This is a genomic window from Devosia sp. Leaf64, from assembly GCF_001421945.1.
Taxonomy (GTDB): Bacteria; Pseudomonadota; Alphaproteobacteria; order Rhizobiales; family Devosiaceae; genus Devosia.
The window spans coordinates 13,668-70,347 of record NZ_LMLO01000024.1 but is presented as its reverse complement, the minus strand read 5'-3'; the positions used below and the strand labels follow the sequence as shown (position 1 = coordinate 70,347).

Below are 56,680 nucleotides of genomic sequence, written 5' to 3'. Positions count from 1 at the left end.
CCCTGCTCCACCACATCGCCGAGATACATCACGGCGATATCGTCGGCGACCTCCGCCACCACGCCGAGGTCATGGGTGATGAACAGCATCGCCATGCCGAAATCGTCCTGCAATTGCCGCAGGAGATCGAGGATCTGAGCCTGCGTCGTCACATCGAGCGCCGTCGTCGGCTCATCGGCGATCAGCAGTTTTGGCGTACAAGCCAGCGCCATCGCAATCATCGCGCGCTGCCTGAGACCACCCGACAATTCAAACGGATAGGCATTCGCCCGCTCCCGCGCGCCCGGAATACCCACTTGATGGAGAAGCGAAACCGTCCGCTCCCGCGCCTGCTTCTGCGTCAGCCGCTCATGCAGCACGATGATCTCGTCGATCTGGTTGCCGATCGTATGCACCGGCGACAGCGAGCTCATCGGCTCCTGAAAGATCATGGAAATCTGCGCACCACGAATCGAGCGCATCGCGAGACTGTCAGGCTTCAATCGCGCGACATCCACCGCCCCGCCCTCGGCCTCGTAGACGATCTCGCCAGTCCGGATATCGGCATTCTTATCGAGCAGCCGCAAAACCGCCCGCGCCGTCACCGACTTCCCGCACCCGCTCTCACCCACAAGCGCGAGCGTCTTGCCCGGCGTGAGTGTGAGATCCACCTGCCGCACGGCCTCGATGTCCGGCTCGTCGGGCGAGGTGAAGACGATCGACATGTCGTTGATTGAAAGGAGGGGCTTGGTCATGATCTTTCCTCCGTGAATGAAAAGGCGCGGAGCGCCACCTCTCCCTTGGGGGAGAGGTCGACCCTCTTGGGTCGGGTGAGGGGGCCTGTCGACGAGCGCGAGACCAAAGGCCCCCTCACCCGTCGCTGCGCGCCGACCTCTCCACCTAAGGGAGAGGTGAAGAGAAGATCACCGCCCATGAGGATCCGCCGCATCACGCAGCCCATCGCCAAAAAAGTTGAGCGCCAGAATAACCACCACCACGCAGACCCCAGGCGCCAGCAGCCAAGGCGCTGTCGCCAGCGTCCGGATATTCTGCGCATCCTGCAGCAGCGTGCCCCACGATACGATCGGCGCCTGCAGCCCCAACCCGAGGAACGACAAAGCCGTTTCCGCCAGGATCATCCCCGGAATAGCGAGCGTCGCCGCCGCAATGATGTGGCTCGTAAAACTGGGCACCATATGCCGCGTCACGATCCGCCAATCGCTCGCCCCATCGAGCTGCGCCGCGGTCACGAAATCCTCGGTGCGCAACGATAGGAACCGCCCCCGCACCACGCGCGCCAATTCGGTCCACCCGATTAAACTGAGAATGAGCGTGATCGCAAAATAGGTCTGCAGCGCGCTCCAATCCTTCGGCAATGCCGCGGCGAGCCCCAGCCACAGCGGAATGGTTGGCATCGAGCGGATGAATTCGACGACGCGCATCACCGCGCTATCGAACCAGCCGCCGTAGTAACCGGCAAACCCGCCGATCACGATGCCGAAGAAGAGGCTCATGGTCACGCCGACCAGCCCGATCGAAAGCGAAATGCGCGTGCCGTGAATGACCCGGCTCAGCATATCCCGCCCCAGCCGATCGGCCCCGAGAATATAAAAGGGATCGCGCGGGTTCTCGACGCCCATGAACTTCACGGACATCGGAATGACCCCGGCCAGCAGATACGGCTTGCTTTCGGCAAAGAATTTGACCGGCAGCCGCACCTCTTCGTCGATCACAAAAGTCCGCCGCAGCGCCACCGGATCGATCTCGGTCTTGTACCCATTCACATAGGGCCCGAATTCCCAGCCCCCATCCTCGTTGACCGCAAAGAAATTGATCCCCTGCGGCGGCGCATAGGTATAGCGCGCGCTATAGGCGCCGGGATCGGTCGGCGCCAGAAACTCGGCGAGCAGCGCCACGAGGTAAAAAATCACCACGACCCAAAGGCTCACCAGCGCCAGCTTGTGCCGCTTGAACCGGCGCCACATCAGCCCCAGCTGGCTTTCGCGTCGGGCGCGGACCTTGGGCACATCGGCATGAATGGTCGGCTGTATCGTATCCACGGCCATCATTTGCCTCCGTAACGAATGCGCGGATCGATGAGCGCAAGGAGAATGTCGGAAATCACGGTGCCGATGACCGTAAGAACGCTGAGGAGCAGAATGATTGCGCCGGCGAGATACATGTCCTGCGTCGTCAGCGAGCGCAGCAACATCGGCCCGGCCGTCGGCAGGTTGAGCACCACCGAAACGATCACCGACCCCGAAACCAGCGCCGGCAGCAGCCAGCCAATGGTCGACACCAACGGGTTCATCGCCAGCCGCACCGGATATTTGAGGATCACCCGCCACTCCGGCAGACCCTTGGCCCGCGCGGTCACGACATAGGGCTTCTTCAGTTCATCGAGCAGGTTCGCGCGCAGGATACGGATCAGCTCCGCCGTCCCCGCCATCGACAGAACCAGGATCGGCGCCCAGGCGTGGCTCAAAAAGTCCCAGATGCGCGGCAGGCTCCAGCGGGCGTTTTCAAAGCCCGGCGAAAACAACCCGCCCAGCGTCACCCCGAACCAGGTGTAAGCCAGGTACATCAGGATCAGCGCGAAGAAAAAATTCGGCACGGCCAGCCCGAGAAAGCCGCCCACAGTCGCGAGATAATCGCCCAGCGAATATTTTCGCACCGCCGCATAGATGCCGATCGGCAGCGCGATCAGCCACATAGTGATCACCGCCATGCCTTCGAGCAGCATCGAATTGCCCAGGCGCCCCCAGATCAATTCGGTGACCGGCCGCTTCCACTCGAAGCTCTGACCGAAATTGCCGGTCAGGATGCCGCCGATCCACTTGAAATATTGGACATAGAACGGCTCGCCGAGCCCATATTGCTCGCGCAGATTGGCGATCACTCGGGGATCGACCTGCTCGCCGGTCGAAGACAGCGAGGCGATATAGGTCGTCAGATAATCGCCCGGCGGCAATTGTATAATGGCGAATGCCACGATGGAGATGGCGAACAGCGTCAGGATCATGGCGATGAGACGCCGGATGATGAACTGAACCATGGACTTGGGCCTTCCGAAGATTCGGTTTTTTTGGGGGTTCACCCCCTCCCAGCCTCCCCCATCGAGGGGGAGGTGCGGATCGAGCGTTGGGCAGCATCTCGCCAAGCCCACTGCCCTGACACCTCCCCCTGATGCAGGAGGAAGGGACGGGGTGTGGGAGCCCCAAACCTATTTGTCTAAAAACCCCCTCGCAGCCAGGGAGAGCCGCGAGGGGCAGGAGCGGGTTGGAGGACAGCCCCGCTTATTCGAAGTACCAGGTCACCGGATCCATCGGCGAAGGCGTCGGGAACAGCCAGGCATTGAACATGCTCTCGGGTGCGTTCCGGAGGTTGTTGCGGATGATCGAATAGGAGTTTGGCATCAGGCTCACTCCGATCACCGGGAACTGCTCCTTGGTGATCGCGAGCACCTGGCGGAATAGCTCACCACGCTTGGCCGGATCGGCCTCGGCCTTCACTTGGTCGTAAAGCGCCATCTGTTCCTTTGCCCAATCGACCGGCTCTTCGGCGATTTCGGGCTTGGTGCCATTGTACCACTGCACCCACTTATAGGCCCAAACGCTCTCGTCGCTGAACGGGAAGTAGTAGCGCGGGTCCTGGATCGCCTCGATGCCGCCGTCACCGGCCCAAATCTGGGCGTCAAAGTCATTGCCCGGGCGCTTGTCGTAAAACAGCGTGCGGTCGATATTGTTGAGCTCGAGCTGGATGCCGGCCGCCTGGAACTGCAACTGCATGATTTCGAGGATATCGATCCATTCCGGCCGCAGCGCCGAAATGACGTCCACCGTGATCTTGGCCGGCTGGCCATTGCTCATCAGGCGAATACCGTCGCCGTTCATTTCTGTCAGGCCCGCCGCATCGAGATGCTGCGCGGCCAGATCGGGATCGAACTCGGTATATTGCTTGGCCAGTTCCTCGTCATAAAACTCGGATTCCGGGCGCGGCGCGACCTGGAAGGGTTCGCCTTGGCCCGTAAAGACCACGTCGATGATTTCCTGCCGGTCGATCGCGTGCGAAAGGCCCACGCGGAAGTCCTTGTTCTGGTAGAGCTCACGCTTGACCGGATCGTCGTGGTTCATGTTGAACTGCAACACGAGCGTATTGGACGAGGACGGGATCACTTCACCCAGGTGATAGTCGCCCTGTTCCTGCCCATCAAAGAAGAGCGGCTTGTTGACCGTGGTCGCAATGTGCCGCTCCTGGAAATCGATCTCGCCATTGAGCGCCAGCAGCGTCAGTTCTTCGATACTTTCCGAGACGCGCATATCGAGATTGTCGATATAGGGAAGCTGGTTCCCCTCGCTGTCGGTCTTCCAATAATAGGGATTGCGCTTCCAGGTCAGCCGCGCCGCATTGGCGTTGAGCGGCTGGTCGATGACCCAGCCATAAAGCACCGGCAGGTCGGGGTTGGAGAAGCGGATCGTTTCAAAGCCCCAGGAGCAACGGTCCTGGAGATAAAGCGCCCAATTGGTAAAGCCCGCCGCCTGCGCATCGGCGTCCGCGTTCTCGTTATATTTGGGGTAGAACTGACCGCAATATTTCTTCTGCAGCGAAGTGATGTGGAGCCCGTCGGTGCCGGCAATGTTCTCGAGGAACATGCCATTGGGCTTTTCGAAGGTGAACTTGAAGGTCAGCTCGTCGATGACGTCCAGCGTCAGCGGATTGGTCGTGCTGTCGATCCAGCTGCCCGCGGCGTAGTTCGGGTCCTTGTAGATTTCGACGGTAAAGGCGATGTCCTCGGTGGTGAACGGCGTCCCATCGCTCCACTTCACCCCGTCGCGCAGCTTAAATGTATATTCCTTGGCATCGGGGCTCACTTCCCAGCTTTCCGCCAGGTTAGGCAGCACGGTCTTCCACTCATGGTCGAAGCGCACGAGGCCTTCATAGGCCACGGTCTTGACGATGATGCCATTGTCCCCGCCGCCGCGCATGCCCATGCGCCAGGTGCCGCCATATTTGCCGACACTCTCGCCATCGACCACCAGCGGATTGCTTGGCAGCCGCTCGGCCACCGGCGGCAGTTCGCCGCTTTCCACCGCTGCATCGAGCACTGGCGATTGCTGCTGCGCCCAGACCGGGCTTGCCGCGGCGAGCATGGCCGAAATGGCCACCGCACCGGTCAAACCAAGATAGGTCTTCCTCATACTATCCCTCCCTTTTCCGGTGCTTTGACCGGAGATGATTTTGGCCGCCCCATCCTCCCGGGATCAGCCACAAAAACTCCCGCTCAGGTGAGCGGCGAGATGTCGAGCACGACGCGTCCTTCCCGGCTCCTCCGCCGGGGCGTGAACACGATGCGGGTCAGATCGACCGCTGGCTGATATTGTTTTTCCTGGGCTTTCCGAACATCGAAAGCGACCTCGAGCGCGCCGGCATCAAAGCCGATGCGTGCCCCCGCCCCAGCCTCGCCGACGAGCACAGCGTCACCCTCGGCCCCCGCCGAAAGCGACGTCACCAATACGGACTGAAATTCACCTTCGGCGCTCTTGAATGCATAGCGATCCTCAAGCCGAACCGCTCCACCCGGCACATCGCGCTTCAGCGCCACCGTCCGCTGCAACTGCGAGAGGTCAGCCTCCGCCGGATAGGCCGCTGCCATCTCCAGCACCAGCCGATCCTCGGCTCCATCATGCCCATGCTCGAGCACTTTGGCCGCATGCGCCCTGCCTTCAGCCTGCGCCTCTCCATTCACCACCGGCACCGAATGACCCAGCGAAGACGCAAAAAGGTTCTGATAACGATCGGGCCCAAAATAGGCCTTCGAATAGCGCCCACGCCCCGGATCGGTCAGCACCACCTTGCCGCCCGCAACCACCATGAACGACCCCACGTCGTTCTGGTTGTGCATCTCGTCATTGTGCCCGCCTTTGGCGGCCAGCCGCAGCGAATTTGGGTCGTTGGGATCAAGCCGGCTGATCATCCAGCCCATCTCGTCATACCAATCTTGCAGTCCCAAAACGGCCGGCTCGGCCTTTGCCAACGGCCAGGCAAACTGCCGAAGCGGCCAGACGAATTGGTTGAATACCTCGACGCCAAAGTAATTATGCATGCCGAGGCCCAAAAGCCCCGGCAGATCGAGATGCTTTGCCAACAGCGACAACAGGCCGGGATGAAAACTCGGATTGTGATCCGAGTCCGAAAAGCTCACCCAAACACCCTCGGTCAGCATGGTCCGCAGCGGAAACTGCGCAATGTCCCGGATGAAATCGCCGTCCAGCAGGTCGATCGCCCCACCCGTCCGCTCATGCAGCAGATGTGCGAGCACGGCATAATTGCCGAACCCATAGGTCCAGTAATCCGGCCCTTCGGACGACCCGCCCTCGCGATCGAACGTCTCGAGATAATCCGCGAGACTATGCAGACCCCGCGTGACGATCTCCGCCAGCCGCCCCATATCCGTTTCAAGATAAAGCGCTGCGCCCACAGCCCCAGCGACACAGACCGCCGTCCAATTGTTCACCTGCTTCTGCGGCGTCGTATGCAGCCACCAGTGATCGTTCCGATTGAGAAACGGCCCGACGACCCGCCGCTCGACCTCAACCCGCACGCGATCCCGCAGATTGGCCGAGAGCTTATCTCCTACCAGATAATCCACTTCGGCCAGATCAAGCGCCGTCATTGCCGCCGCCAGATCGAGCGTTGGTCGGTCAAACCGATCCAATTCCCGCGCATGCGCCGGCCAGGCCCAATTGGTCTCCTCGAGCCGCGCCCAAAGCACATTCTCGATAGCAGCAACAAACCGCCCTTCGCCGGTCAGCCATTCGGCCAATACCAGCCGATAAAGCATGCTCCGCCGCGCCCGCTGCGCATCCTCATAGCCCTCACGGCGACCAGTCTCGGCAAACTCACGATAAAGCCGCGCCGGAAGCGCCGGTACGTCGGCAACAGCATCTGCTTCCGCCTGGCCCACCAGTCCGGCGAGCACATCAGCGCCCAGCCGATCCTTCACGCCAACCCATTCATCAGACCTCGCCCGAGGAAACGGCGCAAAGTCAGGCGCGCTTTCCAGCACCTCCCGAACCTGACGCACATTCCACCGCCGAAGATCCACCAATTCCCCCTTAAGCCGCGCTCGATGTTACCGGAATGCTACCGGATGGCGCCGAACCTAACGCAAGGCTATGCACAATCTTGCGCAAATTCAAGACTTTTGCGCAATTCACGCAATTTACGCAATATTGCGAGAATTGCGTTGTGGGTGGAAATGGATAGGGGATGGGATGCGCCGAAAAGCGCATCGATCTCAACAAGGGCGCTGATATTTTTATCCGTTTGGAGCCGGAGATCACGCCCTCCCAGCCTCCCCCATCAAGGGTGAGGTGCTGTCCGATGGTCGTGAACACACCTAACCCCAAACTCGATCGACACCTCCCCCTTGATGGGGGAGGCTGGGAGGGGGTGGAGGCAAGCTCGGGAAGAGAAGATAAAACGCCCCCTCAATCCAGCCGATGCACAGTCTCGCCCTCGACCAGCGTCAGCCCAACCTCGAGGTGCTGCACCGCGCGTTCGCCCTCAAGCTGCTGCGCCAGAAGCCGGACGACGCCGCGCCCGATCGCCTCGCGATCAACCCGCACCGTGCTCAGCCGCGGATTGGCGATCCCGGCAATCGGCAGATCATCAAAGCCCATCATGGAAAAGCTCTTGGGCATTGGGGAATCCTGCCCGAGCAGCGAATCCACCATCGAAACCGCCACGCTGTCATTCCAGCAAAAAACCGCTGTCACGTCGTATTTCGCAGCCAGGAGGTTGGCGAGCAGATCGTGGCTGGAATGCTCGTTGGAAATCACCACCGTCGCTTCTGCATCCGGCACAGTCGCCATCGCCGCCTCGAACCCGCGCCGCCGCTGCATGATCGTGTGGCGGTGCCGATAGGTATAGTGGAGAATCCGGCGATGCCCCGCATCGAGCAGGTGTTTCGTCGCCATATAGGCGCCGAAAAAATTAGCCGGCGACACTGAACTCAGCCGCATCAGCGGGTCGACACCATTGGCCAGCACCACGCTGACATCGGCGTCGATCGCCCACTGCGCCAGTGCCTCATCGGGATCGATCCCCGCCAGCACCAGCCCATTGGCGCCGGTCTTGGCCATATGCCGCTGAATGAAATCGAGCGTCACCGTTTCTTCATTGACGAGACGCACATCGAGCAAAATGCCCTGCTCTGCCGCCTGAGCGCGCATGCCTTCGACAATGCCGTGATAAAAGCTTGTCAGGTTCCCCATGGCGCCATTGAGCGGCACCATGGCGACGGCGCGCTTGTCGAGGCTCGCCACCGCCGGCACATGCTTGCTCTTGTAGCCGAGCATCCGCGCGACGCGCTGCACATCCCGCCGCACCGCGTCGCTGATCCCGATCTCATTGGCCAGCGCCCGCGACACGGTCGATACGGATACGCCGAGCTTTTCGGCAATATCGGCTTGGTTCGCGCGCTTGCTGGCCATGAAAAGACCCTCCTCACTCAATTACGCAATATTTGCGTTTCTTGAGTAAAGCAAGTTTTTCCCTTTTCACGCCATTCCGAACCGTTTTCCGAGCCATTTCATCTGCTCGCGATCCTGGAATGGCCCGCCGCCCTCGTGGTTGTTAAACTCATATTCCACAATGGTTTTATCGCTGCCGGCAAAGGCCTGATAGGCGCCATAGACCGTCGACGGCGGGCAGATATCATCCATCAGCGCTACCGAGAACAATGCCGCCGCCTGGCTCTGCCGCGCGAAGTTGACGCCATCGAAATACCGCAGCGTTTCAAAGACTTGACCTGACTTATCCCTATGCTGGGCCAAGAAGCGTACAATCTCGAGATAGGGATCGCGTCCCGCAGTCCGCACCGCACGGGGGTAATCGCAGAGAAACGGCACATCCGGCATCACAGCCTTCACCCGCCTATCGATGCCAGCAACCGCCAGGGCAATGCCGCCACCCTGGCTACCGCCACAAACGGCAACGCGCTGGGGATCGACGAAATCCTGCTCGAGCAGCATGTCGACCGCACGCACGCCATCGGTAAAGAGGCGCCGGTAATAGTAGTCGTTTTTGTCGAGCACGCCCTTGGTCATCATGCCGGGAATGGAGGGCGTCGTGCCCACGGGGTCCGAGGTCGCGCCCATGCTCCAGCTACTACCCTGCCCGCGCGTATCCATCCGGAAATAGGCATAGCCTGAAGCCGCCCAATGCAGCAGCTCATGCGGAAAGCTCCGCCCGCCGCCATAGCCGATGAATTGCACGATGAGCGGCAGTTTACCTTCGCGCACCTTCGGCAAAAGCAACCAACCCTTGACCGGTTGACCGTCAAACCCCGGAAAGGTCACATCAAAAGCTTCGATCAGCTTGAGGCTCGTTTCGGCGGGCACCATCTCGACCTTGCCGCCCGCCGCGCGCGATTGAGCCAGCGTGTCCGACCAGAAGCTGGCGAAATCACCAGGCATTTCAACGCTGCTACGATAGGCGCCAAGCGCCGGGTGAGTGAGATCGGGAAAGGGCACGGTGCAATATCCTGGTATGGAAGTTTAGCCCAGCCTGCACCCACGCCAGTCAAAAAACCAGTCGCTGCAGTCAATTCACACAGCTAAGCCGCGTAGCGCGCAATCGTAAGCCGATGAAACTGCAGGTTTTTAGCACTCGGTCGCAGCAATGGATCTTCCGGCAAAAGCAGCGCCGCGCCTGGGCTGATAACGTCCTCACGCTCAGATGAAACCTCATCTGGCCGCGCCACCGTTAGCGTTCCGTTGTCAGCGACGCTCACCACACCGGTGGAAAAAAGTTGCGCCAAGCGCGATTCGAGCACCAGCACATTGCCGATCTCCAATTCCCCACCGAATTCGCGCGGATGGATCAGCACCACCTCAAGCTTTTCATGCAGATTCTCATCTAGAGGCGAAACACTCAAGCCACTGATCGCGCAGCGATATTGGTAAGTCTGCAGGGCAAAACGGTAAAAGGCCACGGCCATATCGGTCGCGGCATCGAACCGCGCCATAGGCTGTTCGCTAAATCCGCGCTGATCGTCTTCCTCGATCATGACCACTCCGCATTCCTCGTCAATTTTACGGAGATTTTACGATACTGGAAACCCTTCTCACGGCGGGTCCCATCACATTGTGAAATGAGATTTTCCTTCGGCGCGTTTGCCGAGTAGAAAATACCTTATCGGCACGAGTCCCGGCACAAGATTGTCGACCGGATAGATAGAGAATTTTCTGGCCAGATCATAAGCTCCCGGCCAGCATTTTTCGGAGCGTCGCATGACCACCAAAACCCTCCTTCTCGCCGCCCTTCTGGCCGGCATTTCCCTGCCCGCAACAGTCCTCGCGCAGGAGGCCAATCCCGACGCCTCCATCCGCATCGGCTCGCTCTATGAGCCCCAGAACCTCGACAATACCGCCGGCGCCGGCCAGGGCATCAACGAAGCCTTCAATGGCAATGTCTACGAAGCCCTGTTCCAGCTGACCGATGCCGGTGCTGTCGAGCCCAAGCTCGTCGATAGCTATGAAGCCAGCGAAGACGGCCTCACCTACACTTTTAAGCTCAAGCCCGGCGTCACCTTCCACTCCGGCGATCCGCTGACCGCAGCCGATGTGAAATATTCCATCGAGCGCGTCACCGCCGAAGCCTCGAAGAGCTCGCGCAAGAAGAGCCTCTCGACCATCACCGGCATCGAAACCCCCGATGACCAGACCGTCGTGATCACGCTCTCGGCGCGCTCGATCTCGCTGCCCTACAACCTCTCCTATGTCTGGATCGTCAACGACGCCGCCACAGATATCACGGCCACCGAAGACGGCACCGGCCCGTATACGCTGGGCGAATGGCGCCGCGGTTCGGCCCTCGCCCTCGAGCGCAACGACGCCTATTGGGGTGACGCCCCGACCAATGGCGAAGTGATCTACACCTATTTCACCGATGCCACCGCGCTCAACAACGCGCTGCTGACGAACGCCGTCGACATCATCACGTCGGTCCAGAGCCCGGATTCCCTCGCCCAGTTCCAGGGCAATTCGCCCTATACGGTCACCGAAGGCGCTTCCACCACCAAGGAAATCCTCGCCTACAACGATCGCGTCGCCCCGTTCGACAACGTCAAGGTCCGCAAGGCTCTGGCCCGCGCTACCGATAAGGCCCGCCTGCTCAATTCCATCTGGGGCGAATATGGCACGCTGATCGGCTCCTTCGTGCCGCCGACCGATCCCTGGTATGTCGATCTCACCAGCGTCGATGCCTATGACGTCGACAGCGCCAAGGCCCTCCTCGCCGAAGCCGGCTATCCCGATGGCTTTGAGTTCACCCTCGACACCCCGGACTACGATCCGCATCCGATCGTCGCGCAGTTCCTGCAGTCCGAATATGCCAAGATCGGCGTCAAGGTGAACATCAACATCATCACCGCCAATGAATGGTACACCAAGGTCTACCAGGCCCACGATTTCCAGGCGACGCTGCAGGAACACGTGAACCACCGCGACATCGTCTTCTACGGCAATCCCGACTTCTACTGGGGCTATAACAACCCTGAGGTCGTCAAGCTGATCGCTGACTCTGAATCCGCCGCCACGGAAGCCGAACAGACCGAAAAGCTGACCGAAGCCAATAAACTGATCGCCGAAGACGCCGCCAGCAACTGGCTCTACCTCTATCCCCAGATCGTCGTCTCCGCCACCAACGTCACCGGCTACCCCGTCAACGGCCTGAACTCCCAGTTCTACGCCTACGACATTCAGAAGAGCGAATAGGCTCCCTCGCGCCGCCGTCATTGCCGGGCTTGTCCCGGCAATCCATACCGCGCCGAGCGATGGATCACCGGGACAAGCCCGGTGATGACGGCAATTGGGAATCCATTGAACACACCTTCCACCGGCCCACCAGCCGGTGGCTTTGCTTTCAGTCCCCCGCTAATATTGCGCCCGACACCGCGCAAGGAATCTCCCCATTCTCGTCTACCTCCTCCGCCGCACGCTGATCCTTCTCGCTTCGCTTTTCGTCGCAGCGGTGGTTCTCTTTGTGCTCTTGCGCCTCCTCCCCGGCGATCCGGCCAATGCTCTCCTTGGCGTCGGCGCCACCGAGCAGCAGATCGCCGCCGCCCGCGCCCAGGTCGGTTCCGATCAGCCGCTCGCCGTGCAATTCGTCAGCTTCCTCGGCAATATCGCGCGTCTCGATCTCGGCACATCCTTCGTCAGCCGCGCCTCGGTGCTGGAAGAAATCGGCAACCGCATGTCGGTCACCCTGCCGCTGACGTTCATGGGCTTCTTTATCGCGCTGATCCTCGCCGTTCCGCTGGGCATTCTCGCCGCCGTCCGCTCCGAAAAATGGTACGGCACGGCCATTTCGGTCATCTCCCAGCTCGGCATCGCCATTCCAGTCTTCTGGGTCGGCATTCTGCTGGTGACGCTCTTTTCCATCAATCTGCGCTGGCTCCCCTCCGGCGGCTTTCCGCTCAAAGGCTGGGCCAATTTTGGCGAAGCGATCACGGGCATGATCCTGCCGGCGCTCACCATCGGCCTCGTCATGGGCGCCTCGCTCCTGCGCTATGTCCGTGCCGCGACGCTTGACGTGCTCGGCAGCGATTACCTCCGCACCGCCCGCGCGCTCGGCGCCAGTTTCCCAGAGGCGCTAATCCGCCACGGCCTCCGCAACGGCGCCGTGCCAGTGATTTCCATTCTGGGCATCGAACTCGCCAGCACCTTCCTCGGCGCCGTCGTCATCGAGCGCGTCTTCTCGCTGCCCGGCCTCGGCTCCATGCTGCTCCTCGCCATCCAGCAGCGCGATTATCCCAATGTGCAGGGCGTCCTCTTCATTTCGACCCTCCTTGTCCTCCTCATCGGCTTTGCCGCCGACATCGCCCAGCGCCTGATCGATCCGCGCCTCCGCTCAACCGGGAGCGCCCGCGAATGACCACCGAAATCATCACCGCGCCGCAACGCCAGCGCCGCCCGCTCATTCTCTGGGCCGGCCTCATCCTCGTCGGCCTCCACGTCTTTGCCGGGCTCCTCAGCCTCGTCTGGCTGCCCTATGACCCGACTGCCATGGCCGGCGGCCGCCTCGAAGGCCCAAGCCTTCTCCATTGGGTCGGCACCGACAGGCTCGGCCGCGATCTCTTTACGCAGATGATGATCGGTAGCCGCATCGCGCTCACCGTCGGGCTCGGCGCCGTCGCCATCGGCGCCGTCATTGGCGTCACCCTCGGAATTCTGTCTGCTTTCGCTACCCGCTGGCTCGATGATGCCTTGGCGGCCACGCTCGATATCCTCATTGCCTTCCCGACCCTGCTTATCGCCATGCTGGTCGTCGCTGCCAGCGACACGGCCAATCTGTGGTCCGCCATCATCGCGCTCGGCATCGCTCTCTCGGCCATCGTCGCGCGCCTCACCCGCATTCTCGCAAAGCGCGTGCTGGTGATGGACTACATCACCGCCGCCCGCACCTCGGGTAGCAGCTGGCCTAAAATCGTCGCCATCCATATCCTCCCCAATATTTGGCCGACCCTCGCGGTTAACTTCGCCCTGCAATTCGGCCTCGCCGTGATCGCCGAAGCGTCTCTCTCCTATCTCGGCCTAGGCGCCCCGCCGCCCAACGCCTCCTGGGGCCGCATCCTGCAAGAGGCCCAAGGCACGGTTTACACTGCCCCCCTCGGCGCCATCGCTCCGGGCATCGCGCTCGTCTCCCTCGCCATCGGCGTCAACCTTCTCGCCGACGGCCTCCGCGACTTCATCGACCCCACGAGGCGCGCCCGATGACCGCTCTCCTCACGCTCGACAATCTCTCGGTCTCGACCGGCGGCAAGACGCTGATCCACGGCTTATCCTTCTTCCTCGCAAAGGGCGAACGCCTAGGCCTCATCGGCGAATCCGGTTCCGGAAAGTCCCTCACCGCCCTCGCCGCCACCGGTCTCCTCCCCGCCGGTCTCAGCGCCAGCGGCTCCGCCATTCTCGCCGGCACAGAAGTCATCGGCGCGCCGGAACGCCAGCTCAACACGCTCCGCGGCACCGCCGCCGCCATCGTCTTCCAGGAACCGCTGACCGCGCTCGATCCGCTCATGCGCGTCGGCAAACAGGTTGCCGAACCCCTCTCCCGCCGCGCCAAACGCGATGGAAAACCGCTTCATGGCACCGCACTCGACGAGGCCGTCCTTGCCCTTCTCACCGAGGTCGCCCTCCCCGATCCGCCGCGCATCGCCCGCGCCTATCCGCATGAACTTTCAGGTGGCCAGCGCCAGCGCATCGCCATCGCCATGGCCCTCGCCTGCAAGCCTGATCTCTTGATTGCCGACGAACCGACCACCGCGCTCGACGTCACCACCCAGGCCGAAATCCTCGCCCTGATCGACCGTCTCGTCAGAGAGCGCAACATGGCGCTCCTCTTCATCAGCCACGACCTCCCCGTCGTCGCCAACACCGTCAGCCGCGTCGTCGTCCTCCGCCAGGGCGAAGCCGTCGAAGCCGGCACCGTCGCCGACGTCTTCGGTAATCCCCAGCACGATTACACCAAAAGCCTCCTCGCCGCCGCGCGCAGCTTTGATCGGGCCTTGGAGGGCACGCCATGACCCTTATCCAGGTCAAAAACGTTGATTTCGGCTATAGCGCCACTCGGCAAATTCTTTCCGACATCAACCTCGAAATCGCCCCCGGCGACACGGTCGGTCTCGTCGGCGAAAGCGGCTCGGGCAAGACCACCTTGCTCCGCCTCCTCCTCGGCCTCGCCCGCCCGGATAGCGGCAGCATCACTTTCGACGGCCAAAACCTCGATACTGGCAACCGCGCTTTCATGCGCCAGTTCCGGCGCCAGGCGCAGATCGTCTTCCAGGACCCGTATTCCTCCCTCGATCCGCGCCAGACTATTTTTTCGATCATCGCTGAGCCCCTGCGCTCCCTGAAAATCGACGGCGATCACCGGCAGATGGTTGCCGAGGCCCTAGAAGCCGTCGGCCTCGATCGCGACGCCGCCACGCGCTATCCGCATCAGTTCTCCGGTGGCCAGCGCCAGCGCATCGCTATCGCCCGTGCCATCGTCGCCCGCCCGCCCTTCCTCCTCGCCGATGAAGCCGTCAGTGCGCTTGATCTCACCACCCGCACCCGCATCGTCGATCTGCTCGCGCGCCTCAGCGCGGAGATGACTCTGCTTTTCGTCTCCCACGATATTGGCGTCGTCGCCGCCCTCTGCCGCCGCATCGTCATCCTCGAAAAAGGCCGGATCGTGGAACAAGGCGAAACCGCCAAAATCCTCAAAAACCCCCAGCATTCCTATACGCAGCGCCTGCTCGCCAGCGTGCCGCGCCTCTCCGTCAACGAGATTTCATCATGACCGATTACCTCACCCAATATGCCGATTGGCAGGCTAAGCGCCTCGCCGCTCTCAAAGCCCCCAATGGCTGGCTCAATATCATCGCCCGCGTCTGGCTCGCCGAAGGCACCGTCACCGTCGGCACCGCCGCCGACAACGACATCATCCTCTCCTCCGGCCCCTCCCATATCGGCAGCCTCACCCAAGACGCCGATGGCCAAGTGACTTACACGCCCGAAGACGGCGCCCCGCAGGTCCTCGAACTCTCGAAATATAATCCGCCGCGTTTCACCGCCGGAAATCTCCTCCTCGAGGTAACGTCCCTCAACGGCGAAAACGCCCTCCGCGTCCGCGACACCACGTCGGCTGCCCCCGAAAAGCTGCAGCCGCTCGAATACTTCCCGCTCGACCCCACATGGCGCGTTGTGGCCGATTGGGTGCAGCTCGAAACCGCCAAGGGCCTCACCATCGACACGTCCAAGTCGATCCCGACCGATGTCGAAGCCACCCACAAAGCCGTCTTCACCCGCGATGGCGTCACCTACGAACTCCTCGCCACCCACGGCACGCCGGAATCGCCTCAGTTCGTCATCCGCGACCAAACATCGAAGGACAGCACTTACGCTGCCTGCCGCTTCGTCTTCGGCGAAGATGTTACGGACAAGACCATCGTTCTCGACTTCAATAAGGCCGTAAACCCGCCCTGCGCCTTCACCGAGCACGCCGTCTGCCCGCTCCCCCCAGCCGAAAACGTTCTCCCCATTCGCATCGAAGCCGGCGAAAAGCGGCTGCACGACTAACTCCCACCTAACCTTCCCCGAGGGTGCACTGTTCGCTTTGGACGGTACGGAGCTCTCAAAAAATCTGGGCGTCATTCCCGCGAAAGCGGGAATCCCTTTTACACCGGAAGAGAGATTCCCGCTTTCGCGGGAATGACGCGGTGGAGAAAGATGATTCCCAAAGGCCAAAACAAAAAAGGCCGGCATCACTGCCGACCCTTTCCATAAAATTCTCTTACCGTTCTAACGTCGTATCGCGCGAACCAGGGCAATAAGAATACACGCGCCCAGAAGGCCCGCGATCAGGTAGCCAAGCCAGCCACCGAAGGAAACTCCGAGAATACCGAAAAGGAAGCTCGCAATCGCCGCGCCGACAATGCCGAGGACGATGTTGAGAAAAATCCCGGTATTGGTCTTCATGATGTTGGAGGCGATCCAACCTGCAATACCGCCGATGATGATGGCTGCAATCCAGCCAATGCCTGCGTCGCCCATGTCATAAACCCCACTGTTGAGCGCGACATTTCAAATGCCGCACCATCCAACGTTCCGCTCACGGATTCGGTTGCGGCCGCAGAGTCGAAAAGCCCAACAAATCCGGGAGCTTCGCCCGAATTCAGAACTCGAAGCTCCAATCGTCATCCTGTGGCGTGAACCGCCCCATGCTCGGTGCTGACCAGCCGCGCCCAATCGAATAGAGCCGCACCCAGCAGGTAACGACCCCGTTCGGATGCTTGGCGCAATCCGTTGCTTCGAGCCGGATGCGCTTTTCGACCACGGCGACACGGTCGCGTTCGAGAATACGGGGATTGGCCAACATGGCGTCGATGGCCTGCGTGGGCGTCGGACCACCCGCGACAAGGGGCGCTTCGCTGGCGCTGCACCCGCAAAGAAATACCAGCCCCACCAGCACTGCGGCGTAGAACGGCGGCTTCATGGAACCCTCCTGGGTCTCAGGTGTCCACTCTAACACGGTGCCGGTAAATTCCGGGTTGAGGCCGAACTACAAACAATACCGATGTCCCAGGTTTAGCCCGCCCTAAGTTTCTGCCGGGAAACTCCAAAAAAGCCGGTTTTCCTATTGGCTCGCGGGCGACAATGCCGCTAGTTTGGCGCCGCCCCGGTTCCATACCAGTCTGTCGAGACGCCAATGAACGCCAATTCCATCTTCGCCCAGATCGTCGCTGCCGTTGGCGCCGTTGCCGTTGCTGTCCGCCATTCCGGCGATGGTCCGCGCCCGCCCGTTTTCGGCGCCAAGCCCTCCATTCCCGAGCCCAAGGCCCAGGGCAGCATTCCGACGCTGAAAATGCCGACCGCCAAGGGCTGGGAAGGCGATCATAAGCCAACGGTCGCTGCGGGCCTCAAGGTCAATGCCTTCGCCAAGGGGCTCGACCATCCCCGCCAGGTCTATGTCCTCCCCAACGCCGACGTGCTCGTCGCCGAGTCCATGGGTGAATCGGGCAAGCCAAGCTCGCTTTTTGACCACGCCATGTCGGTCACCATGCAGCGCGCCCGGGCCTCGGGCGATAGCCCGAACCGTATCATTCTCCTCCGCGATGCCGATGGCGATGGCGTCGCCGAAATCCGCCACACCTATATCGCCAATGTCCGCCAGCCCTATGGCATGGCACTGATCGGCTCGACGCTCTATGTCGGCGCCAGCGATGCGCTTTACGCCTATCCCTATGATCCCGCCGCCACCAGCATCACCACACCCGGCAAGAAACTGATGGACCTCGTTCCCGGCGGCCACTGGACGCGCAATCTCATCGCCAGCAAGGACGGCACAAAACTCTATGTCGCCGTCGGTTCGCTCAGCAATATCGGCGATGCCGGCATGGCGGCCGAAGAAAACCGCGCCTGCATCCACGAATATGACATCGCCACGGGCACCTCGCGCATCTATGGCGCCGGCCTCCGCAATCCAGTTGGCATGGCCTGGGAGCCGACGACCAATACGCTCTTCACGGTCGTCAACGAGCGCGATGGCCTCGGCGACGAAACCCCGCCCGATTATCTGACCTCGGTGCGCGATGGCGGTTTCTATGGCTGGCCCTATTCCTATTGGGGCGTGGTCGATGATCGCGTCACCCAGAACCCGGCCCGTTCTGCCGCAACCCAGGATCACCCCGATTACGCCCTCGGCGGCCACACGGCCTCCCTCGGCCTCACCTGGATGCCAGAGAACACCCTGCCCGGCTTCCCTGCCGGCATGGCCATTGGCCAGCACGGGTCCTGGAACCGCAGCAAGCTGAGCGGCTACAAACTGACCTTCGTCGCCTTCGAAAACGGCAAGCCCACCGGCCTGCCGCGCGATATCCTAACGGGCTTCCTCTCGGCTGACGAAAAATACTCCTATGGCCGCCCCGTCGGCGTCACCGTCGCAGCCGATGGCGCCCTCCTCATGGCCGACGACGTCGGCGATGTCATCTGGCGCGTCACCGGCGCCTGATCGACCATGACGGCCCTAAAGCACGCTGCCACCGCGCTCTTCCTCACGCTCGCTGGCCTCGGCTCTGCCGGGGCTGCGGAGACGCTGACCATCGGCGTGCAGGAAAGCGGCACCGTGCAATGGGAGATCGAGACCATCAAATCCATGGGCCTCGACAAGGCCCATGATCTCGATCTCGTCGTGCGCCCGCTCGCCGATAGCCGCGCTGGCCAGATCGCGCTCCAGACCGGTGCCGTCGACGTCATCCTCTCCGATTTCGTCTGGGTCTCGGTCCAGCGCAATTCCGGCAATATGGTCGCGATGGTGCCCCATTCGCTCGCCGTCGGGGGCCTCATGATCCCCGCCGGCAGCGACATCGCCTCGGTCGCCGATCTGGAAAGCAAAGTCATAGGCGTTGCCGGCGGCCCAGCCGACAAAAGCTGGGTCATTCTTCAGGCCTATTTCGCCCACGAAACCGGCAAGACTCTTGCGGAAGCCACAGAGCCCCGCTTCGGCGCTCCGCCGCTCGTCAACGAACTCCTCGCCAGTGCCAAGATCGATGCTGGCCTCAATTTCTGGCAATGGAACGCTCGCGCCGCCGCATCCGGCGCCACCGAACTGCTCTCTGTCAAAGCCATGCTGGGCGATCTCGGCATCGCGACACCCCCGCCCCTTCTCGGCTGGACATTTACCGAAGCCACAGCCGCAGCGAAGCCCGAAGCCCTCAAGCGTTTCCTCGACACCTCCTTCGCCGCCAAGGACGTGCTTCGCACCGATGACTCGGCCTGGGAACACCTCAAAGACCTGATGGGCGCCGCCGACGACCCCGCGCTGTTCGAGGCCCTCAAATCCGGCTACCGCGCCGGCATCGTCACCGCCTACGATCCCGCGGACACCTCCGCCGCCGAAAAGACTTTCGCACTCCTCGCCGAATTCGGCGGCAGTGATGTGGTCGGCGATGACACGACCCTTGCCGAGGGCACCTTCTGGCCCGGCTACAGCAAGTAGTTTTGGTGCCATCCGCGCAACGCCATCATCGTTTCCTTGAGCTGGCCTCTATCCCGCTCCTTCTGCTCTTCTGGCAAGTGCTGGCCATGCTCATGGCCCAGCGCCTTTTCCCGACGCCCCTCGCGGTGGGCGCCGAACTCATTCATCTCGCCACCGCCGAACGCCTGCTGCCTGATCTCGGGCAAACCCTTATCCGCGCCGGCCTCGGCTTCTTCCTCGCCATGGTGCTCGGCACGGCGCTTGGCCTCGTCCTCGGCCGCGTCCGCAGTCTCGATCGCCTCTTTTCCGGCTGGCTCATTGTCGGTCTCAACCTGCCCGCCATCGTCGTCGCGATCCTCTTTTACATCTGGCTCGGCCTCACCGAGACCGCGCTGATTTCCGCCGTCGTCGTCAACAAGCTCCCCCTCGTCGCCGCCACCATCCGCGAAGGCGTGCGCAACTTCGCCCCCGAATATGACGAACTCGCCCGCGCCATGCGCTGGCCCCTCGCCCGGCGCCTCCGCCTCGTCTTCATCCCCCAGCTCATGCCCTTCGTGCTCGCCGCCGCACGCACGGGCCTGTCGCTGATCTGGAAAATCGTCCTCGTCTTCGAAGTCTTGGGCAGCGATGGTGGCGTCGGCTACCGCGTCAGCCTCTTCTTCCAGTTCTTCGACATCACCAGCATTCTGGCCTACACAACTGCCTTCATCGCCGTCGTCCTCGCGGTCGAATACGGCCTCCTGCGCCCCCTCGAACACAAGGTCCTCAAATGGCGCGCGGACCCAGCCTGAACCTTTCCATCGCCGAAAAGCGCTACGCAACAAACGCGGCGCCGGTCCTGGCCGGCATCGATCTCACTATCGCTCCGGGCAGCGTCACCGCCATCCTCGGCCCCTCCGGCATCGGCAAATCCACCCTGCTCCGGATGATCGCTGGCCTCGACACGCAGTTCAGCGGCTCCATCCAGATCGACGGCCAGTCGCCCATCGACGCCCCGCCCCCCGGCTTCGTCTTCCAGGACCCCCGCCTCCTCCCCTGGCTGACCGTCCTCGACAACATCCGCACCGCCGGCCAAGGCGTCGATACCGCCACCGCCCTGTCCGCCCTTGAGCGCACCGGCCTCACCAGCGCCGCAAAACTCTACCCCCGCCAACTCTCCGGCGGCATGCAGCGCCGCGCCAGCCTCGCCCGCGCCTTGGCAATGAGCTCAGGCCTCCTGATCCTCGACGAACCCTTCGTCTCCCTCGACCGCGCCCTCGTCGGCGAAATGCAGGATCTCGTCGCAGAGATCATCGCAGCCGACCAGCCGACGACGCTCCTCGTTACTCACATGCCCGAAGACGCCGCAAGATTAGCTGACCGCGTGTTGATCCTTGCGGGCCAGCCCGCAAAGGTCGTGGCCGATATCCATTTGCCCTCGCCAGTAATATTTCGTGATCGAAAAGACATCACGGGTCACCTGCGAACGATCGAAGGCGCTATCGGTTTTCGTACTCGACCGGAAATTTGATAGTCAAACTGTCTTCCGGCAATCCAGGAGGGGGCGCAGGCAAAGGCGAACTAGACCAGATTAAGTCCAACGCTGCCTGATCCAGAATATCTGAACCGCTAGACTCGGAGAGGCGAACTGAAACAACACCGCCGCTTCGGTCGATGTTGAACCAAACCCACGCCGTACCAGTCGCTGCCCTAGATCTACCCGCTTGAGGATGTCTCAAGCGCCTGTTCACATGCGAACTGACCTTTCGTTGCCAGCTCTGAACCTGCGACGCACTCGGCGCCGCGGAAACCGTTTGCTGCGGCGCTGCGACCTGCTCAGCCTTTTCCGCAGCCGGCTTCGGCGCAGCCGCAACGCTCGCCGCTGACGGCGGCGGTGCAGTCTTTCGCTGTGGCGGCGGCGTAAACTTCGTCGCCGGCGTTTCCGCGCGAATATCGGCAATCCGCTGCGGCATCGTCACCGGCACGGGCAAATTCGGATCCACCGGTTCTGGTTCTGGCTCCGCCTCCGGCTCGACCGGTTCTACAACCGGCGGCTCCTCAACCGGCTCGGCCTCCGGCACCACCTCCGCCTGCCGCTCGATCACCACAGCCGGCTCGGGCACTTCCACCTCGGGCACCTCGATCACCGGCTCTGCCGTTTTGACAGGCGCAGGCTCCGGTTCTGGCATAGGCTCGGGCTCAACCGCAGCCATACGCGCCACCGGCTCGGGCTCTGCAACTTGCTCTGGCGGCGGCTCTTCTAAAACCGGCGGCGGTTCCTCAGCTTCCGGCTGCGCTTCCTCGGCAACCGGTGGCGGCTCTTCAACCACTGGCTCAGGTTCCTCCAGTTGCTTCGCCTCTTCGATTGGATCAGGCTCTTCCGCCGGTTCTGCTTCAGGATCCGGCTCCGCCTCAGTCTCCGGCGCGGCTTCCGAAGCCGTGGAAGGCGCCCCTTCGGCGATCTCAAGCTCTTCGTCTGCCGGGGATGTCACGAACTCGGCAAATTCCACCGTCATCGCTCCGGCCTGTTCTCCAGCCGGTTCCGCCGGCACGAACCGCTGATAGGCCCAGACGCCCGAGCCGATCCCCGAAAGCACGATCAAGCTCGCCGTCACCCAAAGCGCAAGTTCGCCCCGCGTGGTGCGCAAAAAATCTTCGGGACTAAAACTGTCGCCGGTCAGTTTCATTGCGCCGCTGCAGCCTCTGGCAAAGCAACCCCATTGGCACTTTCGAGCCCAACGAGCGCGATCCGCACATAGCCGGCCTCGCGCAACAGGTTCATCACCGCCATCAGTTCGCCATAGGCGACGTCCTGGTCGGCCCGCAAAAACACCCGCGTCTCGCGATCCCCCTGGGTCACCGCATCGAGTTGCACCTGCAACGCGTCGCGCGCCACCACATCATTGTCGATGGCCAGTGAAAGATCGCCCTTGAGCGTCACAAACAGCGGCTCATCGGGTCGCGGCGCTGGCGTCGCGTTCGACACCGGCAGGTCGACATTGACATCGACCGTCGCCAAAGGCGCCGCCACCATGAAGATGATCAGCAGCACCAGCATGACGTCGATAAAGGGCGTCACATTGATCTCGTGATTGATCTCGAGATCGTCGCCGCCGCTATCCTTGATCCGCCCAGCCATGGCCTATTCCGCCGCCTTAGCGCTCGAAACGCGACCATGCAGCGCCACGCGATCGAGATCCCGGCTCACCACCCGTTCGATCCCCGCCGATACATCGGCCAGCACCTGCCGATAGCCCGTCACCGAGCGCGCGAAGGCATTGTAGATCACCACCGCCGGAATAGCCGCGACAAGCCCAAATGCCGTCGCGAGCAGCGCCTCTGCGATACCCGGCGCCACGACGGCGAGGTTTGTCGTCTGCGTCTCGGCGATCCCGACAAAGGCATTCATGATGCCCCAGACGGTCCCAAAGAGGCCGACGAACGGCCCCACAGAACCGACCGACGCCAAAATCCCAAGGCTCTTGGAAATCTTGCGGCCGGCGGCCACCTCGATCCGCGACAGCCGCGAGGAAACACGTTCCTTGATCCCGCCGGGATCAACCCGCCCCAGCATATCGCTTGAGGCGTCCATTTCTTCCTGCGCCGCCGCCACCAGCATCGCCCCGACGCCGCTCCGCTGCCGCATCGTCTCGGCCAGGTCGCGGAGGCTTTGGGCCTTCGAAACATCGCGCACTGTCGCCAGCGCCCGTCGCCGCGCGCCTGCGAGCTGCAGGGTCTTAAACAACCAGATGGTCAGGGTCACGACAGCCGCTGTCACAAGCCCGATCATCACGCCTTTGACGACGTAATCCGCCGCCATGAACATGCCCCAGGGCGATAGGTCATGCCCCTGTAACCCGGTTTCGACACCAACTGCAGGCTCAGCCGGAACATCCACAACGGCAGGCGCCGTCTGCGTTCCCGGCACAACTGCTGGCGCAACCACATCCGGCACAGGGCTGACCGGTGCAACATCCTGCGCCATAGAAAAGCCCGTGATCCCAGCCAAAACCAACGCAACCGTTGCCATTCGCTGCATCAGGCCCAAGGCCGTTTTCCGCTCTGCCATGTCACACCTCTCGGCAGTCTGCTGCCGTCATCGCACCACGCGCCGAAATTCGTCGCGCGTCACCCCTTAATAAAGGTGACCATCCAAGTCAACAATTCTGGAAAGGCCGCGCAAAAAGCGTTGTGCGCTATGACATAAGTTATAAAATATTGAAATGACAGCTTTGGTCACACGACCTATGTTCGCTGGAAATCGGAGCTTCCATGGCCATAGCCTCACTGCGTTCCGCGCTCAAAGAGCGGACCGCCGCGCTCCACCACCAGCTTGATCAGCAGGTGGGGGAGTTCACTGCCCAAGACGACTACGCAGACTATGTCACGCGCAGCTATCTTTTTCGTGCGGCCATAGAGCCACGCCTTGCCGGCGACGGCTGGCAGTCCCCGCTCTTGGCCGACGTCATGGCGCAGGATCTGGCCGATCTCGGCCGCTCCGTGCCCAAGACTCAAACCAGTGAAACGCCGCGCGCCAATCGCGGCGAACGCCTCGGCATGCTCTATGTCCTCGAAGGCTCCAGCGTCGGCGCCCGCCTCCTGTTGCGCCGCGCCAAGGCTATCGGTTTCTCCGAAGATTTCGGCGCCCGTCATCTTGGCCGTCAGGCCGGCGACATCGCACGCTGGCCGCAGTTCCTCTCGGTTCTGGAACAGACCCCCGCCGGCGAGCATGAAGACGTGTTGCGCGCCAGCGAAGATGCCTTCCGCCTCGCCCTCGATGCCTACACGGTTGCGGCCCCATGAACGCCCAGACCAAGGTCGACCTGACCAATTGTGATCGCGAACCCATCCACATTCCGGGCAGCATTCAGCCCCATGGATGCCTCCTCGCCTGTGACATGTCCGCCGTCACCGTTCTGCGTCATTCAGAAAATTGTGCTGGCATTATCGGCGTAGAAGGCGATCTCAACGGCCGCTCGCTGCCCGAAGTGCTAGGCGATCAGGTTTCCCATAACATTCGCAACGCTCTTTCGCGCACGCAGGAAGGCGCCCGCTCTTCGCTGCTCTTTGGCGAGCTGCTGCCCAACGGCCGCCGGTATGACATCGCGGTCCACCGCTTCAAGGGCAATGCCATCATCGAGCTCGAGCCGGCCGAAAGCGAAATTGCCCAACCGCTCGAACTGACCCGCGCCATGCTTGGCCGCATCCAGCAGATCACGACGACCGATCGCCTGATCCGCGACACGGCCCGCCTGATCCAGGGGATGCTCGGCTATGATCGCGTCATGATCTACCAGTTCGGCTCCGATGGCGCCGGCAAAGTGATGAGCGAAGCCAAGCGCCCCGATCTCGAAAGTTTCCTCGGCCAATATTTCCCTGCCAGCGACATCCCGCAACAGGCCCGTGCGCTCTATCTCAAGAACACGATCCGCATCATTTCCGACGCCAATTTCGAGCGAATTCCAGTCAATCCGGTGCTCGATATCTCCGGCGAGCCGCTCGACCTTTCCTTCGCGCATCTGCGCAGCGTTTCGCCCATCCATTGCGAATACCTCCGCAATATGGGTGTCGGCGCCTCGATGTCGATTTCCATCATCATTGATGGCGAGCTGTGGGGGCTGATCGCCTGCCACCATTATGGCCCACGCACGCTGTCCATGGCGCAGCGGGTCGCCGCCGAAATGTTCGGCGAGTTTTTCTCGCTCCATCTCAATGCCCTCCACAATCGGCGCCTCCTCGAAGCCGTCACCACGGCGCGCCGCGCCCTCGACGAGTTCCTTGGGCTTGCTGTCGGCGCAGACGACATCAATCAGCTGTTCCGCGATCATCTGAGCGATTTCGGCAATCTCATACCGTCCGATGGCCTTGCCATGTGGATCGACGGCAAGCTCGTTAGTTCTGGCGCGACGCCACCGCCCGAAGCAATCCCCGGCCTCGCACGGTTCGCGCAGACCGTCGCCGAAGGCTGTATTTGGGCCACCAACAAATTGGCCAATGTCTTCCCCGGCGCCGAGGAATATGCAGCGACCGCTGCAGGCGTTCTCATCGTGCCACTCTCGCAGCGGCCGCGCGATTTCCTGTTCTATTTCCGCAAGGAATTGGTGCAGACACTCGATTGGGCCGGCAATCCGGATAAGGTCTACGAGACAGGCCCGCTCGGCGATCGTCTGACGCCGCGCAAGAGCTTCGCCATCTGGAAAGAGACGGTTCACCAGCAATCCGCGCCCTGGACCGAGCAGGAGCGCGAATTCGGAGAAGCGGCTCGCGCCGCCCTCGTCGGAGTCATCCTGCAACATTCGGAATTGCTGGCCGATGAGCGCGCCAAGGCCGAACTGCGCCAGCGCATGCTCAACGAAGAGCTGAACCACCGCGTCAAGAACATCCTCGCGGTCATCAAATCGCTGGTCACAAGCCCCGACCATACCGGCCAGAGCCTCGAAAACTATGTCGAGTCGCTCCGCGGCCGCATCCATGCCCTCTCGCTCGCCCATGATCAGGTCATTCGCGGCGATGGTGGCGGCTCCCTGGTCGATCTGCTCAATGCAGAATTAACCCCCTACCGCACCGGAACATCGAGCATCGTCCTATCTGGCCCCGGTGTCTGGATGGATGCGCGCGCCTTTTCAATCATGGCGCTGGTGCTGCACGAGCTTTCGACCAATGCCGCCAAATACGGCGCGCTCTCCCGCCCCGGCGCCACGCTCAGCGTCACCTGGAGCATCGACGATGTCGGTGGCTGCAATATCGTCTGGCAAGAAAGCGATGGTCCCGAAGTCACTCCGCCCAGCCGCCGCGGCTTCGGCACGGTGCTGATCGATCGCAGCATTCCCTTCGATCTCGGCGGGGAAAGCGACGTGCAATACCTTCGCGAGGGCGTTCTTGCCCGGTTCAGAATCCCACCGCGCTTCATCGCCATTCGTAACGTCCCGGCGCCGACCCCGGTCGAAACGTCCCATCCTTCGGTGGTCGCAGACACTGACCTCACCGGCAAGCATGTGCTCGTCGTTGAAGATCAGATGCTGATCGCCATGGATCTCGAACGCCTTCTGGTCGATGCGGGCATGGAGGTCGATGCCGTCGCCACTTCGCATCGCGAAGCCAGCGCCGCCCTGTCGCGGAACAGACCGGATATCGCGATCCTCGACGTCAATCTGGGCGAAGAAACCTCGGAACCCATCGCCCGCCAACTGCTGGCCGACGGCATCCCCTTCATCTTCGCTACGGGCTATGGCGAAGCTGGCAGCATCCCGACTGCCTTTGAGGGCATCGGCGTCGTCCGTAAGCCCTACGACCAGGATTCCATCCTGCGCCAATTGCGCGAAGCCCTGAGCAAAGCCAAGTAACGTACGATCACCTCGATTTCCACCCCGGCCAAAGAGACGGGGCCAGCCACTGCAGACGCTTTGGGCGCTCGGACTGTCCCACACACCGCCCTTCCCTCGGGCCTGACCCGAGGGCCAATTCGGGAGCCACAAACGTTCAATGTGTTGGCGCAGTGACCCTCGGGTCAAGCCCGAGGGAAGACAGAGGAGAGCAAACGGCTAATGCCAAAAAATCTGACCTAAACCGCCGGAAACAGCTTCCAACGCTTGGGCCGGAAACTGATCTGGCTACGCTCGCCGGCCGGATGATCGAACGGCAGATCGATCTCTACCCGGTGCGCCGAACCACCCAATTCCAGCTCCACCCGTCGCGTACCGCCGACGCGTCGGCTACTCGCCACGACACCGCGGAGTGCTGCATCGGCCTCGACGAGTTCGATATCGTGCGGCCGGAAATAGAGTTGTGCCGGGCCATTCCCCTCGACGCCGGAAACCCCAAGCGGCCGATCGCCCAGCCAGAGATCGCCGCGCTCCACCGTCACCGGCAGCGTGCTCGATTCCCCGATAAAGCCGAAAACGAAAGGCGATTGCGGATGGTCGTAAACCGAATCCGGCGTCCCCACTTGTTCGATCTTGCCCTGGCTCATCACGCAGAGCCGATCGGCCAGCTCCAGCGCTTCTTCCTGGTCATGCGTCACGAACACAGTGGTGTGCCCGGTGCGATCATGAATTTCGCGTAGCCACTTGCGCAGCTCCCGCCGCACTTGTGCGTCGAGCGCGCCAAAGGGCTCATCGAGCAACAGCACGCGCGGCTCGATCGCCAATGCACGCGCCAGCGCCACACGCTGTCGCTGCCCGCCCGAAAGCTGGCTCGGATAGCGCTTCTCGAGTCCCGAAAGCTGCACCAGATCGAGCAGTTCGCGCGCCCGGCGGCGAATTTCCGCCTTGGCTGGACGCGTCGCGCGCGGCCGCACTTCGAGCCCGAAGGAAACGTTTTCCAAAATCGTCATGTGCCGGAACAGCGCATAATGCTGGAAGACGAAGCCGATATTGCGCTCCTGCACGTTCTTTTCCGAGGCGTCTTCCGCCCCGAAAAAGATCTTGCCCGCTGTCGGCCGTTCGAGCCCCGCGATCAGGCGCAGCAGCGTCGTCTTGCCCGAACCCGAAGGGCCCAGAAGCGCAATGAGTTCACCCGAAGCAATATCGAGCGACACATCATGCAGCGCCGGAAACCGGTCGAATTCCTTGCGGACGTTTTGAACGCGTACTTCCATCTATGGTCCAGTCAATGGCCGCGCCCGGTGGCGGCGAGTTCATCGCCAAATCGCCATTCGAGCGCTGTCTTAAGAACAAGGGTTACAAGAGCGAGCAAGGCAAGCATCGAGGCGAGGGCGAAAGCAGCGGTGCTTTGATATTCATTATAGAACATCTCGACCTGCAGCGGCATCGTCGTCGTCTGGCCGCGGATCTTGCCCGAAACCACCGCAACGGCGCCGAATTCACCCATGGCGCGCGCATTGCACAGCAGCACGCCATAAAGGAGACCCCATTTGATATTGGGGAGGGTCACCTTCCAAAACGTTTGCCAGCCCGAAGCGCCGAGCGAAATCGCCGCCTCTTCATCGCCGCTGCCCTGATCCTGCATCAGCGGGATCAATTCCCGCGCGACGAAAGGAAAGGTCACGAAGATTGTCGCGAGGACAATGCCGGGCACGGCAAAGAGAATTTCGATATTATAGGAGCGCAGCCAAGGGCCGAGCACACTGCCCGATCCAAACAGCAGCACATAAACGAGCCCCGAAATCACCGGCGACACCGAAAATGGCAGATCGATCAAGGTGATCAGAAACGCCTTGCCCTTGAATTCGAACTTGGCGATGGCCCACGATGCGCAGATGCCGAAAACAACATTGAGCGGCACGGCGATCGCCGCTACCAGCAAAGTCAGCCTTATGGCCGATTGGGCATCAGGGCTCTGCAGCGATTGAAAAAATGCGCCCCAGCCCTGCGCAAAAGCCTCAGAAAATACGGCGATCACCGGCAAGACGATGAATAGCGCCATATAGACGAGACCCGCAAGGATCAGCGTCCACCGCACACCGGCAGGCTCATTGGTCGGCGAGGTCACCTGGCGATGCTGCAAACTAGCTTCCATAGCCATACCTCCGCCGGCTCCAGGCCTGGATCAGGTTGAGGACGAAGAGCATCGCAAAGGAGATCGCTAGCATCACCGTGGCGATCACGGCCGCCCCGGCATAATTGAACTCTTCAAGGCGAATGACGATCAGCAGCGGCGCAATTTCCGAAACGAAAGGGATATTGCCGGCAATGAAAATCACTGAACCATATTCGCCGACCGCCCGCGCAAAAGCCAAGGCAAAGCCGGTCAGGATCGCCGGCGTCAAACTCGGCAGCAGCACCCGCGAAATCGTCTGGAAGCGATTTGCGCCCAACGTTGCAGATGCCTCTTCCACTTCCTTGCTAGTCTCTTCGAGGATCGGCTGGATCGTCCGCACGACGAACGGCAGCCCGATAAAGATCATCGCAATCGTAATGCCGATCGGCGTATAGGCGATCCGAATGCCGAACTGCGCCGCGATCTGCCCGATAAAGCCATTCGGCGCATAGATCGCCGTCAACGCAATGCCTGCCACCGCGGTCGGCAGGGCAAAAGGCAGATCGACCATGGCATCGAAAATCCGTCGGCCGGGAAAGCGGTAGCGCACCAGCACCCAGGCGATCAACGTCCCGAACACGACATTGACGCCCGCGGCGATCAGCGCGGTCACAAAGCTCGTCCGCAGTGCCGCGAGCACACGCGGATCAAGCGCTGCCGCCCAGAAACCATTCCAGCCAAGTCCGGTCGAGCGCAGAACCAGTGCGACGAGCGGCACGAGAATGATCAGGGAGAAATAGGTGAGGGTAAATCCAAAAGTCAGGCCAAAGCCCGGGATGACGCTCGGCTGGCGAAAGCGGCCAAGTCTCGTCATGCAACCCCCTCAGTCGCGGCAAGTCCACGGCAGCCGCGACAAAGCCAGAGTTATTCACTCGGGGAAACCCTACCCCGAAATTTCGTTCCAACTCTAGCCGAGAAGTAGAGTTTCTCAAGCCTTGGTCAGCGCAAGATTCCGGGCAGAATGAGAAATTCGTTCCGCCAGCGGCGAAACCAACCGAACGCTATTTCGGCTTCAGACGCCCTCAACCCGCGGCGCCCGCCGGACGGATGTCGCAAGCAGGCCAATCACGAGGCAAATCGCAGCATAGCCAGTGGTCACGTTCCAGATGCCGAACATGGCATTGGTCAGGCCCATGACGAAATAGCCGACTACCAGCGCCGAAGCCAGAACCAGCAACCGTGCGCGCTCGACACCACGCGGAAGCCGCAACACCTCAATCAATGGCGCCAACAGCAACAGCAGGTAAGCCACCATCCCGATGATCCCCGCGCTTGCCGCAAAGTCCGCAGGATCGCTATGGAGATGCGGCGCTTCACCAAACGGCACCTCTGCCAGGCCATTGGCCACGCTGACAAAGTCGAGCGGTCCCTGACCAAAGACCGGTGCCTCGAGAAACGCCCGCCATCCACCCAACTGCATCTGGAGCCGGATACTAGTGGACTCGTCCGTCGGTATGCCCACCCGCATCACCTCGGAAATATCGATCAGCACGCGCTGCACGCCAGAAAGCTGCTGCACCCCGGCGACCGCACCGATCACGCAGAACACCGCCACAATGACCAATGCGATCCCCGCCCACTTCAGCGATACGAGGCGCGTACCCACGGCCACTAGCCCAGCGACCAAGCCCATAATCGCAATCGCAACCATGGGGCCGCGCGACCCCGAAAGCACCACCGCGACCGAAGCCAGGACTGGCGCCAACAGGTAGACATACCGCCATCTGCCCGCCGGACGCAGCATGCCGGCGCAGGCAAGAAAGCCAACAATCAGCGCAACGTCCGCAAAGTGGATCGGATTGGCGACGCTATTGCCGGCCCGGCTTGTCCCCGTTTCCATCACTTCGACTGCCGCCATCAGCGCGGCTCCGGCAACGCCTGCCAAGCCCAGTACACCAGCCAAATCCACCGCCTCAAAGCCCGGCTCCTCGCCTGCCGCCACCAGCGGATAAATCCCGATCACCGGCGCAAAATAGGCCAAGCCAATCAGCCCATCCACCGACCCCGACCCAATGACGTAGGCAATCGCGATAAGAAGAAGCGCAAGAAGCGGCATCCAGACTACCGGGCGCCGAATAGCTGCGACGCCTGAGCGCACCAAAAACCCAAAGCCCAAAATCCCGGAAATCAGGAACAGCACATTGGCCGCTTCGGGCGCAACGGGCGCCATGGCGAGCACTGCGATAAGGGCAAAAGCGGTGAGAGCAGTGCGTGATGAGGTCAGCATGGCGGTCCCTTATCCCCGATACACCCGGCTGACAAGCGACAGTTCCTCAGACGCCACCTGCACCTAGAGCAGCTAAACTGCCACCAAATCTCCTAATTTTTGCCGTAACTTGCCTTCGTTGACTCCAATGCGTGCCTTGCTTTGTCCATCATAAGTCACGCCCCCGTGAATGGGGATTTGCGCAACGAACGATGAGGCTCCAAAGCATGCCGATGGCCCGTATCCGCTATACGCTTGCCGACGCCGTGGGCGATCCCAAGACTTGGGCCTATACGTGGGAAATTGCGGATGACGTGACCTTCGCCAGCACCTGTGGCTTCTGCGGGCAGGACGAGCAGCGTCTCACCTATGAAGTCACCCGTGACGAAGAATCGCTCTGGATTTGCCAGCGCTGCGTCGGCCGCTATCCGGTGACCGGCATCTGGGATGGCGAACTGCTTGACCAGGCGATCACCCGGGCAAATATTCACGGTCTGACAGCGCGTCAAAAGCAGCGCACATGCCAGGAGGCCATCAAGAAAATTCAGGCCGTTGCGCCCGATGCCGCGCTCAGCGAGGTCGTCGTCTATTTCGAGCGCAATCTGCAGTTGTCTCCCCAATGCGCCGCCGTTCTCTTTACCGCCATGGCCGCCCTCCCCGAACCGCTTGATCCGCGCATTTTCGATATCCAGACGCGCAGCAAGGCGCATCAGGAAGAGTTCGGCGCGCTTGATGACAGAGACCGCAGCGTGGTTTGGCCTGCCCTGTCGCCGCAGCAACGCCGACGGCTTTCTTCACTCGGCTACGCCCCCAGTATCCACACGACCAAGCGCACGCGCCCATCAAATCCGCGAAATGCCCAATCGCAGTTTCCCGCCTCCAGCATATCTCCCTTGTGCGAGCCGGCAACATCCGATGCGACCACGGAAACCTCTGCGAAAACAATCCTCTAGCCTCACGCCCTCACAGGTTACTGGTCTGCCTTAATTCCTGCCCGCCCCATTGCGAGCACGATCGCTGGCAACCATCCTGTCATCTCGATCGAAAGCAAGGATGGGGACATGATTTCATCCCCCGGCAAGACTTCGTCCGTCGCCCGGTACATCGCCGTCTGGCTCGTGGCTTCCGCCGCGTTCACCTCTGTGCATGCAGCAGAGCCCTATATCTTGGGCATTTCCGACAAGCTGACGATCAAGGTCGTCCAGTGGAAAGCCGCCGATTCTAGTTTCCAGGAATGGGCAGCCCTTGCCGGCGATTACATCGTCGGCGCCGATGGCAATGTGAACTTTCCGATGCTCGGGCCCACCGAAGGCGCCGGCAAGACCAGCACCGATCTGGCGACAACGATCGGCGCTGGCCTGCAGCAAACCCTCGGCCTGCCAACAGCCCCATCCGTCACGGTAGAAGTCTCCGCCTATGGCCCGATCTACGTTTCGGGCGATGTCTCCACACCCGGCGAATATCCCTTCGCGCCCAATCTCACGGTCATCAAGGCCCTGGCCCTCGCAGGCGGCGAGCGCCGCAGCGCCGAGGCCGTCGCACGTCCGGAAAAGGAGATGCTCAGCACGACCGGCGCCCTGGACGTGCTCGAGGACGAATACAATCGCCTGCTCGTCCGCCGCGCCCGCCTCGAAGCCGAACTGACCGGCCAAAGCGAAATCGCCGTTCCGCCCGAACTGACCGACCTCCCCGAGATTAGCGCCCTTCTCTCGGCCGAAACCGCAATCCTTGCTGCACAAAAGCGTCAGGCCGAAGCGCAATCGACCTCGCTCACCGACGAGATCAATCTGCTGACTACCCAGATCGAAGCCTTCAATCAGAAGAAAGCCAGCACCGAGACGCAGCTCGAAACGGCGCGAGACCAGCTCCAAAAGATCTCGACCCTCTCCGAAGATGGCCTCGCCCTGTCCTCCCGCGTCGCCTCTCTCCAGACCAATGTCGCCGATCTCGAGGCGCGCCTTCTCGATACCGAGACGGCTGCCCTCCAGGCCCAGCAGGCCATCGCCACAGCCAATCGCGAACAGGCCCGCCTCGCCGATCAGCGCATTTCCGACCTTTCGTTAGAAAAGCAAACTGTCGACGGCCAGATCAGCGCCCTCGCGCTTAAAATCCAGACCCAACAGGGCCTCGTCCAGGAAGCCGCTCTCTATACCGGCGCTGCCGTGCCCGGCGATCAGGCGCCGCAATACACCTATTCCATCGTCCGCGATGGCAAGGAACTCCCTGCCCAGATCGACACGCCCCTCGTCTCGGGCGACGTCGTCATGGCCCGCCTGGCGCTTGCGCCCTAACCCCAGGAGACCAGGATGAAACGCCTCCTTGCCTGCCTGTCGATCGCTGCAACTCTCGCCACCCCTGCCCTCGCCCAAGAGGCGTTCTTCGACGATTTCGACAGGCTCGATACCGGCCGCTGGTATGTCTCCGATGGCTGGTCCAACGGCGCCCATCAGAATTGCCAATGGGCCAATGATCAGGTCCGCGCTGAAAACGGCAATCTGCGCGTCGGCTTCGCACCCAAGCCAAAAGGCGACCGCCAATATAGCTGCGGCGAAATCCAGACCCGCAAGGCCTATGGCTTCGGCACCTATGAGACGCGACTGAAAACCCCAAAAGGCTCGGGGCTAAACGCCGCCTTCTTCACCTATATCGGCCCCCAGCAGGGCAAGCCGCATGACGAGATCGATTTCGAAATCCTTCTCCGCGACACCGCCCATGTCGAAACCACGACCTTCGTCAACGGCAAGAGCGGCGACGGCGAAATCGGCAGCGGCCAATCCCACGCCCTGCCTCAGCCTTCGGACCAGGATTACGTTACCTTCGCCTTTACCTGGGAGCCGAACCGCCTGCGCTATTACATCGATGGCGAACTGGTCCGCACCATGGACACACCCGCAACCATTCCCTCCAATCCCCAGCGCATCTTCTTCAGCCTCTGGGGCTCGGACACGCTGACCGATTGGATGGGCGCGTTCGCCCCCATCACCGCTCCCATCGCCATGGAGGTCGATTGGGTCGCCTTCACCCCGCTCGGGCAAAGCTGCGCCTTCGATCAATCCATTCTCTGCCGAAACTAAAAGGTCCTCCTGATGAAGCTCGTATTCTTCCGCGGCCACGTCCCCAATTTCGGCGACGAACTCAATCTCCACGTCTGGCCCGCTCTCCTGCCGAAAAACTTCCTCGATGAGGACGAGAGCGAACTCTTCGTCGGCATCGGCTCGATCATCGGCGATCACCTGCCGGCCAAATCGCGCAAATATGTCATGGGCTCCGGTTATGCCGGCTATATGGGCCTGCCCGATGTCCATGACGGCACTTGGGACATTCGCTTCGTCCGCGGGCCCAACACCGCCAAGACCCTTGGCATTGATCCAAAACTATCCATCTGCGACAGCGCGATCCTCCTCCGCGCCATGGACCTGCCAGCGCCCGACAACAACACTGGCATCGCCTTCATGCCGCACTATGAAAGCCTCGAGCGCGGCGATTGGGCCGCTGCGTGCAAACAGGCTGGCATGACGCTGATCGACGCCACCGCCCCGGTCGAAACAGTCCTCAGCCAGATCCGCGGTGCCCGCCTCCTCATCACCGAAGCCATGCATGGCGCCATCGTCGCCGACGCCCTCCGCACGCCCTGGATCGGTGCGCGCCCCATTTATGGCGGCCACCATAAGAAGTGGCTCGATTGGGCCGGCGCGCTCGATCTAGACGTGCGCCTCAACACGCTCAAGCCCACCAGCGTCCTCGAATACTATATCGGCCGCACCGGCCGTGGCGGGCGCCTCGGCAAGGTCGGCCAATTCAACGCCTCCCCCCTCGCCGCCATCCCCAACCGCATCCTCACCGGCATCGCTGCCCAGCACCTGCAAGAGATGGCCAAGCTCACGCCCCAGCTCAGCAGCGACGCCAAAATCGCCGAAGTCACCGAAAAAGCCCAAGCCGCCGTCCACACCTTCGTCCGCAGCCGCGTCGCTGTGGCTTGAAACAAAAAGGGGCGGCCCCGGCCGCCCTAATCTTTCGCCTCGAAGTCGATATCGTGGTCATCCGGGGGCACGGCCAATGGCCTGTTCACCGAACTCGACACCGCAGCAATTTCAATCTCTCGCGCGCCAATCCGATAATCGTAAAAGTACCCGTCGCGCAGAAAGCGCCGCATTCCCGGCACGGGCAGCGTTTCATCGGCAAATCCCGCTTCCGCAAACCCCTCCAGGTCTCGCCGCACAGACTTCACGCGCTCAAGAAAATGCTCTGCCGCCGCGTGGCTATGCTGCCGGAGATAGGCGGCCTCCTGTCTGATGTAGTCGGCGGCATTTTTGGACAGCCGCACTTTCATCAGGCGGCATTGCCGCGAACGATCTGCTCCACCTGCGCGATGACATCGTCCATGTCCTCGAACACGCCAGCCTCAAGCTGACCGATACCCTCTGCAACCTTCAGAATATCGCCGCCCTCGCTCGCGAGATAACGGCGCATGGCGCGAACCATCACCCAGCTTCGGGACCGGTCCGATGTCTCGGCAATCTTCTCGATCGCACTCAAAACATCCTGGGGCAGCCGAAGTGTAATCGGATCGGAAAGCTGATGCTTGGTCATGGCGCGCTCCAGAATGGGACTACATCGTATTACAAAACGACCTTAAGGTCCAATGCCTACCGCCGCCGCACAAACCCCACCAGCCGCTGCACCCGCTCGCGCCCAAAGACCACGATAACGAGCCCATAGCTCAGCGCTGCGGCGCCCACCGTCGCCACCAGCCGCAGCACCGGTTCGCTCTCCCCCATCTCCCGCTGCACCAGCCACCCCGCGCCCCACATCGCCGCCGTCGCCAAAACCGGCAGGGCAAACGAGGCGAGATAGGCCCACAGCGAAATCCCCAATAGCCGCACCACCATATGAAGGCTCGGCAGCCACATTAGGACGTTGAGGATAACGAGTGCAATCGTCAGCGGCAGCAGCCCCCAGCCGGCGAACAGGAACACGTAAAGCACCGTGACCACCTGCTTGCTGAGCACATAATAGAACCAGAGATCGGCCTGACCCTGGCTGCGGATCAGCGAGGCCTGCAAAATCCCGACCGCCGTTAAAATCCCCAGTGCACAAAAGGCCTGCACGACCGGGATGGCTTCAACCCAGTGATCGCCGAACGCAAAGGGAATGAGATCCCCAGCCACCAGCGCCAGCCCCGCAAAGACCGGAAAGGCGACGACCGAAGACGCAAATGTCCCAAGCAGATAAGCATCACGAAGCTTCCCCGGCTCGCGCTGCATCGAAGACAGCAGCGAATAGGACACGAGGTTGAGCGCCCCCCCGATCAGGTCCGTCAAAATCTGAAAGATGCGCCGCGCAAACCCATAGATACCAAGCCCTGCTGGGCCCAACAGCGCCCCGATCAGCAGCTGATCGACGCTCAAGGTCGTGATGAAATGATTGCCGGTCGAAAATAGCCCGAAGGCTTTCAAATCCTTCAAAGCCCGAAAATGGAACCGGAACCCCGGCACCCATTTGGCCGCGATCAGCGCGCCAAAGCATGTCGTGATCGACGCCGCCAATTGAGACGCCGCCAGCGCCCACAGCCCGAACCCAGCCCATAGCAGCCCAAGACACACAGCCGCCGCAACCAGCGACGCCGCCGTGGTCCGCATCGCTAGCATCCGGAACGACATGGTCCGCACCAGAAGCGCATTGGGCACGGCCGCCGCCATATCGAAGATGACGCGCGCCGAAATGAACGGGATCAGCGCCAGCAGCAAAGTATCCCCGGACGCCCCCGCGACGAACGGCGCCGCCGCGCAAAGCGCCCCGAAAACCAAGATGCCTGCGCCAAAACACAGCCAAAACACCGTATCGAGATGCTCCGCGCCAATCCCTTCGCGCTGAATCAGCGCCTCGCGAAACCCCATCGGCGAAACGGCCATGCCAACGGTCGCAATGCTGGCGGCATAAGCGACGATGCCGAACTCGGTCGGGCTCAAGACGCGAGACGTCGCCAAAAACACCAGGAATCCGAGCAGTGCCGGCGCAAGGCTACTGATCAAAGACCACATCGTGCCCTTGATCGCCGCCGAAGCCCGGCCCGTTTTCAGATGATCGAGCCCGGCGCCGCCCGCTTCGGTGACTGCACTCATGCCCGGCTCGTCGTTTGCCGCAGCCCATCGCGCGAGGCAACGAAGCGCTTGAAGTCAGGCGTCACCCGCCCAAGGAGCCGGATCATCCACCCGCGCAGCCGCAGCTTCCAGGCCTCCCGCACCGGCACATGACCAGAAAGCTTCTGATCGATCAGCGCCTTCCCCACATGCATGGCCCGCGTCCCAAGCGGCGTCGCAAAGCGCTGGTCGGTCAGAAAACTCGCCCGCTGCTCCGGCGATGCCTCTTCCCAAACCCGCCGCCGCAGCGCCTGCACGGCGCGCTTCAAATCCAGCTCCCGCCGCAGATATCCGGCCTTGAGTTCCGCATTCCGCGTGGTCTGTTCGGCGTTCTCAGCCCAGACGGCCAGCGGATGCATGGCGACATAGATCGGCTCCACCACCGAATAGGTCCGCAGATATTCCTGCAGCGTCGCAGTGCACGGATATTGGATTTCAAGCGGCGAGCGCGCCCTTACCGACCAGAACAGCCCGCCATTGGAGACCCCGATCCCCGCCAATAGCGACAAGCGGAAATCGCCAGCGGCGTAGCGCCCCTCGGTGAACAGCTCATCGAGCACACCAACGGTCGACAGCCGCGCCGCGGCCGTGCCGCTGGCATATTCGAACACCTGATTGCGCAGGACGATCTCGACATTCTCCTCCGCCATCAGCTTGATATTGGCCGCGCAAAAGTCGGGCAGGACAAAATTGTCGTCCTCGACCACGCAGAAGAACTCCGCGCCATGCGGATTCTCGGCGCTAAAACACTGGTCGATGTTCTTGGACGCAAAGAGTTGTGGCTTGTTCGCCGTGTAGCGAATGCGCGCATCCCCGATCGCCGTCACGACGCTCCGCGCTGCCTGATCCGGGTCATCGTCATAAACGTCGCAAATCCAATGCGGCCAGCTCTGGTCGATCATCGAATAGAGCGCCCGCCGCAAGGCATCAGGGCGCTTATAGGTCGGCGTGCGGATATGGACGAGGCCTGGCTGGAAATCTGACATGGCTCAATAATCCTTTGGGACGACGCGCCGGCGGCGCTGCCTGGGCCCTGAGGGCCATAAGCCCCTGGGCGGCATAGATGAGGGTGGCGACACCCATGATCGAGCGGATGGAAAACTCGAAGAACACTTCGACTTCGATGAAGCTGCGAAGGATCATCAAGAGCTGCAGCGACAGCAGCAGCGCATTGGCGGCATTCGGCCGGGCAAACGTATAAATGCCCATGGCCACCGCGCCGCCATAGATGATGACGATCTGCATCAAAAGCCCAACGAGACCAATCTCGACGGCATTGGAAATATAGGTGTTGTGGAAGTTGAACCCGGCGCCCGAAGGCACATCGAACATAGCCCAGAGCTCTTCCGCCGGCGCAAAACCAATCACCCAAAACGAGCGATAGCCCAGCCCCTGCAGCGGCCGCTCGGCAATATAGCTCAGGCCGGTGGCCCAAAGATCCGTGCGCCCGGTCAGTGTCGCATCCTTGCCCGAGCCTTCGAGCACGCCCGCCAGGAGCGTATCCCCCGCCACCATGATCAACAGCATCAGCCCCGCCGCCAAAATGACGATCATGGTCATGACGAACAGCTTCTGCATCCCCGTGAGTCGGTTCAGCAGCAGCGTCAACAAAATCACCGCAAGACATGGCGCTACCATCAGGATGGCGCCCGCCGATTGCGCCAGCGACAGCAACGGACCCGAAAGCAGCGCGCCACCGACGCCCAGCACGCGCAGCACGATCGGCGAATCCCGGTCCGCCGCCACAGCCACCGACACCAGCGCAAAAACCGCGATATGCGCCGCAACCGCATTCTTGCTGCCAAACGCCCCGACCCAGGCGCCACCGAGCCCCGTCTTGCCAAAAGCCAGGCTCGCCACGACCCCGATGCCGTAAACAATGAACATCAGCCGCATCAGCGTCGATGTAGACACCCGCCCGGTGATGACCACGGCCACGGCCAGCGTAAAAGCCAGCTGCAGCCCATAGCGAGAGGAATTGGCCGGATAGAGCGACCAGAGCGATGTCAGCATGCAATAGGCCGGCAGGATTAGTACCGGCCACCACTGCCTAAGACTTTCAAGGCTTTGCCCTGGATTGCTGACGATCAACAGCGCCCCGCACCCCATAAAGGTCAGCGCCGCCAGCGGCCCGAACATGGCGTTCAGCACCAGCGCGGCAAAAGCCCCGAAGGTAAGTAGCGTTGCAAAATTGAGCGTCAACTGGCAGCGTTGCTCCATCATGACGCGAGCCCCACCCGCTCGGGATGCGACACGACGGCTTCGGGAATGAACCCGGCGGCATATTCTCCCGCGGCGTCGAGCGGAATGCAGCGCACTGCCCCCTGCCCGCGCCGGCTCGCCAAGTCGCGCCAGATTTCGCGCGGCCGCGGCGCAGACCAGTCGATCAAATGCGATGGCACATAGTCCGGCACCGCATGGTCCGACCCCGCGCCCAGTACCAAAACCGGCGAGGCCTCGGCCACCACAGGCGCTGCCGCCCGCCGCTTCCGCCCTTCGGCGATAGACGCCAAGAGTTTCGGCGCCAATCCTGGCCGCTGCGCCACCTGCGCCAGCGCACTGCCAAAGCGTCGTCCCTTGAGACTCGCCACCAGCCGTTCAAACGTCAGCCCGCGCTGCAACCCCTGGAGCCGCTGCGCAAAAGCCGCCGTGATCCGCCGATCGAGCGCTTCATGCTGCACCATAACCGCGCGCTGCCGCTCAGCCATAGCCTCCATATCGCTCACCGAAAGCCGGTGCGAAATCGACTGCGAATGCCGGCGATAGAGATAGAACGGCTCCGGCACGACCAGCATACGCCCGCCATCGAGCAGCAAGCGCAGGATCAGGTCGAAATCCTCCCCGATCCGCAACCGCTCGTCATAGCGCAGTGCCTTCAGCCGCTCGGCCCGGATCAGCGGCTTCAAATAGCCCAGTGCCGGCGACCCATCGGTCCCCGCCAAAATCCAGCGCTCCGCCGAAACCAGAAACGCGCGATCCGTCCCCTCGCCCAGCATCAGCTTGGGCAAGGACCCGTCTTCGAAAAACAGCAAGAGATCATCGGCGACGATATCGCAATCATGCGCTTCCGCCGCCGCGATCAGCCGTTCGAACCGTTCGGGATGGATGATGTCGTCGCTATCGACAACGGCAATCCACTTGCCACGCGCCGCATCGAGCGCCCGGTTGCGGCATCGCGCCGGGCCGCCATTGGCCATGGCCGTGATCAGCTTGATCCGGCCATCCATCTCCATCAGCCGCCGCACATGGGCGAGGCTATCGTCGCCCGAGCAATCGTCGCTGACGATGATCTCGATGTCGGAAAAACTTTGGCGCAGCACCGAATGCAGCGCATGGACGATTTTATCGCCCGCTTCGAAATTGGCCATCACCACTGAGATCAGCGGCGCAGCCTCAGGCTCGCGCTCGATGTTCTGCATGGTTCTGTCCCGGTTCCTAAGCGCTCGTCGCTTCGTCTGCCTCGCCCGATGCTGCGACGGAATTGCCGTCGAGCTGCAGGATCAAGGCACCGAACTTTTCGATCTGCGCGTCGAGCGCCGCCACCCGGCGCCGCGCTGCCGCCGCGCCCTGTTCTGCGGTGCGGATCACCATCTCGTCGGCTTTCTCACGCCGCGCATAATCGTCCGACGCGTCCAACATGGTCGCCGCCTGCGCATAATACATGCTCATGCGCTGCTTGAGCCCGTCGCGTTCGCGGCGAGCATCGGCCAGTGCCATCAGGATTGCATTGCGCACGGTTTCCGTGCGCGCCTGATCGGTTTCGGCATCGCGGCCGGGATTGCGGGTACGGAAAGCGCCGGGGCGAAGGGAAAGAATGGCCATCGCGCGCTCCTATCGGCTGCCGGTCCGCAGGGCGACAACCCCGATGGTCTTGACGAGAATGACCATGTCACCCCGGAACGACCACTCGCGCACATAGCGGCTGTCGAGCTGCACGCGCTGATCGTAGCCCGTGTCGCTGCGCCCGCTGACCTGCCAAAGGCCGGTAATACCAGGGCGAACCGCCGCATAATGGGCGATCTCGTCGGCATAGCGCTTGACCTCGTCCTGGACGATCGGACGCGGCCCGACAAGGCTCATGTCGCCGCGAATAACGTTGATGAGCTGCGGCAGTTCATCAAGGCTCGTCACCCGCAGGAACTTCCCGAGCCAGGTGATGCGCGGGTCATTCCGCAGCTTCTGGGTTTCTTCCCATTCGGCCCGCGCCTGCGGGAAAAGCTCGAGGTGGCGCCGCAGCGCTTCCTGGGAATCGACCACCATCGAGCGGAATTTGAGGCATTTGAACCGCTTGCCGTTCAAGCCAATCCGCTCATGGCCGAAAAAGATTGGCCCGCGATCGGTCGAAAACATCAGAACGGCGATGAAGAACATCGCCGGCAGCGCAAAAAACAGCATGGTCGAGGCAGTAACGACATCGAAACTGCGCTTGGCAAAACCGCCACGCGGCATGCCTGCCTGGGTGGGGTAAGAAGATTGGCCGACTTCGGCATTGATCATCGACATAACGAATTCTCTCGCAAAGGGGCTTGCTAAGAAGGCGAGACGACCCGCCGCTGGTGACGTGCAAAAGGGTTCGCGCAAGCGAGATCGCCGACGCGGAAGACCGGGTTTGACTCATTCAGATTGTGGACTCCGAACCACGGTCCGGAGACGCCGCATTTGCCTGCCGGAAATTACGAAGCATTAACCCCGTCCGGCGTGAGTGCAGGCAAACATGATCGGAAATGCATGGCAACGCTTGTCGCGCATGGCAGTCATGCAGACCACCAGCCACAAAATCACCCGATTGCGTTAGGGCCAACCAACGCAAATCATTCGGTAAAGTATTGAGTGCTCAAAGATTTGGCAGCAGCAAACTAAAATGCGACCTAAACCATGGTCGCGAGCGCCGCGCAAGTAACCGCAAGGCGAAAATGCCGGGCACACACCCTCGCCTTAGAGGTTAAAAAGGAACACGACACCGTTCCAGACGAGGTAGATGCCGACCCAACCGAGCGCCATCACCCCAATAGCGACGAGCCCCCAAGGCCAGGGAAACGGCGTGCGCTGTTCGCGGTCGGTCGGCGCCGTCAGGGGCGCCTTGTGCGCCGCGCTGTCCTCTGGCCGTTTTGCGTTCACCCTTGCCTCCCCCTGCAGCAGGTCCAACCCACCGCGGCACCTTCGTGCTCGTTGTCTAGCAGCGCTTCGTAAATACACCCCTCCCAGGGCCTTGAGAATACGACCTTCCTTCACGACTGCGTAGTAAGGGGTCGCACGAAGCCTGCTTAGGGCCAACGTCGCATATCGGCACATGGTTGTCTTCTAGACTTGTGTTGCAGCCACCAATACTCGCCAACGGCGAAATCGATTGCGCCATCTTTCCGCTTGCGCCGACGCAACCCGCCCCAATTGGGACAGAATGAAACAACGGCAAATCTGCAAGCAAGCCATGCATCTCCAATCGCGCTTTAGGCTTTCTCGACTGGCCTCAACATGTTCCAATTCACCCCGTTGTTACCCTCAATCAGGAGATAGCCGTGGTTAAACGCGTCAAGACTGCCGTTTTTCCCGTCGCTGGCCTCGGAACGCGTTTCCTGCCAGCAACCAAGGCCATGCCGAAAGAGATGCTGACGGTGGTCGACCGTCCCCTCATTCAATATGCGGTGGATGAAGCCAAAGAAGCCGGAATCACCCATTTCGTCTTCGTCACCGGCCGCAACAAGGGCGTCATCGAAGACCATTTCGATCGCCAGTTCGAGCTCGAAACGACCCTCGAAACCCGCGGCAAGCTCAAGGCGCTCGAAGAACTCCGCCAGGATCTGCCCTCCGCTGGTCGCACGAGCTTCACGCGCCAGCAGGAGCCGCTCGGCCTCGGCCACGCCGTCTGGTGCGCGCGCGATATCGTCGGCGATGAACCCTTCGCCTTGCTCCTCCCCGACATGCTGTTCAAGGGCCGCCGCGGCGTCCTCAAGCAGATGATCGAAGCCTATGAAACCACCGGCGGCAATGTCATCGCCGTCGAGGAGGTCCCGCATCAGGAGGTCTCCTCCTATGGTGTCGTCGGCCGCGGCGCCGGTACCGATGGCGGCTTCGCCATCACCGAAATGGTCGAAAAGCCCAAGCCGCAGGATGCCCCGTCCAATCTCATCATCTCCGGCCGCTACATCCTGCAGCCCGAGATTTTCAGCCTCCTGGCCGATCAGCCCCGCGGCGCGGGCGGCGAAATCCAGCTCACCGACGCCATGCAGACCCTCATGAAGTCCCAGCCCTTCGCCGGCGTCAAATATGAAGGTCAATCCTTCGACTGCGGCTCCAAGGTCGGCTTCCTCGCCGCCAACGTCGCCTACGCCCTCGACCGCGACGACATCGCCGAGGACTTCCTAGCCGCCCTCTCCAAACTCGGCCTCATCGACGGCATGAAAGTGGCTGCGGAATAGCCTCCCCTCAACACGCACAGACTTCCTTCTCCCCTTGTGGGAGAAGGTGGCCCAACGGGCCGGATGAGGGGTATTCCCGCCTCCTGACCAAACCACCGCATTGATCTTGGCAAAATTGCCAATGCTCTATATTTCTCTTGCGGAGGTTTCACATGCCCACCATGAACATCAGCCTTACCGACGAATTTGCAGACTTTGTCTCCAGCGAGATCGAGCGCGGCGAATATGCGTCCGCCAGCGAAATGATGCGCGATGCCCTTCGGCTCATGAAGCGTGATCGCGAGATGGATGAGATCAAGCTCGAGCTACTGAGACGACATTTGGCTGAAGGCCTGGAACAGGCAGACCGCGAAGACTATTCCGATCTCACGGCAGTACAGATCGCCCAGAGGATTCTTGAAGAGGACGATGAGTGAAGCATCGTCTGACACGACGAGCCACCGCCGACATCGCCAGAATTCTGAAATCCACCAGGAAAGATTTCGGTGCTGGCCAGATGCTTTCGTACGCAGGGATCATCGACGATGGTATCGCGATGATCCTGCAAGATCCAAATCGCCCCGCTTGTCGTCCTCAAAACGGCGTTGGTCCAGGAATTAAATCGATGCATCTGGATCACGTAAGGGCAAGACGAGGCAGCGCCTCTCACCTCGTCTTCTTCAAAGAAAAAGTCACCAAGAACGGTGAAGCGGAAATCGTTATTCTCGGCGTTATTCACGACCGCATGATGCCACGGCGCAAGCTGGCGACTGCTTTGCGGGAAGAGAGAGACCGCGACCCCACTTAGTGGAAAATACACTTGGCCAAACGGCGCCCTATGGCGCCGTTTCCAATTCCCGATCTTCGACCTTGCGCCGCCGCTTATACGCGAACCGCTCCATCCCCCCGATATCGGTGAACTTCGGTAGCGTCCCGAGATCGACCTTGTTGAGCACGACGCCCACCATATGATCCGCCAGTTCCGGCTCGCGCTCCAAAACGCCGCGCACCAGTCGCCGCGGGGTGTTGCCCCATTCGGTCACCAAGACGCTCGCATCGGTAAACGGCAATACGGTCAGCGCATCGATCACCGGCCCCAAAGCCGGAAGGTCGAGGATAATATAATCGAACTGGCTCCGCGCTTCGGACAGCATCTTCTGCATCGCAATGCTCGAGAGATCGCCGCCACCCACTTCCGCCGCGCCGGCAGAAATCGTGACAATCCCGCTCTCGACATCGGTCGTCGCGACGCTCCGCCACTCTGCTGGCTGCAGCGGCACCACCCGGCGCGACATGGCGTCGACATCGGGCGCCACATCGGCATCGACGAGCAGCACACGCGCCCCGGACTCGCTCAGCATCTCGGCCAGCGACAGCGCAAAAGTGGATTTTCCCTCGCCCGGCAGAACCGAAACCACGCCCAGCACCGGGCTTGCCCGCTCGGCCACCGGCTGCAGCACCAGCCGCGTTGCCTTTAGCGCCTCAAGATAAGGCGCGCCCCAGCGCCGGCCCATCTTGCTGCCGAGCGCCCCGCGCACCAGCATGCGAATGGTTTTGCGCCTGATGTCCTGCGTGTCATCGGCCCCAAGCTGCAGCTTCGGCATATAGCCAAGGAACCGCAGCCCCAATTGCCGGCGCACCTGCTCCCCGGTGCGGAAACCGCGCTCGCGCAATTCGTTGAGCATACCCAGAACCGCGCCGGCGAAACACCCGGCGATAATCGCCGCCAAAAGGATGACGACCGTCCGTGGGCTCGATGGATCATCGGGCATCAGCGCTTCGGTCACGATCCGCACCGATGGGATCGGGAAACTTTGCCGCTGCACCGCCTCTTCGTAGCGCGTCAGATAGCTATTATAGAGCGCCCGCAACGCGTCCGAACGTTGCTGCAATTCATTCAAGCGCACCTGTTCCTGGCCGATCGCCCCGGCGCTCTGCCCTTCGGCGTCGATATCGCCGCGCAGCCCGATTTCCTGCTGCTGGGCAATGGTCAGTTGCGTGCGATATTGCTGCCCAAGGTTTTGCAGCAGCGCAAAGATGCGATTGTCGAGCGCGGTCTTCTCCGCCCGCAAGACCGAAAGCTGCGGATGGTCCGCGCCATAGGTGCCCTCCACCTCCGCAATCCGGCTCGTCAGTGTCGCCACCTGATTGCGCAGCAGCGAAATCTCCGCCGGATCCGATTGCGCCCCGGCCAACAGCGACACCGAGGCCGAGGCCGCTTCCGGCCCCTCCGCGATCACCGCCTCGACCTGCCCCGAAAGCGCCCGCAGCCGCGCCGTCTCCGCCTGCGCCTCGGCAAGCTGGGTCGAGAGCGTCTCGATGCGCTGATTGGTCAGGTCGCGATCCTGCCCCACGCTGAGGCCGGTTTCCTTGCGATATTGCTCGATCGCCAAAATCGCCTGGCGCTGGCTTTCGCCAATCTCGGCGAGCCGCTGCTGTAGCCAATCGGCCGCCGCGCCCGTCGCTTCGAGTTCGGCATTGAGCTGATCCTGCAGCAGCGCCTGTCCATAGGCCCGCGCGATCCGCTGGGCCAGTTCCGGCGTCGCTGCCTCATAGCCGACGCGAATGATCGAGGACCGCCCCATGCGGTCCACCGCCACATTGGCGCGCAGCATTCCGGCGACTTCATCGAGCGTTGCTTCCCGCGTTTCCGTCGCCCCGCCCGATCCAAGCCCGAAAAGGCTCTTCACCCGCTGGCTGAACGAGGGCGGCGGATTGAGAAATTCCTGATCGGTCATCAGGTTTTCCGCTTCCGCCACGGCCTTGGCCACGCGGCTCGAGCGCAGAACCTCGATTTGGTTGAGCACCTGCGCTTCGAGATCGGTCGAACTCGTCGCCGTCTGTTCCCCGCTCGTCACCTGTTCGAGCTTCTTGTCGATCAGGATCTGCCCCGCCGACATATAGCTACGCGGCGCCAGCGCAAGGTAAAACACTGCCAGCGCCACCATCGCGGCAACGCAGAGCGCCAGGATCCAAGCCTGCCGCCGCACCAGCGAAAAGATGCGATCGAGGTCTAAGGTCTTGAGGTCCGATGGCTGCGGCGCCATGGCTTCGGGAAAGGGGTTCTTTTCAAGCATGTGGTTCTCCGCCTGAAGGCTCAGGACGTGGCCGAGTGGCCGTAATGTTCGGCTTGGCTGAGGCCCAGAAGGCCTCCCGCCACACCCATGTGAAGAATGGCCCGCAGCCAGTTGCGCCGCCGCGCAATCGGCGAAAAGGCCGTCAGCCCCGTCATCAGGCAGCAAAACGCGATCTTTGCGCCCACCGCGGGCAGCCGCTTGGCCCGCCCCCCTGTCAGCAACATGCCGTGCGTCTGCCCAAACCTCAGCCGGCGCTTCACAAGCCAGCCCATGCTGGCCCGCGCCGCTGTCACTGGCTCTTCCACCAGCGCCTCGGGCGCATAGTCGATCGTGCCGCCCAGATCGGTCAGCGCATAAAAGAACGAGGTATCCTCGCCGCCCGATTTCCCGAGCCTTGGATCAAACCGCAGCGCCGAAAATGGAGCCGCCCAGCGGATCAGCACATTGCAGGTATAGCCCGTGCGGATCGTACCCTCGACAAAAACCGGATAGGTCGAGTGAAAGTCGCCGCGCCGCATCCAGTCCGGCGCATCCGCCCCATAAACCGCCGCCACCGGCCCCAGCACCGCCGCCGCGCCGGTCTCCTCAGCCCGCGCCAAAAGCGCCATCAGCCAGCCGGGGCTCACGGTCTCATCGTCATCGACAAAGGCGATGAAATCGCCCTCCGCCGCATCAAGACACGCATTGCGCGCGACGCAGATATTGGCCTCCGGCGCATGCACATAGCGCACCGGCAAAGCCAGTTTCCCCGCAAGGTCCTCAACGAGCCCCCGCGCCGATGGCGTCGTGTCATTATCCGCCACGATCACCCTGATATCATGCCCGCCCCGCTCCAGCCGCCCGATCGAGCGCAGCGTCTCGGCCAGAAACGGCCGGCGAAAGGTGCAAACACAGATATCGACCCGCGCCATCACGCCGCTCCCTTGCGGAACGGCCGCTGGATCAGATGCAGCCAAAAGCCCGACGACCAGGCAAAATGCATGATCATCGCCGCCCAGCCGACCAGCGGCGAGAGGCTCATCGGCATGTCATATTCGGGATAGTATTTCCGTGCCGCATGCACGCCGAGCCCGATACAGAGAACACCCCAAAGCAAGAGCGGCACCAGAAACGCCCAGTGCCAGATCGAGAGCACCGCCAAAAGCACCACCGGCAAAATCGCCAACGGCGCCATCTGCCGCAGCCGCGGCCGCATCCGATGCTTCAAGATATTGCGCGCCCTGCCCCCGCCATAGCCAAAATACTGGCGAAAAAGCCCAGTTGCCGTTGCCCGCGGATAATAGATCATCCCCGTCCGGTCAGTCAGCCAGATCGTGTGGCCCGCAGCCCGCAGCCGGAAATCGAGCTCCGCATCCTCATTGGCGCGGAACGTCTCGTCATAGCCACCAACCTGCCGAAACGCATCGACACGCATCAGCGCATGATGCCCATGGTCGACCGGCCCGCTTACATTGCCGGTGCGATGCGCCGAGCCACCCGTGCCGATCGGCGAATTCTGCGCCGTCGCGACCGCCCGCTGAAACGGTGCATGCCCCATCGTCGTCATCGGCACGACGACGCTGCCAACGCCCCGCTCTTCCGCCTCGGCCACAAGGTCCCGGCAATAATCCGTCGGATAAGTCCCATGCGCATCGATGCGAATGAGATAATCCGCGCGATCCCCATAGAGCGCCACCGCCAGGTTGATCGCCGCCGATTGAATGCGCCGCGTATTGTTGATCAGGTGAATACGCGTCGAACCCGCCGCCCGCGCCGCCACGATCTCCCGCGTCCCATCCTGGCTGCCGCCATCGGCCACGACGATCGTCGCGTCGAGCACTTCCGCCTCGACCAGCAATCCGTCAAGCAGACTGGGAATATGCGCGCTTTCATTCAGCGTCGGCACGATAATCAGAACCCGCGCGCTCATGCTGCCATCTCCATCGCCGACATGCCCGCGAGAGCCCCGAGTTTCTTGACGAGCGCCACGCACTCGTCCTCCTCGCAGCGAAAATGGCTCTTGTCCTTGTCAGCCACCGCCCGCGCCAGTTCGCGCACGCGTTTCCGGCTCATGCCGGCAAAAAGCTCGACCAGCGTTGAAATCTCGACATCGTCGATGACGATCCCGATCCCATGCCGCGCGATGAACGCCGCCGTTTCCGTGCCCTTGAGCGCGATTGGGATGGCGCCATTGAGGCACCCTTCATAAATCCGGTTGGGTAGCAGCCAGCTCGAATTCTGCCCCTCTTCGAAAAAGTCGATGGCCCAGACGAAGTGCACGCCCGAATAGATCGTCGCGAGATCGTCGGGATAGACATAGGGCCCTTCGAAGCTGAGATGCCGAGCCCCATTGGCCGTGCGATGAAAATCGTCGAACTCGACCAAGGCAGGCCGCCCGCGCAGCGTCACCTCCAGCTTGCCACCCAGTTCGGTCGAGAGCGCCTCGAGAATATCGAGCGATCGGGCGCACCGCAGCGCCCCGAACCAGCCGAGCCGCAACGGCCCCTCGTCATCGAGCGCCAAGCCCGGGTTGCGCCCCGTCTCGGGAAAGCTAGGGGCAAAAACCTTGTTCTCGATCAACCGCGCCGGCGGCGCGCCCTGCTCATCGAAATATTGGCTCAAAAACGCAGGCGAACTCGTCAGCAAAAGGCTCGCCGGCTGCATCAGCCGCTGCTCGACCGAACGCATCGCCCGCCCAACGCCATCCTCGCGCAGCATCAGCCGATGAATATCGAGACATTCATAAACGAGCGCCGGCGGATCGGGCCAAAGCTGCAAGAGATGCTCGGCGATCGCCAGCATTTCGAGATTACGCGCCACGATCACATCCGGCCGCGAAAACCGCCGCGCCCAGCCCCGCGCCGTATAGCGCGCCTTTACCGTCGCCAGGAGCCGCTGCAACATGCGCGCGTCATGCGTCACATCGAGCTCGACCACCATCTCGACCGGCAGGCTCGAAGGCGGTGCATCGGCCCGGCGAAACCCCGCCAGCTCGACGTCCGCACCACCAAGCTGAAACATCGCCACCCGTCGTCCCGCTGCAGGGTCGGACAGGTTGGGGACCAGGTAGAGTATCTTGAGCAATCGCGCATCTCCTCACCGGAACCTGCCGAGTGGAAGATTTGCCAAGGATGCGGTCAACCGCACTCACGACGACCAAGCAATGCGCCTGCCGCATGTCACGAAGGCGCCGTATTTTCTAAACCGGCGAAAGACGAAGCCGCCACCCGAAGGCAGCGGCTTTCAGTCACTTCTTTTTATGGCGAGGCACTTGTCAGGTATTCGACCCAATCAACCGTGACCGGATCGCATTCGACATATTGTCGAACAGGAACACCACCAAGAGGATCAGCAGCACCATATAGGCGACCTTGTCCCAGTCCGAATTGGTGCCCATCGATTCGAGCAGTTTGAGCCCGATGCCCCCGGCCCCGACCGCGCCGATAACCGTGGCCGAACGCGTATTGCTCTCCCAGAAGTAAAGCGATTGCGACACGAACACCGGCAAAACCTGCGGTACGACGCCATAGCGGTTGACCGCCATCGGGCTTGCGCCCACCGACTTCATGCCCTCGCGCTGCTTGTCGTCGACATTTTCAAGCGCCTCGGCATAGACCTTCCCAAGCGCCCCGGTATCGGTGAGAAAAATCGCCGCGATCCCCGGGATCGGCCCCGGCCCAAAGCCGCGGGTAAAGAACAGCGCCCAGATCAGCATGTCGACCGAGCGGATGAAATCGAAAAACCGCTTCATCCCCCAGTTCGCTGCCCCGCTCGGCGTGATCGTCCGCGCCGCAATAAAGGCCAGCGGAAAGGCGATCAGCGTCGCCAAGAGCGTGCCGACAAAGGCCATGACCAGCGTCTGGAACAGCTTTACGAGAATATCCGCATGCTGCCACGCCTTGTTCCCGAGCCACTGGTTCAGCACATATTGCGCATTCGACATATCGGGATTGACCCTGTCGCCCGACAGCATCAGCCCGATCGAGGAGAACAGATCATTGCCCCAGAGCGGCGAGGTAGGATCGTAGAGGAAATTGGCCCAACCAAAAAACCGGCGCTGCACGGCCACCTGATTGGCGCGGATTTCGGCCTGCCCTTCGAACCCGAAGTCGACCACCACCTTCTGCCGATCCTGCTGGATCGCGGCCGGCGCGCCTTCCGGCGCCAGCGCCGCATCCGCCGTGATCGTCACCGGCCACACTTCGCCATTGAGATAGACATCGACCTGGCGCGTCGTGATGTCGAGCCGATCCGCCGCGCTGCCAAAGGTCGCAGTCATGCTGCCGTCGGCATGCGGCGTCAGCCAATCGATTGTGGCATCGGCCGGATATTGCCCGCGGCTCGACCATTGCGGCGTCACCACGCCATCATCGCCAAAGCGCAGCCGCGGCTGGGCGCGCCAGCTATACCAGTCCTGCACATAGATGGAGGCGCGATCCCATTTGCCGTTCTGCAGGGCCGGCCCGACATTGAAGAAAAACCAGCAGAAAACAAGATATGCCGCCGTTGCCAAGAGCGCGACGATCAAGCCGTGCCGTTTGAGGAACGAGGTCTTGAAAACCTCGGGGAATTTCTGTTCGAGCCGAGTGCGCTCGGCAGCACTGATCGCCGACATGGTCACACGCTCGCCTTTCCGAAATTGAAGTTGCCATCGCCCACCAGCCGCCGCCGCAGCCAGCCCGAAAACTGGTCGATGGCAATGATGGTCACGAGCAGCAGAATGATGATCGCATAGGTCTGCGCGGCATAATCGCGCCCGATCGAGAGGCGAAACACTTCGCCGATCCCGCCGCCGCCCACTGCGCCGATAATGGTCGACGCGCGCACATTGATCTCGAGGCGCAGCAGCCCATAGGACACGAAATTGGGCATCACCTGCGGCACGATGGCGTAGCGCACGCGCTCAAGCCAACTCGCGCCAACCGATTTCAGCCCCTCATCGGGCTTCATGTCTGCATTCTCGACAACTTCGAAGCAGAGCTTCCCCAGCGCCCCGATCGTATGCAGCGAAACCGCCGCGATCGCCGCAATCGGTCCGATGGAGAGGACAGCTGTCAGCAGCCCGGCGATGACGATTTCCGGGAAAGCACGCATCACTTCCATGATGCGCCGCACCACCCAGCGCACCGGCCCCGCGCCCACCAGATTGGTCGCGGCAAAGAAGCAAAGGCAAAACCCGATCGCCCCGCCGATGATGGTCGACACGACGGCAATATTGACCGTGACGATGAGCTGATAAATGAAATTGGGAATGTAGAAGCTATCGGTCAGATAGATATTGCTCGAGGTATAATCATACTTCGCCGAGCCATCAAAATAGGGCGAGGCCACCCCGAACATGGCGCGAAAAATCTCGAGCGGATCGCGCGGTGTAAAGTTCTTGATGAAGTCGAACATGAAGGGAAGGCGTTCGAAAAACTTCCCCGAATTGGCCGAATTGGCATAGCTCATGGCCGCCACCAGCGCCACGATCACCCCGATCACCACGAGGATCGTATAGACCCGTCGCGTCATCACCTGAGAGCGATAATGCTGCAGGATCGTTTGGCCGGCCGGCGAAAGTCCGGGTGACTGCTGGGAAATATCGGCCATCGCGAGGCGTCTCCAACAACCACGGCGTCATTCCCGCGAAAGCGGGAATCCCTCTTGCAGAGATCCCCGCTTTCGCGGGGATGACGCTGTGGCTTGATTGAAATGAGAGGCAGGCCTTGCCCGCCTCCCGGGATCAAAAAATCAGCCGCCGATAACCGACTTACGGGCGTCGATGATCGTCTGGTACATGGTCTGGTCGGCGTCGACGAAGTTGGTGTAGCCGCCGGCGGTGAAGGCATCGAAGCATTCGAAATCGGTCTCGGGCAGCGCCTTGAACATGGCGGTGACCTTTTCCTTGATGTCGGCTGGCAGCTTGTTCGACACCATCAGCGGGCCGTTCGGGATGATCGGCGACTGCCAGACTTCCACGAGGTCATCCATGTCGAGGAGGCCCTTGTCGACCATGATGCGCAGGTTGCCGGAGGTGTAGCCTTCCGAGAATTCGCCCTGGCCCGAACCGAAGGTCGTGCCGACATCCCAGGTACCGTCGAGAACGCCGAGCACGAGGTTTTCATGGCCGCCGCCAAATCCGGTTTCGCTGTAGAATTCAGCGATCGGCATGCCGAGGTCGGCCGGAAGAGCGACGGACGGGATCAGGTAGCCCGAGGTGGAGTCCGGATCGGCAAAGCCGAGCTTCTTGCCCTTGGTGGAAGCGAGATCGGTGATGCCCGAATCCGAACGTGCAACCATGATCGTGTGGTAGCCGGTCGAACCGTCTTCCTGCTGGGTGGTCAGAACCGGGTCAACGGCTTCCGGGTCCTGCAGGTAGATCGCGGCATAGGACGAAGCGCCCATGATGGCGATGTCGATTGTGCCGCCGAGGAGGCCCTGGATGATGCCGTTATAGTCGGGCGATGGGAAGAACTGGACGTCGGTGGCGCCGGTTGCGGCCTTCAGCGGCTCGGCAACGCATTCGGAACGGCGCAGCTGGTCGGCTTCGTTTTCGCCGCCATCGAGACCGATGCGGAGGACGAGACCGTCCTGGGCAAAGGCTGCGGTCGACATGGAAAGCGCGACGGAGGCGAGAAGCAGTTTACGGATCGCGGACACGGGAGGTCTCCTTTGGTGACGCGTTTGGGTAATCTCGGTTTTTTCTGAAAAGGGCCGAGTTTCAGGGCGCCTGCTGCGCATTGGTCGGCGTGCGCGGCAGGTATTGGATGGGCGCGATAGAGGTCGAAGTCATCGCCTCGGAAAAGGCCTCCTTGAGGCCATCGGCGCCGTAAATGGTGCGAGCGACATCGGTCGTCAGCTCGTTCGGCGTGCCGTCGAACACCATCTTGCCGGCCGCCATGCCGACGATGCGCTCGCAATAAGCGCGCGCCGTATCGAGCGTGTGGAGATTGGTGATGACGGTGATGCCCTCGGAATTGATGTCGCGGAGCGAGTCCATGACGATCTGCGCATTGCGCGGATCGAGCGAAGCGATCGGCTCGTCGGCAAGGATCATCTTCGGTTTCTGCATCAACGCCCGCGCAATCGCGACGCGCTGCTGCTGGCCGCCCGACAGGGTCTGCGCCCACTGGGTCGCCGTCTGCGCGATATCGAGCCGCTCGAGTGCCTTGAGCGCTTCGAACTGCTCGTCCGGCGAAAACACCTGGAGGAGGTTCAGGAGCGGATTGCGGCCATTGAGCCGCCCCAGCATCACATTGGTGATGACATCGAGCCGCGGCACGAGGTTGAACTGCTGGAAGATCATGGCGCAATCGCGCTGCCATGCCCGCAGCGCCTTGCCCTTGAGCTCGGACGTCTTGACGCCCTCATATTCGATATAGCCCGACGAAACGTCGTTGAGCCGATTGATCATGCGCAGCAGTGTCGACTTGCCAGCGCCCGAACGGCCAATAATGCCCACCATCTGCCCTTGCGGGATTTCGAGCGTCACATCATTGACGGCGATCTTGTCACCGAACCGTCGTGTAACGTGCGAAATCTTGAGCATGAGCCCGCCCCAGTCGTTGAACTGCGGCAGACCTAAGGCGCGCGTGTAACGTCACCATGTATGATCGGTGACGGTTCCATGACTATTCACCGGACTGTTGCGGGTTGTCGCGGCACCCCCACCTAACCTCCCCCTGATAGGGGGAGGAATATATCGAGTTTGTGTTGCAGCCTGAGAACCACGGACCACATCCCTCCCCCTACCAGGGGGAGGCTAGGTGGGGGTCACCCCTCATACTTCTCCAAAAACGCCTCGATCCCCAGCGCCCGAAAATCCGGCAGCGCCTGATGTAGTTTCTCGTGGCTCCAATCCCACCACTTCATCGCATCGAGCCTTCCCGCCACATTATCGGAAAACCGCTGCTTGATCGTCCGTGCCGGCACGCCTACGGCAATGGCAAAATCCACCACATCCTTGGTCACCACGGCATTCGACCCGATGATCGCCCCATTACCAATCGTCACGCCTGGCATCACCACCGCCCCGTGCCCGATCCAGGTATCATGCCCAATCCGAATGCCGTCCGCCGCCCGCCAGTCGAAAAAGCTCTGATCGTCCTCTTCGCCCTCAAAATACCAGGCCGAGCGATAGGTAAAGTGATGGAGCGAGGCCCGCTCCATCGGATGCATCGAGGCATAAATCCGCACATGGCTCGCGATATTGGCGAATTTTCCAATATCCGCATACGCGATCTGCGTATTCTCGACGCAGTAGGAATAGTCGCCGATCTTGGACCGGCTGACATGTGAGCCTGCACCGATCTCGACATAGCGCCCAAGCTCGGACTCCATCACCTGTGCCGTCGGATGAATGGAGGGTGTGTCGCCGAGCCGGGTCATGCCGCCACCTTCGGCGCAAAATCCGTCACATCGACGATCCGGTCCGCCACTTCCGCCCGCACCTCCTCATCGTGAAAAATCCCGAGCATCGCGACTCCCTCGCGCTTTTTCTGCGCAATCATCCCCACCACCACGGCTCGATTGGCCGCATCGAGCGATGCCGTCGGCTCATCGAGCAGCAGAACCGGGTGATGCGTGATAAAACCCCGCGCAATATTGACGCGCTGCTGCTCGCCACCCGAAAAAGTCGCCGGCGGCAGCTCCCATAGCCGCTCCGGCAGATTGAGCCGCGCCAGCAGTTCTCCGGCCCGCCCCCGCGCCTCGGCCTTATCGACCCCACGCACCACCAGCGGTTCCGCCACCACATCGATCGCCGAAACCCGCGGCACTGTCCGCAAAAACTGGCTCACATACCCAATCGCATCCCGCCGCAAAGTCAGCACAGTCCGTGGATCGGCACTCGCCAAATCCACCAAGGCGCCGTCATGCGCAATCAGCACCGCGCCGCGATCTACCCCATAATTCCCATAGACCATCTTCAAAATGGACGATTTTCCCGCCCCCGATGGCCCACCCAGCACCACGCATTCGCCCGGTGCGACGTCGAAAGTGACGTTGTCCACCACCGGCAGGCTGATCCCCCCGCGCAGGTGCATCGTAAAAGTCTTTGCGAGATTTCTTACGGATAGAGCGGTCATCATCACACCTGCAAAATCGAACTGACTAACAACTGCGTATAAGGCTCGCGCGGATCATCGAGCACCCGGTCCGTCAGCCCCGCTTCGATCACATGCCCACCCTTCATCACCATCATCCGATGGCTCAGCAGCCGCGCCACGGCCAGGTCATGGGTCACGACAATCGCCGAAAGCCCAAGCTCGCCGACCAATTGTCGCAACAAATCCAAGAGCCTCGCCTGTACGGACACATCGAGCCCACCCGTCGGCTCATCCATGAACACGAGCCGCGGCCCGGTCACCAAATTCCGCGCAATCTGCAACCGCTGCCGCATCCCTCCCGAAAACGAGCGCGGCTGATCATCGATCCGATCCGCCGCAATCTCTACGCGCCCCAGCCAATCGAGCGCAGTGTCGCGAATACGGCCATAATGCCGATCCCCAACCGCCATAAGCCGCTCGCCGACATTGGCACCCGCCGACACCGTCATCCGCAGCCCATCGGCCGGGTTCTGATGCACAAAGCCCCAATCCGTCCGCGTCAGAAACCGCCGCTCAGCCTCGGAAAGCTCATAGATATTGCGCCAGCTTTCATCGCGCATCCGGTAGAGCGCCTCGCCCGACGTCGGCTCAAGATTTGCCGAAAGCGTATTGAGCAGCGTCGTCTTCCCCGACCCACTCTCGCCGACAATCGCCAGCACTTCGCCCGGATAAAGCTCGAAATTGACATCGGCACAGCCAAGGCGGGAGCCATAGTATTTGGTCAGGTTGCTGACCTTGAGCAGCGGTTCGTCAGACATGGGATTGCTCCAGAAACACTAGAATCGCGGCTCCGTTCTCCACCTCTCCCTGGGGGGAG

General features: G+C 61.7%; 56 protein-coding genes (1 of these 56 running past the window's edge). 19 read left to right on the top strand and 37 right to left on the bottom strand.

Annotation, left to right across the window (positions count from 1 at the left end; all coding sequences use genetic code 11):
* The 8 genes from ASE94_RS18000 to ASE94_RS17965 all read right to left on the bottom strand — a co-directional run.
* Window positions 1-734 carry the 5' portion of an ABC transporter ATP-binding protein gene (locus ASE94_RS18000; protein WP_061910200.1) on the bottom strand. It extends 283 nt beyond the left edge of the window, so only the first 734 of its 1,017 coding nucleotides appear in the window; its start codon is at window positions 732-734; its stop codon lies off the left edge, out of view.
* A 168-nt stretch (window positions 735-902) separates the two neighbouring features.
* A complete protein-coding gene (locus ASE94_RS17995; protein WP_082461300.1) occupies window positions 903-2,045 on the bottom strand; it encodes an ABC transporter permease in 1,143 nt (380 codons plus the stop codon).
* Window positions 2,045-3,034, bottom strand: a complete 990-nt coding sequence (locus tag ASE94_RS17990) for an ABC transporter permease (RefSeq protein WP_061910199.1) — start codon at window positions 3,032-3,034, stop codon at window positions 2,045-2,047. The genes ASE94_RS17995 and ASE94_RS17990 overlap by 1 nt, the downstream gene beginning before the upstream one ends.
* A 241-nt stretch (window positions 3,035-3,275) precedes the next feature.
* On the bottom strand, window positions 3,276-5,177 hold the full coding sequence (locus tag ASE94_RS17985; protein ID WP_061910197.1) for an ABC transporter substrate-binding protein: 1,902 nt from the start codon (window positions 5,175-5,177) through the stop codon (window positions 3,276-3,278).
* Window positions 5,178-5,260: 83 nt separating this feature from the next.
* Window positions 5,261-6,982 carry a heparinase II/III family protein gene (locus ASE94_RS17980; protein ID WP_061910195.1) on the bottom strand — a complete coding sequence of 574 codons (1,722 nt, stop codon included), beginning with the start codon at window positions 6,980-6,982 and terminating at the stop codon, window positions 5,261-5,263.
* Between the two features lie 487 nt (window positions 6,983-7,469).
* Window positions 7,470-8,474, bottom strand: coding sequence for a LacI family DNA-binding transcriptional regulator (locus ASE94_RS17975; protein ID WP_062631505.1), 1,005 nt, complete (start codon window positions 8,472-8,474; stop codon window positions 7,470-7,472).
* 66 nt (window positions 8,475-8,540) lie between these two features.
* Entirely contained in the window at window positions 8,541-9,515 is a 975-nt protein-coding gene (locus ASE94_RS17970; RefSeq protein ID WP_062631504.1) for an acetylxylan esterase, read from the bottom strand.
* Between the two features lie 83 nt (window positions 9,516-9,598).
* A complete protein-coding gene (locus tag ASE94_RS17965) occupies window positions 9,599-10,051 on the bottom strand; it encodes a hypothetical protein (RefSeq protein WP_061910190.1) in 453 nt (150 codons plus the stop codon).
* Window positions 10,052-10,274: 223 nt separating this feature from the next.
* On the opposite strand from ASE94_RS17965, the gene ASE94_RS17960 reads away from it, so the two are divergent.
* From ASE94_RS17960 to ASE94_RS17935, 6 genes are all read left to right on the top strand, one after another.
* Window positions 10,275-11,759, top strand: a complete 1,485-nt coding sequence (locus ASE94_RS17960) for an ABC transporter substrate-binding protein (RefSeq protein ID WP_061910188.1) — start codon at window positions 10,275-10,277, stop codon at window positions 11,757-11,759.
* Between the two features lie 196 nt (window positions 11,760-11,955).
* Window positions 11,956-12,918 (top strand): ABC transporter permease, encoded by a 963-nt coding sequence (locus ASE94_RS17955; protein WP_061910186.1) that lies wholly within the window; start codon window positions 11,956-11,958, stop codon window positions 12,916-12,918.
* A complete protein-coding gene (locus ASE94_RS17950) occupies window positions 12,915-13,760 on the top strand; it encodes an ABC transporter permease (protein WP_062631503.1) in 846 nt (281 codons plus the stop codon). Before ASE94_RS17955 ends, ASE94_RS17950 begins: the two co-directional genes overlap by 4 nt.
* Window positions 13,757-14,566 (top strand): ABC transporter ATP-binding protein, encoded by an 810-nt coding sequence (locus ASE94_RS17945; RefSeq protein WP_061910182.1) that lies wholly within the window; start codon window positions 13,757-13,759, stop codon window positions 14,564-14,566. Before ASE94_RS17950 ends, ASE94_RS17945 begins: the two co-directional genes overlap by 4 nt.
* Window positions 14,563-15,324 carry an ATP-binding cassette domain-containing protein gene (locus tag ASE94_RS17940; protein WP_062631502.1) on the top strand — a complete coding sequence of 254 codons (762 nt, stop codon included), beginning with the start codon at window positions 14,563-14,565 and terminating at the stop codon, window positions 15,322-15,324. The genes ASE94_RS17945 and ASE94_RS17940 overlap by 4 nt, the downstream gene beginning before the upstream one ends.
* Entirely contained in the window at window positions 15,321-16,103 is a 783-nt protein-coding gene (locus tag ASE94_RS17935) for a DUF1684 domain-containing protein (RefSeq protein ID WP_061910178.1), read from the top strand. Before ASE94_RS17940 ends, ASE94_RS17935 begins: the two co-directional genes overlap by 4 nt.
* Before the next feature lie 222 nt (window positions 16,104-16,325).
* Here ASE94_RS17935 and ASE94_RS17930 read toward each other — a convergent pair whose 3' ends face one another.
* Window positions 16,326-16,577 carry a GlsB/YeaQ/YmgE family stress response membrane protein gene (locus ASE94_RS17930; RefSeq protein ID WP_061910176.1) on the bottom strand — a complete coding sequence of 84 codons (252 nt, stop codon included), beginning with the start codon at window positions 16,575-16,577 and terminating at the stop codon, window positions 16,326-16,328.
* A 121-nt stretch (window positions 16,578-16,698) separates the two neighbouring features.
* Complete coding sequence (locus ASE94_RS17925) at window positions 16,699-17,019, bottom strand: hypothetical protein (RefSeq protein WP_062631501.1); 321 nt, start codon at window positions 17,017-17,019, stop codon at window positions 16,699-16,701.
* 213 nt (window positions 17,020-17,232) lie between these two features.
* On the opposite strand from ASE94_RS17925, the gene ASE94_RS17920 reads away from it, so the two are divergent.
* The 4 genes from ASE94_RS17920 to ASE94_RS17905 all read left to right on the top strand — a co-directional run bounded on the left by ASE94_RS17920 (window position 17,233) and on the right by ASE94_RS17905 (window position 21,010).
* Entirely contained in the window at window positions 17,233-18,534 is a 1,302-nt protein-coding gene (locus ASE94_RS17920; protein ID WP_061910172.1) for a sorbosone dehydrogenase family protein, read from the top strand.
* 6 nt (window positions 18,535-18,540) lie between these two features.
* Window positions 18,541-19,521, top strand: a complete 981-nt coding sequence (locus ASE94_RS17915) for an ABC transporter substrate-binding protein (RefSeq protein WP_061910170.1) — start codon at window positions 18,541-18,543, stop codon at window positions 19,519-19,521.
* Between the two features lie 92 nt (window positions 19,522-19,613).
* Window positions 19,614-20,291: an ABC transporter permease subunit gene (locus tag ASE94_RS17910; protein WP_200913702.1), complete on the top strand. Its 678-nt coding sequence runs from the start codon at window positions 19,614-19,616 to the stop codon at window positions 20,289-20,291.
* Window positions 20,270-21,010, top strand: coding sequence for an ABC transporter ATP-binding protein (locus ASE94_RS17905; RefSeq protein WP_062631500.1), 741 nt, complete (start codon window positions 20,270-20,272; stop codon window positions 21,008-21,010). Before ASE94_RS17910 ends, ASE94_RS17905 begins: the two co-directional genes overlap by 22 nt.
* Here the strand turns inward: ASE94_RS17905 and ASE94_RS17900 are convergent.
* Genes ASE94_RS17900 through exbB form a run of 3 tightly spaced genes read right to left on the bottom strand, consistent with a single transcriptional unit; the run spans window position 20,979 to window position 23,548 of the window.
* The gene (locus ASE94_RS17900; RefSeq protein ID WP_061910165.1) at window positions 20,979-22,166 is read right to left on the bottom strand and encodes a TonB family protein; all 1,188 of its coding nucleotides are present in this window, start codon (window positions 22,164-22,166) and stop codon (window positions 20,979-20,981) included. The genes ASE94_RS17905 and ASE94_RS17900 overlap by 32 nt on opposite strands.
* Window positions 22,163-22,618 (bottom strand): TonB system transport protein ExbD, encoded by a 456-nt coding sequence (gene exbD, locus ASE94_RS17895; protein ID WP_061910163.1) that lies wholly within the window; start codon window positions 22,616-22,618, stop codon window positions 22,163-22,165. The genes ASE94_RS17900 and exbD overlap by 4 nt, the downstream gene beginning before the upstream one ends.
* A 3-nt stretch (window positions 22,619-22,621) precedes the next feature.
* The gene (gene exbB, locus ASE94_RS17890; RefSeq protein WP_062631499.1) at window positions 22,622-23,548 is read right to left on the bottom strand and encodes a tonB-system energizer ExbB; all 927 of its coding nucleotides are present in this window, start codon (window positions 23,546-23,548) and stop codon (window positions 22,622-22,624) included.
* A 203-nt stretch (window positions 23,549-23,751) separates the two neighbouring features.
* Here exbB and ASE94_RS17885 point away from each other — a divergent pair, with 203 nt between their 5' ends.
* Together ASE94_RS17885 and ASE94_RS17880 are read left to right on the top strand one after the other, a co-directional pair.
* Window positions 23,752-24,282 carry a biliverdin-producing heme oxygenase gene (locus ASE94_RS17885; RefSeq protein ID WP_061910159.1) on the top strand — a complete coding sequence of 177 codons (531 nt, stop codon included), beginning with the start codon at window positions 23,752-23,754 and terminating at the stop codon, window positions 24,280-24,282.
* Window positions 24,279-26,822 carry an HWE histidine kinase domain-containing protein gene (locus ASE94_RS17880; protein WP_062631498.1) on the top strand — a complete coding sequence of 848 codons (2,544 nt, stop codon included), beginning with the start codon at window positions 24,279-24,281 and terminating at the stop codon, window positions 26,820-26,822. Before ASE94_RS17885 ends, ASE94_RS17880 begins: the two co-directional genes overlap by 4 nt.
* Before the next feature lie 218 nt (window positions 26,823-27,040).
* Here the strand turns inward: ASE94_RS17880 and ASE94_RS17875 are convergent, their stop codons facing one another.
* The 4 genes from ASE94_RS17875 to ASE94_RS17860 all read right to left on the bottom strand — a co-directional run bounded on the left by ASE94_RS17875 (window position 27,041) and on the right by ASE94_RS17860 (window position 31,204).
* A complete protein-coding gene (locus ASE94_RS17875; protein WP_061910154.1) occupies window positions 27,041-28,075 on the bottom strand; it encodes a sulfate/molybdate ABC transporter ATP-binding protein in 1,035 nt (344 codons plus the stop codon).
* A gap of 11 nt (window positions 28,076-28,086) precedes the next feature.
* Window positions 28,087-28,956 carry a sulfate ABC transporter permease subunit CysW gene (gene cysW / locus ASE94_RS17870; protein WP_244484249.1) on the bottom strand — a complete coding sequence of 290 codons (870 nt, stop codon included), beginning with the start codon at window positions 28,954-28,956 and terminating at the stop codon, window positions 28,087-28,089.
* Window positions 28,946-29,791, bottom strand: coding sequence for a sulfate ABC transporter permease subunit CysT (gene cysT, locus ASE94_RS17865; protein WP_061910152.1), 846 nt, complete (start codon window positions 29,789-29,791; stop codon window positions 28,946-28,948). Before cysT ends, cysW begins: the two co-directional genes overlap by 11 nt.
* Before the next feature lie 198 nt (window positions 29,792-29,989).
* Window positions 29,990-31,204, bottom strand: a complete 1,215-nt coding sequence (locus tag ASE94_RS17860) for an O-antigen ligase family protein (protein WP_061910150.1) — start codon at window positions 31,202-31,204, stop codon at window positions 29,990-29,992.
* Window positions 31,205-31,410: 206 nt separating this feature from the next.
* Between ASE94_RS17860 and ASE94_RS17855 the strand changes: the two genes are divergently transcribed.
* From ASE94_RS17855 to ASE94_RS17840, 4 genes are all read left to right on the top strand, one after another.
* Complete coding sequence (locus ASE94_RS17855; RefSeq protein ID WP_062631497.1) at window positions 31,411-32,136, top strand: hypothetical protein; 726 nt, start codon at window positions 31,411-31,413, stop codon at window positions 32,134-32,136.
* A gap of 108 nt (window positions 32,137-32,244) precedes the next feature.
* Window positions 32,245-33,474 (top strand): polysaccharide biosynthesis/export family protein, encoded by a 1,230-nt coding sequence (locus tag ASE94_RS17850; protein ID WP_061910146.1) that lies wholly within the window; start codon window positions 32,245-32,247, stop codon window positions 33,472-33,474.
* 15 nt (window positions 33,475-33,489) lie between these two features.
* Window positions 33,490-34,257: a family 16 glycosylhydrolase gene (locus ASE94_RS17845; RefSeq protein WP_061910144.1), complete on the top strand. Its 768-nt coding sequence runs from the start codon at window positions 33,490-33,492 to the stop codon at window positions 34,255-34,257.
* A 12-nt stretch (window positions 34,258-34,269) separates the two neighbouring features.
* On the top strand, window positions 34,270-35,163 hold the full coding sequence (locus ASE94_RS17840) for a polysaccharide pyruvyl transferase family protein (protein ID WP_061910142.1): 894 nt from the start codon (window positions 34,270-34,272) through the stop codon (window positions 35,161-35,163).
* A 26-nt stretch (window positions 35,164-35,189) separates the two neighbouring features.
* Here ASE94_RS17840 and ASE94_RS17835 read toward each other — a convergent pair whose 3' ends face one another.
* From ASE94_RS17835 to ASE94_RS21050, 9 genes are all read right to left on the bottom strand, one after another.
* Window positions 35,190-35,513, bottom strand: a complete 324-nt coding sequence (locus ASE94_RS17835; protein WP_061910140.1) for a type II toxin-antitoxin system RelE/ParE family toxin — start codon at window positions 35,511-35,513, stop codon at window positions 35,190-35,192.
* Window positions 35,513-35,773 (bottom strand): ribbon-helix-helix domain-containing protein, encoded by a 261-nt coding sequence (locus ASE94_RS17830; protein ID WP_061910138.1) that lies wholly within the window; start codon window positions 35,771-35,773, stop codon window positions 35,513-35,515. The genes ASE94_RS17835 and ASE94_RS17830 overlap by 1 nt, the downstream gene beginning before the upstream one ends.
* A 56-nt stretch (window positions 35,774-35,829) precedes the next feature.
* Window positions 35,830-37,305 carry a lipopolysaccharide biosynthesis protein gene (locus tag ASE94_RS17825; RefSeq protein ID WP_061910136.1) on the bottom strand — a complete coding sequence of 492 codons (1,476 nt, stop codon included), beginning with the start codon at window positions 37,303-37,305 and terminating at the stop codon, window positions 35,830-35,832.
* A complete protein-coding gene (locus ASE94_RS17820; RefSeq protein ID WP_062631496.1) occupies window positions 37,302-38,309 on the bottom strand; it encodes a glycosyltransferase in 1,008 nt (335 codons plus the stop codon). Before ASE94_RS17820 ends, ASE94_RS17825 begins: the two co-directional genes overlap by 4 nt.
* Entirely contained in the window at window positions 38,260-39,546 is a 1,287-nt protein-coding gene (locus ASE94_RS17815) for an O-antigen ligase family protein (RefSeq protein ID WP_061910131.1), read from the bottom strand. The genes ASE94_RS17820 and ASE94_RS17815 overlap by 50 nt, the downstream gene beginning before the upstream one ends.
* Complete coding sequence (locus ASE94_RS17810; protein WP_061910130.1) at window positions 39,543-40,742, bottom strand: glycosyltransferase family 2 protein; 1,200 nt, start codon at window positions 40,740-40,742, stop codon at window positions 39,543-39,545. The genes ASE94_RS17815 and ASE94_RS17810 overlap by 4 nt, the downstream gene beginning before the upstream one ends.
* 16 nt (window positions 40,743-40,758) lie before the next feature.
* Complete coding sequence (locus ASE94_RS17805) at window positions 40,759-41,145, bottom strand: hypothetical protein (RefSeq protein ID WP_061910128.1); 387 nt, start codon at window positions 41,143-41,145, stop codon at window positions 40,759-40,761.
* 9 nt (window positions 41,146-41,154) lie between these two features.
* Window positions 41,155-41,826 (bottom strand): sugar transferase, encoded by a 672-nt coding sequence (locus tag ASE94_RS17800; protein WP_061910126.1) that lies wholly within the window; start codon window positions 41,824-41,826, stop codon window positions 41,155-41,157.
* Window positions 41,827-42,258: 432 nt separating this feature from the next.
* Complete coding sequence (locus tag ASE94_RS21050; protein WP_156352208.1) at window positions 42,259-42,441, bottom strand: hypothetical protein; 183 nt, start codon at window positions 42,439-42,441, stop codon at window positions 42,259-42,261.
* Window positions 42,442-42,839: 398 nt separating this feature from the next.
* Between ASE94_RS21050 and galU the strand changes: the two genes are divergently transcribed.
* The 3 genes from galU to ASE94_RS17780 all read left to right on the top strand — a co-directional run bounded on the left by galU (window position 42,840) and on the right by ASE94_RS17780 (window position 44,526).
* Window positions 42,840-43,739 (top strand): UTP--glucose-1-phosphate uridylyltransferase GalU, encoded by a 900-nt coding sequence (gene galU / locus ASE94_RS17790; protein ID WP_082461298.1) that lies wholly within the window; start codon window positions 42,840-42,842, stop codon window positions 43,737-43,739.
* A gap of 152 nt (window positions 43,740-43,891) precedes the next feature.
* Complete coding sequence (locus tag ASE94_RS17785) at window positions 43,892-44,155, top strand: type II toxin-antitoxin system ParD family antitoxin (RefSeq protein WP_061910120.1); 264 nt, start codon at window positions 43,892-43,894, stop codon at window positions 44,153-44,155.
* Window positions 44,152-44,526 carry a type II toxin-antitoxin system RelE/ParE family toxin gene (locus tag ASE94_RS17780; protein WP_061910118.1) on the top strand — a complete coding sequence of 125 codons (375 nt, stop codon included), beginning with the start codon at window positions 44,152-44,154 and terminating at the stop codon, window positions 44,524-44,526. Before ASE94_RS17785 ends, ASE94_RS17780 begins: the two co-directional genes overlap by 4 nt.
* Window positions 44,527-44,554: 28 nt before the next feature.
* Here the strand turns inward: ASE94_RS17780 and ASE94_RS17775 are convergent, their stop codons facing one another.
* The 11 genes from ASE94_RS17775 to phnK all read right to left on the bottom strand — a co-directional run bounded on the left by ASE94_RS17775 (window position 44,555) and on the right by phnK (window position 56,621).
* The gene (locus ASE94_RS17775; RefSeq protein ID WP_062631491.1) at window positions 44,555-46,795 is read right to left on the bottom strand and encodes a Wzz/FepE/Etk N-terminal domain-containing protein; all 2,241 of its coding nucleotides are present in this window, start codon (window positions 46,793-46,795) and stop codon (window positions 44,555-44,557) included.
* 20 nt (window positions 46,796-46,815) lie between these two features.
* Complete coding sequence (locus ASE94_RS17770) at window positions 46,816-47,706, bottom strand: glycosyltransferase family 2 protein (protein ID WP_061910114.1); 891 nt, start codon at window positions 47,704-47,706, stop codon at window positions 46,816-46,818.
* Window positions 47,706-48,704, bottom strand: a complete 999-nt coding sequence (locus tag ASE94_RS21180; RefSeq protein WP_061910112.1) for a glycosyltransferase family 2 protein — start codon at window positions 48,702-48,704, stop codon at window positions 47,706-47,708. The genes ASE94_RS17770 and ASE94_RS21180 overlap by 1 nt, the downstream gene beginning before the upstream one ends.
* Window positions 48,701-49,858 (bottom strand): glycosyltransferase, encoded by a 1,158-nt coding sequence (locus tag ASE94_RS21175; RefSeq protein WP_062631490.1) that lies wholly within the window; start codon window positions 49,856-49,858, stop codon window positions 48,701-48,703. Before ASE94_RS21175 ends, ASE94_RS21180 begins: the two co-directional genes overlap by 4 nt.
* Window positions 49,859-50,048: 190 nt before the next feature.
* On the bottom strand, window positions 50,049-51,389 hold the full coding sequence (gene phnE / locus ASE94_RS17755; protein WP_062631489.1) for a phosphonate ABC transporter, permease protein PhnE: 1,341 nt from the start codon (window positions 51,387-51,389) through the stop codon (window positions 50,049-50,051).
* A gap of 2 nt (window positions 51,390-51,391) precedes the next feature.
* Window positions 51,392-52,366 carry a phosphonate ABC transporter, permease protein PhnE gene (gene phnE, locus ASE94_RS17750; protein ID WP_062631488.1) on the bottom strand — a complete coding sequence of 325 codons (975 nt, stop codon included), beginning with the start codon at window positions 52,364-52,366 and terminating at the stop codon, window positions 51,392-51,394.
* A 141-nt stretch (window positions 52,367-52,507) separates the two neighbouring features.
* Window positions 52,508-53,416: a phosphonate ABC transporter substrate-binding protein gene (phnD, locus tag ASE94_RS17745; RefSeq protein ID WP_082461297.1), complete on the bottom strand. Its 909-nt coding sequence runs from the start codon at window positions 53,414-53,416 to the stop codon at window positions 52,508-52,510.
* Between the two features lie 61 nt (window positions 53,417-53,477).
* Entirely contained in the window at window positions 53,478-54,305 is an 828-nt protein-coding gene (gene phnC / locus ASE94_RS17740; RefSeq protein WP_061910104.1) for a phosphonate ABC transporter ATP-binding protein, read from the bottom strand.
* Between the two features lie 224 nt (window positions 54,306-54,529).
* Window positions 54,530-55,144, bottom strand: a complete 615-nt coding sequence (locus tag ASE94_RS17735) for a DapH/DapD/GlmU-related protein (protein WP_061910102.1) — start codon at window positions 55,142-55,144, stop codon at window positions 54,530-54,532.
* Window positions 55,141-55,845, bottom strand: a complete 705-nt coding sequence (gene phnL, locus ASE94_RS17730) for a phosphonate C-P lyase system protein PhnL (RefSeq protein ID WP_061910100.1) — start codon at window positions 55,843-55,845, stop codon at window positions 55,141-55,143. The genes ASE94_RS17735 and phnL overlap by 4 nt, the downstream gene beginning before the upstream one ends.
* Complete coding sequence (phnK, locus tag ASE94_RS17725) at window positions 55,845-56,621, bottom strand: phosphonate C-P lyase system protein PhnK (protein WP_061910098.1); 777 nt, start codon at window positions 56,619-56,621, stop codon at window positions 55,845-55,847. The genes phnL and phnK overlap by 1 nt, the downstream gene beginning before the upstream one ends.
* Between the last annotated feature and the right edge of the window lie 59 nt (window positions 56,622-56,680).

Bases quoted from the DNA above. Each gene is read 5' to 3' on its own strand.
- ASE94_RS17875 (WP_061910154.1), bottom strand. From the start codon at position 28,075: ATGGAAGTACGCGTTCAAAACGTCCGCAAGGAATTCGACCGGTTTCCG.
- ASE94_RS17900 (WP_061910165.1), bottom strand. From the start codon at position 22,166: ATGAAACTGACCGGCGACAGTTTTAGTCCCGAAGATTTTTTGCGCACC.
- ASE94_RS17785 (WP_061910120.1), top strand. From the start codon at position 43,892: ATGCCCACCATGAACATCAGCCTTACCGACGAATTTGCAGACTTTGTC.
- ASE94_RS17810 (WP_061910130.1), bottom strand. From the start codon at position 40,742: ATGCAGAACATCGAGCGCGAGCCTGAGGCTGCGCCGCTGATCTCAGTG.
- exbD (WP_061910163.1), bottom strand. From the start codon at position 22,618: ATGGCTGGGCGGATCAAGGATAGCGGCGGCGACGATCTCGAGATCAAT.
- ASE94_RS17945 (WP_061910182.1), top strand. From the start codon at position 13,757: ATGACCGCTCTCCTCACGCTCGACAATCTCTCGGTCTCGACCGGCGGC.
- ASE94_RS17830 (WP_061910138.1), bottom strand. From the start codon at position 35,773: ATGACCAAGCATCAGCTTTCCGATCCGATTACACTTCGGCTGCCCCAG.
- phnK (WP_061910098.1), bottom strand. From the start codon at position 56,621: ATGTCTGACGAACCGCTGCTCAAGGTCAGCAACCTGACCAAATACTAT.
- ASE94_RS21180 (WP_061910112.1), bottom strand. From the start codon at position 48,704: ATGAGCGCGCGGGTTCTGATTATCGTGCCGACGCTGAATGAAAGCGCG.
- ASE94_RS17905 (WP_062631500.1), top strand. From the start codon at position 20,270: ATGGCGCGCGGACCCAGCCTGAACCTTTCCATCGCCGAAAAGCGCTAC.
- ASE94_RS17975 (WP_062631505.1), bottom strand. From the start codon at position 8,474: ATGGCCAGCAAGCGCGCGAACCAAGCCGATATTGCCGAAAAGCTCGGC.
- phnC (WP_061910104.1), bottom strand. From the start codon at position 54,305: ATGCTCAAGATTTCGCACGTTACACGACGGTTCGGTGACAAGATCGCC.
- phnE (WP_062631488.1), bottom strand. From the start codon at position 52,366: ATGGCCGATATTTCCCAGCAGTCACCCGGACTTTCGCCGGCCGGCCAA.
- ASE94_RS17770 (WP_061910114.1), bottom strand. From the start codon at position 47,706: ATGGCGCGGGTCGATATCTGTGTTTGCACCTTTCGCCGGCCGTTTCTG.
- ASE94_RS17840 (WP_061910142.1), top strand. From the start codon at position 34,270: ATGAAGCTCGTATTCTTCCGCGGCCACGTCCCCAATTTCGGCGACGAA.
- ASE94_RS17845 (WP_061910144.1), top strand. From the start codon at position 33,490: ATGAAACGCCTCCTTGCCTGCCTGTCGATCGCTGCAACTCTCGCCACC.
- ASE94_RS17960 (WP_061910188.1), top strand. From the start codon at position 10,275: ATGACCACCAAAACCCTCCTTCTCGCCGCCCTTCTGGCCGGCATTTCC.
- ASE94_RS17925 (WP_062631501.1), bottom strand. From the start codon at position 17,019: ATGAAGCCGCCGTTCTACGCCGCAGTGCTGGTGGGGCTGGTATTTCTT.
- ASE94_RS17880 (WP_062631498.1), top strand. From the start codon at position 24,279: ATGAACGCCCAGACCAAGGTCGACCTGACCAATTGTGATCGCGAACCC.
- exbB (WP_062631499.1), bottom strand. From the start codon at position 23,548: ATGGCAGAGCGGAAAACGGCCTTGGGCCTGATGCAGCGAATGGCAACG.
- ASE94_RS17855 (WP_062631497.1), top strand. From the start codon at position 31,411: ATGCCGATGGCCCGTATCCGCTATACGCTTGCCGACGCCGTGGGCGAT.
- ASE94_RS17965 (WP_061910190.1), bottom strand. From the start codon at position 10,051: ATGATCGAGGAAGACGATCAGCGCGGATTTAGCGAACAGCCTATGGCG.
- cysT (WP_061910152.1), bottom strand. From the start codon at position 29,791: ATGACGAGACTTGGCCGCTTTCGCCAGCCGAGCGTCATCCCGGGCTTT.
- ASE94_RS17800 (WP_061910126.1), bottom strand. From the start codon at position 41,826: ATGTCGATGATCAATGCCGAAGTCGGCCAATCTTCTTACCCCACCCAG.
- ASE94_RS17885 (WP_061910159.1), top strand. From the start codon at position 23,752: ATGGCCATAGCCTCACTGCGTTCCGCGCTCAAAGAGCGGACCGCCGCG.
- ASE94_RS17910 (WP_200913702.1), top strand. From the start codon at position 19,614: ATGGCCCAGCGCCTTTTCCCGACGCCCCTCGCGGTGGGCGCCGAACTC.
- ASE94_RS17735 (WP_061910102.1), bottom strand. From the start codon at position 55,144: ATGACCCGGCTCGGCGACACACCCTCCATTCATCCGACGGCACAGGTG.
- phnE (WP_062631489.1), bottom strand. From the start codon at position 51,389: ATGTCGGCGATCAGTGCTGCCGAGCGCACTCGGCTCGAACAGAAATTC.
- ASE94_RS17915 (WP_061910170.1), top strand. From the start codon at position 18,541: ATGACGGCCCTAAAGCACGCTGCCACCGCGCTCTTCCTCACGCTCGCT.
- ASE94_RS17990 (WP_061910199.1), bottom strand. From the start codon at position 3,034: ATGGTTCAGTTCATCATCCGGCGTCTCATCGCCATGATCCTGACGCTG.
- ASE94_RS17995 (WP_082461300.1), bottom strand. From the start codon at position 2,045: ATGGCCGTGGATACGATACAGCCGACCATTCATGCCGATGTGCCCAAG.
- ASE94_RS17775 (WP_062631491.1), bottom strand. From the start codon at position 46,795: ATGCTTGAAAAGAACCCCTTTCCCGAAGCCATGGCGCCGCAGCCATCG.
- ASE94_RS17835 (WP_061910140.1), bottom strand. From the start codon at position 35,513: ATGAAAGTGCGGCTGTCCAAAAATGCCGCCGACTACATCAGACAGGAG.
- cysW (WP_244484249.1), bottom strand. From the start codon at position 28,956: ATGGAAGCTAGTTTGCAGCATCGCCAGGTGACCTCGCCGACCAATGAG.
- ASE94_RS17935 (WP_061910178.1), top strand. From the start codon at position 15,321: ATGACCGATTACCTCACCCAATATGCCGATTGGCAGGCTAAGCGCCTC.
- ASE94_RS17815 (WP_061910131.1), bottom strand. From the start codon at position 39,546: ATGATGGAGCAACGCTGCCAGTTGACGCTCAATTTTGCAACGCTACTT.
- ASE94_RS17825 (WP_061910136.1), bottom strand. From the start codon at position 37,305: ATGAGTGCAGTCACCGAAGCGGGCGGCGCCGGGCTCGATCATCTGAAA.
- ASE94_RS17950 (WP_062631503.1), top strand. From the start codon at position 12,915: ATGACCACCGAAATCATCACCGCGCCGCAACGCCAGCGCCGCCCGCTC.
- ASE94_RS17940 (WP_062631502.1), top strand. From the start codon at position 14,563: ATGACCCTTATCCAGGTCAAAAACGTTGATTTCGGCTATAGCGCCACT.
- ASE94_RS17805 (WP_061910128.1), bottom strand. From the start codon at position 41,145: ATGGCCATTCTTTCCCTTCGCCCCGGCGCTTTCCGTACCCGCAATCCC.
- ASE94_RS17860 (WP_061910150.1), bottom strand. From the start codon at position 31,204: ATGCTGACCTCATCACGCACTGCTCTCACCGCTTTTGCCCTTATCGCA.
- ASE94_RS17985 (WP_061910197.1), bottom strand. From the start codon at position 5,177: ATGAGGAAGACCTATCTTGGTTTGACCGGTGCGGTGGCCATTTCGGCC.
- ASE94_RS17850 (WP_061910146.1), top strand. From the start codon at position 32,245: ATGATTTCATCCCCCGGCAAGACTTCGTCCGTCGCCCGGTACATCGCC.
- ASE94_RS17930 (WP_061910176.1), bottom strand. From the start codon at position 16,577: ATGGGCGACGCAGGCATTGGCTGGATTGCAGCCATCATCATCGGCGGT.
- phnL (WP_061910100.1), bottom strand. From the start codon at position 55,845: ATGATGACCGCTCTATCCGTAAGAAATCTCGCAAAGACTTTTACGATG.
- ASE94_RS17820 (WP_062631496.1), bottom strand. From the start codon at position 38,309: ATGTCAGATTTCCAGCCAGGCCTCGTCCATATCCGCACGCCGACCTAT.
- ASE94_RS17920 (WP_061910172.1), top strand. From the start codon at position 17,233: ATGAACGCCAATTCCATCTTCGCCCAGATCGTCGCTGCCGTTGGCGCC.